Source organism: Streptomyces sp. NPDC093600 (genome assembly GCF_044764755.1).
Taxonomy (GTDB): Bacteria; Actinomycetota; Actinomycetes; order Streptomycetales; family Streptomycetaceae; genus Streptomyces.
The window spans coordinates 1,129,745-1,182,638 of the sequence record NZ_JBIWIU010000001.1 but is presented as its reverse complement, the minus strand read 5'-3'; the positions used below and the strand labels follow the sequence as shown (position 1 = coordinate 1,182,638).

The 52,894-nt window shown below is 70.9% G+C and carries 45 protein-coding genes (1 of these 45 only partly in view); 26 read left to right on the top strand and 19 right to left on the bottom strand.

Annotated elements, in window-relative coordinates; translation table 11 throughout:
• From ACIRB4_RS05650 to glgB, 5 genes are all read left to right on the top strand, one after another.
• Positions 1 to 528, top strand: a 528-nt coding sequence (locus ACIRB4_RS05650; RefSeq protein ID WP_403288623.1) for an integrase core domain-containing protein, incomplete at its 5' end; no start/stop codon positions are given.
• 328 nt (positions 529 to 856) lie between these two features.
• On the top strand, positions 857 to 2,842 hold the full coding sequence (locus ACIRB4_RS05645) for an alpha-1,4-glucan--maltose-1-phosphate maltosyltransferase (RefSeq protein ID WP_403288622.1): 1,986 nt from the start codon (positions 857 to 859) through the stop codon (positions 2,840 to 2,842).
• On the top strand, positions 2,839 to 4,566 hold the full coding sequence (treS, locus tag ACIRB4_RS05640) for a maltose alpha-D-glucosyltransferase (RefSeq protein WP_403288621.1): 1,728 nt from the start codon (positions 2,839 to 2,841) through the stop codon (positions 4,564 to 4,566). The genes ACIRB4_RS05645 and treS overlap by 4 nt, the downstream gene beginning before the upstream one ends.
• A gap of 241 nt (positions 4,567 to 4,807) precedes the next feature.
• A complete protein-coding gene (locus tag ACIRB4_RS05635; RefSeq protein WP_403288620.1) occupies positions 4,808 to 6,157 on the top strand; it encodes a maltokinase in 1,350 nt (449 codons plus the stop codon).
• Between the two features lie 178 nt (positions 6,158 to 6,335).
• Positions 6,336 to 8,675: a 1,4-alpha-glucan branching enzyme gene (glgB, locus tag ACIRB4_RS05630; protein ID WP_403288619.1), complete on the top strand. Its 2,340-nt coding sequence runs from the start codon at positions 6,336 to 6,338 to the stop codon at positions 8,673 to 8,675.
• On the opposite strand, the gene ACIRB4_RS05625 is transcribed toward glgB, so the two are convergent.
• Positions 8,661 to 10,898 (bottom strand): HelD family protein, encoded by a 2,238-nt coding sequence (locus ACIRB4_RS05625; protein ID WP_403288618.1) that lies wholly within the window; start codon positions 10,896 to 10,898, stop codon positions 8,661 to 8,663. The two genes, glgB and ACIRB4_RS05625, sit on opposite strands and share 15 nt — an antisense overlap.
• A gap of 139 nt (positions 10,899 to 11,037) precedes the next feature.
• On the opposite strand from ACIRB4_RS05625, the gene ACIRB4_RS05620 reads away from it, so the two are divergent.
• A complete protein-coding gene (locus ACIRB4_RS05620; protein ID WP_403288616.1) occupies positions 11,038 to 12,072 on the top strand; it encodes a DUF6817 domain-containing protein in 1,035 nt (344 codons plus the stop codon).
• A gap of 28 nt (positions 12,073 to 12,100) precedes the next feature.
• Here ACIRB4_RS05620 and ACIRB4_RS05615 read toward each other — a convergent pair whose 3' ends face one another.
• On the bottom strand, positions 12,101 to 12,619 hold the full coding sequence (locus tag ACIRB4_RS05615) for an Lrp/AsnC family transcriptional regulator (protein ID WP_403288615.1): 519 nt from the start codon (positions 12,617 to 12,619) through the stop codon (positions 12,101 to 12,103).
• Between the two features lie 44 nt (positions 12,620 to 12,663).
• On the opposite strand from ACIRB4_RS05615, the gene ACIRB4_RS05610 reads away from it, so the two are divergent.
• The 3 genes from ACIRB4_RS05610 to ACIRB4_RS05600 all read left to right on the top strand — a co-directional run bounded on the left by ACIRB4_RS05610 (position 12,664) and on the right by ACIRB4_RS05600 (position 16,002).
• The gene (locus tag ACIRB4_RS05610) at positions 12,664 to 13,557 is read left to right on the top strand and encodes an NAD-dependent epimerase/dehydratase family protein (RefSeq protein ID WP_403288614.1); all 894 of its coding nucleotides are present in this window, start codon (positions 12,664 to 12,666) and stop codon (positions 13,555 to 13,557) included.
• A complete protein-coding gene (locus ACIRB4_RS05605; protein WP_403288613.1) occupies positions 13,557 to 14,438 on the top strand; it encodes an aldo/keto reductase in 882 nt (293 codons plus the stop codon). The genes ACIRB4_RS05610 and ACIRB4_RS05605 overlap by 1 nt, the downstream gene beginning before the upstream one ends.
• A gap of 112 nt (positions 14,439 to 14,550) precedes the next feature.
• On the top strand, positions 14,551 to 16,002 hold the full coding sequence (locus tag ACIRB4_RS05600) for a glycoside hydrolase family 16 protein (RefSeq protein WP_403288611.1): 1,452 nt from the start codon (positions 14,551 to 14,553) through the stop codon (positions 16,000 to 16,002).
• Between the two features lie 238 nt (positions 16,003 to 16,240).
• On the opposite strand, the gene ACIRB4_RS05595 is transcribed toward ACIRB4_RS05600, so the two are convergent.
• Positions 16,241 to 17,659 (bottom strand): cation:dicarboxylate symporter family transporter, encoded by a 1,419-nt coding sequence (locus ACIRB4_RS05595; protein ID WP_403288610.1) that lies wholly within the window; start codon positions 17,657 to 17,659, stop codon positions 16,241 to 16,243.
• A 146-nt stretch (positions 17,660 to 17,805) separates the two neighbouring features.
• Between ACIRB4_RS05595 and ACIRB4_RS05590 the strand changes: the two genes are divergently transcribed.
• The 3 genes from ACIRB4_RS05590 to ACIRB4_RS05580 all read left to right on the top strand — a co-directional run bounded on the left by ACIRB4_RS05590 (position 17,806) and on the right by ACIRB4_RS05580 (position 21,121).
• Positions 17,806 to 19,530, top strand: coding sequence for an ATP-binding protein (locus ACIRB4_RS05590; RefSeq protein ID WP_403288609.1), 1,725 nt, complete (start codon positions 17,806 to 17,808; stop codon positions 19,528 to 19,530).
• Complete coding sequence (locus ACIRB4_RS05585) at positions 19,527 to 20,228, top strand: response regulator (protein ID WP_403288608.1); 702 nt, start codon at positions 19,527 to 19,529, stop codon at positions 20,226 to 20,228. Before ACIRB4_RS05590 ends, ACIRB4_RS05585 begins: the two co-directional genes overlap by 4 nt.
• 284 nt (positions 20,229 to 20,512) lie before the next feature.
• Entirely contained in the window at positions 20,513 to 21,121 is a 609-nt protein-coding gene (locus ACIRB4_RS05580; RefSeq protein WP_403288681.1) for a helix-turn-helix domain-containing protein, read from the top strand.
• A gap of 82 nt (positions 21,122 to 21,203) precedes the next feature.
• On the opposite strand, the gene ACIRB4_RS05575 is transcribed toward ACIRB4_RS05580, so the two are convergent.
• The gene (locus ACIRB4_RS05575; protein ID WP_403288606.1) at positions 21,204 to 22,322 is read right to left on the bottom strand and encodes a helix-turn-helix domain-containing protein; all 1,119 of its coding nucleotides are present in this window, start codon (positions 22,320 to 22,322) and stop codon (positions 21,204 to 21,206) included.
• Positions 22,323 to 22,616: 294 nt separating this feature from the next.
• Complete coding sequence (locus ACIRB4_RS05570; protein WP_403288605.1) at positions 22,617 to 23,642, bottom strand: ATP-dependent 6-phosphofructokinase; 1,026 nt, start codon at positions 23,640 to 23,642, stop codon at positions 22,617 to 22,619.
• A gap of 256 nt (positions 23,643 to 23,898) precedes the next feature.
• Between ACIRB4_RS05570 and pta the strand changes: the two genes are divergently transcribed.
• From pta to pyk, 3 genes are all read left to right on the top strand, one after another.
• A complete protein-coding gene (pta, locus tag ACIRB4_RS05565) occupies positions 23,899 to 26,034 on the top strand; it encodes a phosphate acetyltransferase (protein ID WP_403288604.1) in 2,136 nt (711 codons plus the stop codon).
• Positions 26,031 to 27,260 carry an acetate kinase gene (locus ACIRB4_RS05560; protein WP_403288603.1) on the top strand — a complete coding sequence of 410 codons (1,230 nt, stop codon included), beginning with the start codon at positions 26,031 to 26,033 and terminating at the stop codon, positions 27,258 to 27,260. Before pta ends, ACIRB4_RS05560 begins: the two co-directional genes overlap by 4 nt.
• A 74-nt stretch (positions 27,261 to 27,334) precedes the next feature.
• On the top strand, positions 27,335 to 28,765 hold the full coding sequence (pyk, locus tag ACIRB4_RS05555; protein ID WP_403288601.1) for a pyruvate kinase: 1,431 nt from the start codon (positions 27,335 to 27,337) through the stop codon (positions 28,763 to 28,765).
• A 91-nt stretch (positions 28,766 to 28,856) separates the two neighbouring features.
• Here the strand turns inward: pyk and ACIRB4_RS05550 are convergent, their stop codons facing one another.
• The 4 genes from ACIRB4_RS05550 to ACIRB4_RS05535 all read right to left on the bottom strand — a co-directional run bounded on the left by ACIRB4_RS05550 (position 28,857) and on the right by ACIRB4_RS05535 (position 33,040).
• On the bottom strand, positions 28,857 to 30,128 hold the full coding sequence (locus ACIRB4_RS05550) for a hypothetical protein (protein WP_403288600.1): 1,272 nt from the start codon (positions 30,126 to 30,128) through the stop codon (positions 28,857 to 28,859).
• On the bottom strand, positions 30,118 to 30,726 hold the full coding sequence (locus ACIRB4_RS05545; protein WP_403288599.1) for a DUF6114 domain-containing protein: 609 nt from the start codon (positions 30,724 to 30,726) through the stop codon (positions 30,118 to 30,120). The genes ACIRB4_RS05550 and ACIRB4_RS05545 overlap by 11 nt, the downstream gene beginning before the upstream one ends.
• A gap of 115 nt (positions 30,727 to 30,841) precedes the next feature.
• The gene (locus ACIRB4_RS05540) at positions 30,842 to 31,489 is read right to left on the bottom strand and encodes a DUF6230 family protein (protein ID WP_403288598.1); all 648 of its coding nucleotides are present in this window, start codon (positions 31,487 to 31,489) and stop codon (positions 30,842 to 30,844) included.
• 585 nt (positions 31,490 to 32,074) lie between these two features.
• Entirely contained in the window at positions 32,075 to 33,040 is a 966-nt protein-coding gene (locus ACIRB4_RS05535; protein WP_403288596.1) for a tetratricopeptide repeat protein, read from the bottom strand.
• 287 nt (positions 33,041 to 33,327) lie between these two features.
• Here ACIRB4_RS05535 and ACIRB4_RS05530 point away from each other — a divergent pair, with 287 nt between their 5' ends.
• Together ACIRB4_RS05530 and ACIRB4_RS05525 are read left to right on the top strand one after the other, a co-directional pair.
• On the top strand, positions 33,328 to 33,957 hold the full coding sequence (locus ACIRB4_RS05530) for a TetR/AcrR family transcriptional regulator (RefSeq protein WP_403288595.1): 630 nt from the start codon (positions 33,328 to 33,330) through the stop codon (positions 33,955 to 33,957).
• 10 nt (positions 33,958 to 33,967) lie between these two features.
• Positions 33,968 to 34,393, top strand: a complete 426-nt coding sequence (locus ACIRB4_RS05525) for a PPOX class F420-dependent oxidoreductase (protein WP_403288594.1) — start codon at positions 33,968 to 33,970, stop codon at positions 34,391 to 34,393.
• A gap of 59 nt (positions 34,394 to 34,452) precedes the next feature.
• Here the strand turns inward: ACIRB4_RS05525 and ACIRB4_RS05520 are convergent, their stop codons facing one another.
• From ACIRB4_RS05520 to ACIRB4_RS05510, 3 genes are all read right to left on the bottom strand, one after another.
• Positions 34,453 to 36,153: a methylmalonyl-CoA mutase gene (locus ACIRB4_RS05520; RefSeq protein WP_403288593.1), complete on the bottom strand. Its 1,701-nt coding sequence runs from the start codon at positions 36,151 to 36,153 to the stop codon at positions 34,453 to 34,455.
• A gap of 83 nt (positions 36,154 to 36,236) precedes the next feature.
• Positions 36,237 to 36,569: a DUF3817 domain-containing protein gene (locus ACIRB4_RS05515; protein ID WP_403288591.1), complete on the bottom strand. Its 333-nt coding sequence runs from the start codon at positions 36,567 to 36,569 to the stop codon at positions 36,237 to 36,239.
• Positions 36,570 to 36,623: 54 nt separating this feature from the next.
• Positions 36,624 to 37,133 carry a MarR family winged helix-turn-helix transcriptional regulator gene (locus ACIRB4_RS05510; protein WP_403288590.1) on the bottom strand — a complete coding sequence of 170 codons (510 nt, stop codon included), beginning with the start codon at positions 37,131 to 37,133 and terminating at the stop codon, positions 36,624 to 36,626.
• 154 nt (positions 37,134 to 37,287) lie between these two features.
• On the opposite strand from ACIRB4_RS05510, the gene ACIRB4_RS05505 reads away from it, so the two are divergent.
• Complete coding sequence (locus tag ACIRB4_RS05505; protein ID WP_403288589.1) at positions 37,288 to 38,319, top strand: glycoside hydrolase family 6 protein; 1,032 nt, start codon at positions 37,288 to 37,290, stop codon at positions 38,317 to 38,319.
• Positions 38,320 to 38,382: 63 nt separating this feature from the next.
• On the opposite strand, the gene ACIRB4_RS05500 is transcribed toward ACIRB4_RS05505, so the two are convergent.
• From ACIRB4_RS05500 to ACIRB4_RS05490, 3 genes are all read right to left on the bottom strand, one after another.
• Positions 38,383 to 39,480, bottom strand: coding sequence for a LacI family DNA-binding transcriptional regulator (locus tag ACIRB4_RS05500; RefSeq protein WP_403288588.1), 1,098 nt, complete (start codon positions 39,478 to 39,480; stop codon positions 38,383 to 38,385).
• 13 nt (positions 39,481 to 39,493) lie between these two features.
• The gene (locus ACIRB4_RS05495; protein ID WP_403288587.1) at positions 39,494 to 40,405 is read right to left on the bottom strand and encodes a PfkB family carbohydrate kinase; all 912 of its coding nucleotides are present in this window, start codon (positions 40,403 to 40,405) and stop codon (positions 39,494 to 39,496) included.
• A gap of 137 nt (positions 40,406 to 40,542) precedes the next feature.
• Positions 40,543 to 41,544, bottom strand: a complete 1,002-nt coding sequence (locus ACIRB4_RS05490; protein ID WP_403288586.1) for an SIS domain-containing protein — start codon at positions 41,542 to 41,544, stop codon at positions 40,543 to 40,545.
• A gap of 359 nt (positions 41,545 to 41,903) precedes the next feature.
• Between ACIRB4_RS05490 and ACIRB4_RS05485 the strand changes: the two genes are divergently transcribed.
• From ACIRB4_RS05485 to ACIRB4_RS05470, 4 genes are read left to right on the top strand one after another with little or no spacing between them, the layout of a single operon-like run.
• The gene (locus tag ACIRB4_RS05485; RefSeq protein ID WP_403288585.1) at positions 41,904 to 43,223 is read left to right on the top strand and encodes an ABC transporter substrate-binding protein; all 1,320 of its coding nucleotides are present in this window, start codon (positions 41,904 to 41,906) and stop codon (positions 43,221 to 43,223) included.
• A 27-nt stretch (positions 43,224 to 43,250) separates the two neighbouring features.
• Positions 43,251 to 44,138: a carbohydrate ABC transporter permease gene (locus tag ACIRB4_RS05480; protein WP_403288583.1), complete on the top strand. Its 888-nt coding sequence runs from the start codon at positions 43,251 to 43,253 to the stop codon at positions 44,136 to 44,138.
• On the top strand, positions 44,132 to 44,968 hold the full coding sequence (locus ACIRB4_RS05475) for a carbohydrate ABC transporter permease (protein ID WP_403288582.1): 837 nt from the start codon (positions 44,132 to 44,134) through the stop codon (positions 44,966 to 44,968). Before ACIRB4_RS05480 ends, ACIRB4_RS05475 begins: the two co-directional genes overlap by 7 nt.
• A 31-nt stretch (positions 44,969 to 44,999) precedes the next feature.
• Positions 45,000 to 45,827, top strand: a complete 828-nt coding sequence (locus tag ACIRB4_RS05470; protein ID WP_403288580.1) for a sugar phosphate isomerase/epimerase family protein — start codon at positions 45,000 to 45,002, stop codon at positions 45,825 to 45,827.
• A 28-nt stretch (positions 45,828 to 45,855) separates the two neighbouring features.
• On the opposite strand, the gene ACIRB4_RS05465 is transcribed toward ACIRB4_RS05470, so the two are convergent.
• The 4 genes from ACIRB4_RS05465 to ACIRB4_RS05450 form a co-directional block, all read right to left on the bottom strand.
• Entirely contained in the window at positions 45,856 to 47,811 is a 1,956-nt protein-coding gene (locus ACIRB4_RS05465; RefSeq protein WP_403288579.1) for a galactose oxidase-like domain-containing protein, read from the bottom strand.
• Between the two features lie 3 nt (positions 47,812 to 47,814).
• Positions 47,815 to 49,644, bottom strand: a complete 1,830-nt coding sequence (locus ACIRB4_RS05460; protein ID WP_403288578.1) for a glycosyltransferase family 2 protein — start codon at positions 49,642 to 49,644, stop codon at positions 47,815 to 47,817.
• Positions 49,645 to 49,859: 215 nt separating this feature from the next.
• Entirely contained in the window at positions 49,860 to 50,153 is a 294-nt protein-coding gene (locus ACIRB4_RS05455; RefSeq protein ID WP_356891378.1) for an MTH1187 family thiamine-binding protein, read from the bottom strand.
• On the bottom strand, positions 50,150 to 50,494 hold the full coding sequence (locus ACIRB4_RS05450) for a DUF3817 domain-containing protein (protein ID WP_403288577.1): 345 nt from the start codon (positions 50,492 to 50,494) through the stop codon (positions 50,150 to 50,152). The genes ACIRB4_RS05455 and ACIRB4_RS05450 overlap by 4 nt, the downstream gene beginning before the upstream one ends.
• 107 nt (positions 50,495 to 50,601) lie before the next feature.
• Between ACIRB4_RS05450 and ACIRB4_RS05445 the strand changes: the two genes are divergently transcribed.
• The 4 genes from ACIRB4_RS05445 to ACIRB4_RS05430 form a co-directional block, all read left to right on the top strand.
• On the top strand, positions 50,602 to 51,240 hold the full coding sequence (locus tag ACIRB4_RS05445; protein ID WP_403288576.1) for an AIM24 family protein: 639 nt from the start codon (positions 50,602 to 50,604) through the stop codon (positions 51,238 to 51,240).
• A 1-nt stretch (position 51,241) separates the two neighbouring features.
• Entirely contained in the window at positions 51,242 to 51,892 is a 651-nt protein-coding gene (locus ACIRB4_RS05440) for an AIM24 family protein (protein ID WP_403288575.1), read from the top strand.
• Positions 51,889 to 52,674: an AIM24 family protein gene (locus tag ACIRB4_RS05435; RefSeq protein ID WP_403288574.1), complete on the top strand. Its 786-nt coding sequence runs from the start codon at positions 51,889 to 51,891 to the stop codon at positions 52,672 to 52,674. The genes ACIRB4_RS05440 and ACIRB4_RS05435 overlap by 4 nt, the downstream gene beginning before the upstream one ends.
• Before the next feature lie 120 nt (positions 52,675 to 52,794).
• Positions 52,795 to 52,894, top strand: partial view of a MarR family winged helix-turn-helix transcriptional regulator gene (locus ACIRB4_RS05430; protein ID WP_403288572.1) — the 5' end (the start) only. 377 nt of this gene lie beyond the right edge of the window; the window shows 100 of its 477 coding nt (coding positions 1–100); its start codon is at positions 52,795 to 52,797; its stop codon lies off the right edge, out of view.

Below are 52,894 nucleotides of genomic sequence, written 5' to 3'. Positions count from 1 at the left end.
AAGAAACTCGGCAACATCCCCGACGGCGGCGGGCACAAGGCCCTCGGCCGGCAGGCCGGCCGCAAGACGCGCAAGAACGCCGGCTACAGCTACCTGCACACCGCCGTCGACGACCACTCCCGCCTGGCCTACAGCGAGATCCTCGCGGACGAGAAGAAGGAGACCGCAACCGCCTTCTGGACCCGCGCACACACCTACTTCACCAGCGTCGGGATTACCGTCGAACGCGTCCTGACCGACAACGGTGCCTGCTACAAGTCCCACACCTGGCGCGACGCGCTGGCCGCGGCAGGGATCACCCACAAGCGAACCCGGCCCTACCGGCCCCAGACCAACGGCAAGGTCGAACGCCTCAACCGCACCCTCCTCGACGAATGGGCCTACGCCCGCCCCTACCACTCAGAGCAGGAACGACGTGACGCGTTCCCGGGCTGGCTGCACTCCTACAATCACCACCGCGGACACACCGCACTCGCAGGCAAACCGCCCGCCAGCCGCGTCCCCAACCTCACAGGGCAATACAGCTAGGGCCTTTCGTTTCGGACCCGGCATGATCCAAACGAAAGGCCCTGACGCCCCTGTCCCCCTACCGGCCCCGTCCATGAGGACGGGGCCGGTTCTCGTGGCTACCGTGGGGCTTGTTCGCACGGCTACGTCCGAGTAGTTAACAAAGCGCCGGATTGCCCACCCGAAAACGGGGGGAAGGCTCCTCCGGTACACCCTCGTAGACCCGCCATCCGAGTGAACGCGGACAGGAGCGGCCATGCCCGCAACCCGCCAGCCGTCGACGGAGCTACAAAGAGCGCACCACCACCCGCACCCCCTTAAACCCTCAGGTGATGCTGTGAATCCGCTCATGGGACGAATTCCCGTACTCGACGTCCGCCCGTTGGTCGACTGCGGCCGCCGCCCGGCGAAGGCGGTGGCCGGTGAGACCTTCGAGGTGACGGCCACCGTTTTCCGCGAAGGCCACGACGCGGTCGCCGCCAATGTCGTGCTGCGCGGCCCGTCCGGGCGCCCAGGGCCCTGGACCCCGATGCGCGAACTGGCGCCCGGCACCGACCGCTGGGGCGCCGAGGTCACCCCGGACGCCGAGGGCCTGTGGACCTACACGGTCGAGGCCTGGAGCGATCCCCTGGCCACCTGGCGCCACCATGCCAGGATCAAGATTCCGGCCGGGATCGATTCGGAGCTCGTGCTCGCCGAGGGTGCGGAGCTGCACGAGCGCGCCGCGAAGGGAGTTCCGAAGAAGGGCGGGGGCCGGGAGGCGGTCCTCGCGGCCGCGGACGCGCTGCGCGACGAGTCCCGCCCGGCGGCGGCCCGGCTCGCGGCGGCGCTCGCCCCGCGGGTGACCGAGACCCTGGACCGCCACCCGTTGCGTGAAATGGTCAGCGCCTCGCCGCCGTTGCCGCTCCACGTGGAGCGCGAGCGGGCGCTGTTCGGTTCCTGGTACGAGTTCTTCCCGCGCTCGGAGGGGGTGAGGAAGGTCCGGGGCAGGACCCTTCCCGGGACGTTCCGCACCGCGGCCGAGCGGCTGCCGGCCATCGCGGCGATGGGCTTCGACGTGGTCTACCTGCCGCCGATCCACCCCATCGGCACCACGCACCGCAAGGGCCCCAACAACGCGCTGGCCGCGAGCCCGGAGGACGTCGGTGTGCCGTGGGCGATCGGCTCGCCCGAGGGCGGTCACGACGCCGTCCACCCGGACCTGGGCACGATCGAGGACTTCGACGCCTTCGTGGCCCGCGCCCGTGAGCTGCGGCTGGAGATCGCGCTGGACTTCGCCCTGCAGTGCTCCCCCGACCACCCCTGGGTGGAGAAGCACCCGGAGTGGTTCCACCACCGGCCCGACGGCTCGATCGCCTACGCCGAGAACCCGCCGAAGAAGTACCAGGACATCTATCCGATCGCCTTCGACAAGGACATGAAGGGGATCGTCGCCGAGACCGTGCGGATCCTGCGCCACTGGATGAGCCACGGGGTACGGATCTTCCGCGTCGACAACCCGCACACCAAGCCGGTGGTGTTCTGGGAGCGGGTGATCGGCGAGATCAACCGCAAGGACCCGGACGTGATCTTCCTGGCGGAGGCGTTCACCCGGCCCGCGATGATGCACACCCTCGGCGCGATCGGCTTCCAGCAGTCGTACACGTACTTCACCTGGCGGAACACCAAGCAGGAGCTGACGGAGTACCTCACCGAGCTGTCGGGCGACGCGGCCGCGTACATGCGGCCGAACTTCTTCGTGAACACGCCGGACATCCTGCACGCCTACCTCCAGACCGGGGGCCGGCCGGCCTTCGAGGTGCGGGCCGTGCTCGCGGCGACCCTGGCGCCGTCCTGGGGCATGTACGCCGGTTACGAGCTGTGCGAGGGCACCGCGCTGCGGGCCGGCAGCGAGGAGTACCTCGACTCGGAGAAGTACCAACTGCGGCCCCGGGACTGGGAGTCGGCGGAGCGTTCGGGGGCGACGATCGCCCCGCTCATCACCACGCTGAACCGGCTCAGGCGCCGGCACCCGGCCCTGCGCCGACTGCGGAACCTGCGCTTCCACTCCACCGACAACGACGCGGTGATCGCGTACAGCAAGCGGTCGGGTTCGAACACCGTTCTGGTGGTCGCCAACCTCGACCCGCACCACACCCAGGAGGCCACGGTCTCGTTGAACATGCCGGAGCTCGGCCTCGACTGGCACGAGACCGTACCGGTGCGCGACGAGCTCACCGGCGAGACCTATCACTGGGGCAGAGCCAACTATGTGCGCCTCGAGCCGGGCGTCAGGCCCGCGCACGTCCTCGCTCTGCGACCGTCCCCGCCGATCGGAGGGTCACCCACCTCATGACTGTCAACGAACCCGTCCCCGACACCTTCGAGGACACGCCCGCCAAGGACCGTGACCCGGACTGGTTCAAAAGGGCCGTCTTCTACGAAGTGCTCGTCAGGTCCTTCCAGGACAGCAATGGCGACGGCGTAGGCGACCTCAAGGGCATCACCGCCAGGCTGGACTATCTGCAGTGGCTCGGCGTCGACTGCCTGTGGCTGCCTCCGTTCTTCAAGTCGCCGCTGAGGGACGGCGGGTACGACGTCGCCGACTACACCTCCGTGCTGCCGGAGTTCGGCGACCTCGCCGACTTCGTGGAGTTCGTCGACGCGGCGCACCAGCGCGGCATGCGCGTGATCATCGACTTCGTCATGAACCACACGAGCGACCAGCACCCGTGGTTCCAGGAGTCGCGCACCGATCCGGACGGACCGTACGGCGACTACTACGTCTGGGCCGACGACGACAAGCAGTTCCAGGACGCCCGGATCATCTTCGTCGACACCGAGACCTCCAACTGGACCTTCGACCCGATCCGGAAGCAGTACTACTGGCACCGCTTCTTCTCCCACCAGCCGGATCTCAACTACGAGAACCCGGCGGTGCAGGAGGAGATCCTCTCCGCGCTGAAGTTCTGGCTGGACCTGGGCATCGACGGCTTCCGGCTCGACGCGGTGCCGTACCTGTACCAGCAGGAGGGCACCAACTGCGAGAACCTTCCGGCGACCCACGCCTTCCTCAAGCGGGTCCGCAAGGAGATCGACGACCACTACCCGGACACGGTGCTGCTCGCCGAGGCGAACCAGTGGCCCGAGGACGTCGTGGACTACTTCGGCGACTTCAGCTCGGGCGGCGACGAGTGCCACATGGCGTTCCACTTCCCGGTGATGCCGCGGATCTTCATGGCGGTACGGCGCGAGTCGCGCACCCCCGTCTCGGAGATCCTCGCCAAGACGCCGGCGATCCCGTCCCGCTGCCAGTGGGGCATCTTCCTGCGCAACCACGACGAGCTGACGCTCGAGATGGTGACGGACGAGGAACGCGACTACATGTACGCGGAGTACGCCAAGGACCCGCGGATGCGGGCCAACATCGGCATCCGCCGGCGGCTCGCCCCGCTGCTCGACAACGACCGCAACCAGATGGAGCTGTTCACGGCCCTGCTGTTCTCGCTGCCGGGTTCGCCGGTGCTGTACTACGGCGACGAGATCGGGATGGGCGACAACATCTGGCTGGGCGACCGGGACGGGGTGCGCACCCCGATGCAGTGGACGCCCGACCGGAACGCCGGTTTCTCGTCCTGCGATCCGGGCCGGCTGACCCTGCCGGCCATCATGGACCCGGTCTACGGCTACCAGGTCACGAATGTCGAGGCGGGCATGGCGTCGCCGTCCTCGCTGCTCCACTGGACGAAGCGGATGATCGAGATCCGTAAGCAGAACCGGGCCTTCGGCCTCGGCTCGTACACGGAGCTGCCCTCGTCCAACCCGGCCGTGCTCGCCTTCCTCCGGGAGTCGGCGCCGGAGGAGGGGATGGACGCCGATCTCGTCCTCTGCGTGAACAACTTCTCGCGGTTCGCCCAGCCCACGGAGCTGGATCTGCGCCAGTTCGCCGGCATGAGCCCGGTGGAGCTGATCGGTCAGGTGCGGTTCCCGGCGATCGGTCAGTGGCCGTATCTGCTGACCCTGGCCGGTCACGGCTTCTACTGGTTCCGTCTGAAGAAGGCGCTTACCACCCGCGACTGACGGGCCGCCGGACAAGTGCCCCGGGTGGGGCGGGTTTCTCCCGCGCCACCCTGGGCACTGTGACCCACAACCCCTTCAGCCCGTCCTGGGGGGAATCAGGTCCATACGGGCCTTCTTGTCGGGCCCATACGGATCTTCCCTCCCGACACGTCCCGCACATCCGGACAGCCGAAGCCGCCATCCGGGACACTCTGCGCATTTGTACTCGATTCTGCGCCCCCCGGGGAAAGGACGCGATGCCATGCCGGAGACCGCATCCACCACCCGGGCCCCGGCCGCCCTCCTCCCGTCACTCGCTCCCCTGCTCCATGAATGGCTGCCTCGGCAGCGCTGGTTCGCGGGCAAGGGGAGGCGGGTCACCGGATTCACGCTGGAAGCGGCCACCGAGCTGCTGCCGCTGGACGGCACGGGACCCGGGCTGCTGCATCTGCTGGTACGGGTCGAACAGCCGGGCCGCCCGGCCGGAACACCCGCGGACTGTTATCAACTGCTGCTCGGCGTCAGATCACAGCTGCCGCCGCGCCTCGGCCCCGCCCTGATCGGGCGGATCCGGCAGGGCCCCCTGGCGGGCCGCGCCGTCTACGAAGGGCTGCGCGACCCGCGGCTCGCCGGACTGCTCTACGAACGCCTGCGCACACCGGGCCGGATCGGGCCGCTCCGGTTCCATCGGACCGCCGAACTTCCCGCCTCCCTCGCACCGAGGGTGCTGGACGCCGAGCAGTCCAACTCCTCGCTCGTCTTTGGCGATACGTACATCCTCAAGATCTTCCGCCGGGTCAGCCCCGGCGCCAACCCGGATCTGGAGCTGCCGCTCGCCCTGGCCCGGGCGGGGTGTGCCCGGGTGCCCGCGCCGGTCGCCTGGTTCGAGTCGGGCGCCAGCACCCTCGGTGTGCTCCAGCCGTTCCTGCGGGACTCGCGGGACGGCTGGCGGCTCGCGCTCGACGCGCTCACCGAGGGGCGGGAGTTCACCACCGAGGCCCACGCGCTCGGCCGGGCCACGGCGGAGGTGCACCTCGCCCTGGCGAACGCGCTGCCCACCGAGCGGCTGCACCGCACCCGGGCCGCGCATCTGGCCGAGGCGATGGAGCAGCGTCTGCACGCGGCGGCGCAGGCGGTGCCGGGGCTGCTGCCGTACGTCCCGGGGCTGCGGGCCGTCTTCGCGGCGGCGGGCGAGACGGTCGGCGCCGGACTGCTCCAGCGCGTCCACGGCGATCTGCACCTGGGGCAGACGCTGCGGGCTGCGGACGGCGGCTGGGCGGTGATCGACTTCGAGGGGGAGCCCGCGAAGCCGCTCGACGAGCGGTGCCGGCCGCAACCGGCGGTCCGCGACGTCGCGGGCATGCTCCGCTCCTTCGACTACGCGGCCCGCACCCACCGCCCGTGGAACGCCGAGTGGGCGGCCCGCTGCCGCGCCGCCTACTGCGCGGGCTACGCCGAGGCCTCCGGCGCCGACCCCCGCTCGGACCCCGCGCTCCTGCGCGCCTACGAGACGGACAAGGCGGTCTACGAAGTCGTCTACGAAGCCCGCCACCGACCCGACTGGCTCCCGGTCCCGATGGCGGCGATCCACCGCCTCGCGGGAGCGGAATGACGGCCCGGCCCGCGAAGCGGAGGCGGTGCCTCCGCGTGGCGCGCCCGCTTGGGCCCCGTTCGGCCGAGTGTCCTGTGCGGCTCGCCGCACGTTGCGGTTGCGTGGGAACCACCGGGTTCGCCGCGCGCCCACCCCTGCTCCCTTCCCTGCCCGTCCCCCTCGTACAGGAGGCCACCCCGTGACCGCCCGATCCGCACGCAAGACGGCCCGCACCACGACCGACGAAGTGCCCTCGGCGAAGACCGTGACGAAGGCGACGACGACGGCCGCGGCCAAGACGCCGGCGCCCCGCGGGGAGGCCGGAGGGGGCCGCGCGGCAGGCGTGCGCAAGGCCCCGCCGCTCGGCGCGGACGACAGGGCGCGGCTGCTCGCCGGGGAGCACCACGATCCGCACGCGCTGCTCGGCGCCCACCCGGTGCGCGGCGGCGTCGCGATCCGGGTCCTGCGTCCGTACGCCCGCGAGGTCACGGTCATCGCCAAGGGGAAGCGGACCACGCTGCACGACGACGGCGACGGCCTCTTCTCCGGGCTGCTGCCGCTGCTGCGCAAGGTGCCCGACTACGAACTGCGGGTGCGCTACGACGGCGACGAGCTCGCCGTGCAGGACCCGTACCGCTTCCTGCCCTCCCTCGGCGAGCTCGATCTGCATCTGATCGGCGAGGGCCGCCACGAGGAGCTGTGGAAGGCGCTCGGCGCCCGGCCGATGACCCACCAGGGCGTGGCCGGCACCCGCTTCACGGTCTGGGCCCCGAACGCCCGCGGGGTGCGCGTCACCGGCGACTTCACCTACTGGGACGGCACCGCGCTGCCCATGCGCTCGCTCGGCGCGACCGGTGTCTGGGAGCTGTTCGTGCCCGGCATCGGCGAGGGCGCGGTCTACAAGTTCGACATCGCCCGCCCCGACGGCTCCCACACCCTGCGCGCCGACCCGATGGCCCGCCGTACCGAGTGCCCGCCGAACACCGCGTCGATCGTCACGGAGTCGCACCACACCTGGGGCGACGCGGAGTGGATGGCGAGCCGGGGCGCCCGGCCGCACCACGAGTCGCCGTTCTCGGTCTACGAAGTCCATCTGGGCTCGTGGCGCCCGGGGCTGACCTACCGCCAACTGGCCGAGCAGCTGCCCGCGTACGTCCGCGACCTCGGCTTCACCCACGTCGAGCTGATGCCCGTCACCGAGCATCCCTTCGGCGGCTCGTGGGGCTACCAGGTCACCGGCTTCTACGCCCCCACCTCCCGGATGGGCACGCCCGACGACTTCAAGTATCTGATCGACGCGCTGCACAAGGCCGGGATCGGCGTCCTCATGGACTGGGTCCCGGCGCACTTCCCCCGGGACGACTGGGCGCTCGCGGAGTTCGACGGACGCCCGCTCTACGAGCACGAGGACCCGCGCAAGTCGGCGCACCCGGACTGGGGGACGCTGGAGTTCGACTACGGCCGCAAGGAGGTGCGGAACTTCCTGGTCGCCAACGCGGTGTACTGGTGCGAGGAGTTCCACATCGACGGCCTGCGGGTGGACGCGGTCGCCTCGATGCTCTACCTCGACTACTCGCGCGAGGGCGGCGACTGGGTCCCGAACGAGTTCGGCGGCCGGGAGAACCTCGACGCCGTCGCCTTCCTCCAGGAGATGAACGCGACGGTGTACCGGCGCTGCCCGGGGATCATCACCTTCGCCGAGGAGTCGACGGCCTGGGACGGCGTCACCCGCGCCACGGACCAGGTCGGACCTGGCGGCTTCGGCGGTCTGGGCTTCGGCATGAAGTGGAACATGGGCTGGATGCACGACTCGCTGGGCTATGTGTCCAAGGAGCCGGTGCACCGCAAGTACCACCACAACGAGATGACCTTCTCGATGGTGTACGCGTACAGCGAGAACTACATCCTGCCGATCTCGCACGACGAGGTCGTGCACGGCAAGCAGGCGCTGGTCTCGAAGATGCCGGGCGACTGGTGGCAGCAGCGCGCCAACCACCGCGCCTACCTTGGCTTCATGTGGGCCCACCCCGGCAAGCAACTCCTGTTCATGGGCCAGGAGTTCGCGCAGGGCGCGGAGTGGTCGGCGGACCACGGCCCGGACTGGTGGCTGCTCGACCCGGCGTACGACGCGGAGCCGGACCACCGGGGTGTGCGGGACCTCGTGCGCGACCTGAACACGGTGTACGGCCGCACTCCGGCGCTCTGGGAGCGCGACACCGTCCCGGAGGGCTTCCAGTGGGTGGTCGGGGACGCCGCCGAGGACAACGTCTTCGCCTTCCTCCGCTACGGCAAGGACGGCTCGCCGCTCCTCGCGGTCTGCAACTTCTCCCCGGTCGTACGCCACGACTACCGGCTCGGGGTCCCGGAGTCGGTGGCGGCCTGGACGGAGGTCCTCAACACGGACGCGGCGCGGTACGGCGGCAGCGACGTGGTGGGCACCGACCCGGTCAAGACCGAGACGGTGCCGTCCCACGGCCGTCCGGCGAGCGTGCGGATGACGCTGCCGCCGCTGGCGACGGTCTGGCTACGCCCGGCGTGAGATGACGCCGAGCCGCTGAGTGGCCCGGGTCAGCGCCACGTACAGGTCATTGACGCCGTGCGGGGCGCCGGCCCGGATGGCGTCCGGGTCGACGACGAGGACCGTGTCGAACTCCAGGCCCTTGGCCTGCCGGGGGTCGAGCAGGACCACCGGCCGGGTCAGGTCGGGCGCCGGGCCGTGGGATGCGTCGGGCAGCGCGGCGGTGAGCGCCGGGTGCAGGGCCGGCGGGGCGATCACCGCGAGGCGTCCCTCGGCCCGGCGCTCGGCGGCCACGGCGTCGGCGGCCTCCTTCACCGGGTCCTGCGCGGTCCGCTCCCAGGGCTCGACGCCCGTGGAGCGGACCGAGCGCGGCGGTTCGAAGCCGGGGTCGGCCGCGCGCCGGACCTCGGCGGCGACCGCCATGATCTCGGCCGGTGTGCGGTAGTTGACCCCGAGGCGTACGAGCTCCCAGCGGTCCTCCACGTACGGCGCGAGGATCTTCTCCCACGAGCCGACGCCGGCCGCGTCCCCCGTCTGGGCCGGGTCGCCGACCAGGGTCATGGAGCGGGTCGGACTGCGCCGCATCAGCAGCCGCCAGGCCATCGCGGACAGCTCCTGCGCCTCGTCGACGATGATGTGGCCGAAGGCCCAGGTGCGGTCGGCGGCGGCGCGCTCGGCGGCGCTGCGGTGGTCCTCCTCCTCATGGCGTTCGGCGAACCGCTCGGCGTCGATGATGTCGTGCGCGGAGAGGACCTCGGAGGCGTCCTTGTCCTGCTCCTCCTTGTCCTCGAACTCATAGGTCCGGGAGGCGTAGGAGACGTCGAGGACGCCCTGGGCGTACTGGATCTGCTTCTGGCGCTCGGCCTCCTCGGCCGCGCGGGCGGCCGAGTCGTCCTCGCCGAGGAGTTCGGCGGCCTCGTCGAGCAGCGGCACGTCGGCGGGGGTCCACTCCCCTCCGTCGCGCCGGATGGCGTGGGCGTCCGCCTCGGGGAGGTGGGTGGGCTCGGCGAGGTAGTCGGCGAGGAACTCCTGCGGGGTGAGCGGCGGCCAGAGCGTGTCGATGGCGGCGTGCACGTCGGGGTTGGCGGCGACGCCCTTGGCGAGCAGGGCGAGGTCGTCGGGCCCGAGGAAGTTCGGCCCGCCGTAGGGGTCGGCGCCGATGCGGTCGGCGAGCTGTTCGGCCAGCGCGTCGAGGAGGTGGAAGACGAAGTAGGGCCGGGCGAGGTTGTGCGGCAGGAAGGTCTCGCGGGCCTTGTGGCGGGCTTCGAGCGCCATGTCCCAGTCGATGACCAGGTCGCCGTCGTCGTGCGGCACGACGAGGGGCTCCCCGCGCTCGGGGACCTGCTGGCGGTCGCGTACGGCCAGGGCGAGGGCCTCGGCCATGGCGGCGGCGCCCTTGACCGCGGCGGCGCGCGGGGTGTCGGTGCCGGTGGCGCGGACGCCGGGGAAGAGTTCGCCGGGGGTGGCGAGGAGGACGCCGGTCTCGCCGAGGGAGGGCAGGACGTTGCCGATGTAGCCGAGGAAGGCCGGGTTGGGCCCGACGATGAGGACGGCGCGCTTGGCGAGCTGCTCGCGGTGCGCGTAGAGGAGGTACGCGGCCCGGTGCAGGGCGACGGCGGTCTTGCCGGTGCCGGGCCCGCCCTCGACGACGAGGACGCCGCGGTGCGGGGAGCGGATGATGCGGTCCTGCTCGGCCTGGATGGTCTGCACGATGTCGTGCATGCGGCCGGTGCGGGCGGCGTCGAGCGCGGCGAGCAGCACCTCGTCGGCGTCCCGGTTCTCGTGCCCGGTACGGGTGGAGTCGGCGAGGTCCAGCACCTCGTCGTGGAGGGCGGTCACCTCGCGGCCGCGGGTGGTGATGTGCCGGCGGCGGCTGAGCCCCATGGGTTCGTAGCCGGTGGCGAGATAGAAGGGGCGGGCGACTTCGGCGCGCCAGTCGACGACGAGCGGGGTGCGGTTCGGATCGTCCCTCCGGATTCCGATCCGGCCGATGTGGTGGTCGCGCCCGTCCCGGAAGACGAGCCGTCCGAAGCAGAGCCCGGTCTCTCCCGCGTTGAAGGCGGCGAGCAGCCCGGACTGCTCGGCGACCAGCACGTCCCGCTCCAGACGGCCCTGGCTGCTGCCGACGCCGGGGGTGCGCAGCGCCTGGTCGACGGCGGCCTCGGCCTGGTCCCGCAGGTCGTCGAGTCGCGCGTAGAGCTCCGTGATGAATTGCTGCTCTTTCCGAAATTGCTCGGTTGACAATTCGACTCCTGGCGCGATACAGTGCGTTTACTGAACTACTCCGCGATGTCGTTTTGCGAATGCGCGGAACCCATGAATATACGCGATGCATTACCCCGACTCAATTCTAGTCGGGGTATTTTTGTGTGCCATGGGGACCATGGGGAGAGACACGGCGTTCACCGCGGCGCGGAAGCTGCTCATCGCTCGGGGGGCGGACCGGCTGGAGCATCCGGGCGGCACCCTGCTCGCCCACCTGGAACGGGTGGAGGCCCGGCTGGCCGGCTGGGGCGCGCGGGACGAGCTCCGGCTCGCCGGCCTGTGCCACGCCTTCTACGGCACGGACGGCTTTCCGGAGGGCCTGCTGCCGCTGGACCGGCGCGATGTCCTCGTGGAGGCGATCGGGACGCGGGCCGAGGAGCTGGTCCATTTCTACGCGAGCTGCGACCGGAAGGGCTCGTACGCGGGGATGGCTCAGGAGGACGGGGTCTTCCGGGACCGGTTCGCCGGGGAGACGTCCACCCCCGACCGGCGGCGGCGAGCGGACTTCGCGGAGCTGACAGCCGCGAACGAGCTGGATCTGGCCGTGCAGAACCCCGGCTTCCGGGCGGAGTGGGGCGGCCCTCTTCTGCGGCTCTTCACCCGCTGGCGTTCGCTGCTGAGCGAGGCGGCGTTCGGGGACGCGCGCGAGACGCTGACGCTGAAGGGCGAGGAGCGCGAGGCGTTCCTGAACGGCCTGGAGCGGGGCGATGTCGTCACCGGTGTCGTCTCGCACATCGCGAGCTTCCATGTCACCTTCGTCGAACTGGGCGGCGTGGAGGGGATGATGAACATCCCGGAGGTGGCCTGGGGCGTGTACGACACACCGGGTGACGTGATCAGCGAGGGTCAGGAACTCCCCTTCGAGGTCCTGGGCGTCGACATGAGCCGGGAGAGGATCTTCCTCTCCCGCAAGAGCCTGGAGCCCGACCCGCTGCGGGCCTTCGCGCGCGGCGGCTTCGGAGGGGTCAGGACCGGTCGGGTGACCAGGCGGATCCCGTCCGGGGTCCTCGTCCTCGTCGCCGACGGCGTCGAGGCGCTCGTCGACCGCGACGACCTCGACGGCCGTGCGCCCCTGCCGGGGGACGAGCTGACCTTCGAGGTCACCGCCGTCAACGTGGCCACCCGCCGCCTCCGGATCACCCTGCGCGCATGACCCCGCGCACCCTCCGCCGGGCGGCCGCTCAAGCGGGCGGCAGCAGTGGTTTGCGCTCCACCGGGGACGACAGGACGATCGACGTGGTCGTCCGGCCCAGCGCGGAGGTCTGCTCCAGGACGTCTTCGAGGTGGATCGTGTCGGTGACGGCGACCTTGAGGATCCAGCAGTCCTCGCCCACCACGTGGTGGACCTCCAGGATCTCGGGCCGGGCGGTCAGCTCCAGGGTCCGCGGGTGCTTCAGGGTGTAGCCGCCGTGCGGGTCGACCCGGATGAAGGCCTGGATGCCGTACCCGAGCCGGGCGGGTGAGACATGAGCGCCGTAACCGGTGATCGCCCCGCACGCCTCCAGGCGGCGCACCCGCTCGGTGACGGCCGCGGGGCTGAGCCGCACCCGGCGGCCGAGCTCGCTGAGCTTGATGCGTCCGTCGCGCTGGACCAGCTCCAGGATCTGCCGGTCGACGCCGTCGAAGGCGGCCGCCGACGTTTCGTTGGCGGCGGGGCGCGGATGCCGTGGTTCTTTCGGTGCGGCGGCCTCGACTCCCATGGTTCCCCCTTCATCTGGCGACAGCACAACGTAACACTTGTCGTATGGACATTCTGATCATCGGTGGAAGTCGCTATTTCGGAAAGCGGCTGACGGCCCGTCTGTTGGAATCCGGTCACGCGGTGACGGTTCTCAACCGCGGTTCCTCCGCGCCTCCGGAAGGAGCGGCTCATCTCGTCGCCGACCGCAACGACGAGACCGCCCTGGAAAAGTCCCTGGGCGACCGCGCTTTCGACGCCGTCGTGGACCAGGTCTGTTATACGCCGCGCCAGGCGGAGATCGCCCGCCGGGTATTCGGGGCGCGCGCCCGGCGGTATGTGATGACGTCGACGGTGGAGGTGTACGAGTACGAGGACTCCGCCGTGCCCGTACGGGAGGAGGCCGTCGATCCCCGTACGGTCGCCGTCGACACGGGCCTTCCCTGGGACGACCCGGAGTTCCTCGACGGGCACTACGGCGAGGGGAAGCGGCAGGCCGAGGCGGTGTTCGCGGTCGATCCCCCGTTTCCGTTCGTGAGCGTGCGGGTGGCCCATGTGCTGGGCGGTGACGACGACTTCACCGGGCGGGTCGACCATTACGCGCGCCGCATCCGGGCCGGTGAGCCGATCGCCGTACCGGTGGTGAACCATCCGGCCACCTATGTGTATGTCGAGGAGATCGCCGCATTCCTGGCGTGGGCGGTGGAGGCGGAATTCACCGGGCCGGTGAACGCGCATTCCCACGGACTTCTCACGACGGCCGAGATATGCGCGGAGATCGAGAGGCGGGTGGGCGGGCGGACGGTGTTCCAGGAGGTGGAGGTCGGCCAGGTCTCGCCGTTCTCCTTCACCCGCTCGTACGGTATGGACAACGCCCGTGCGACGGCGCTCGGTTTCGAGTTCGGCCACTCCTCGGACTGGCTCGCTCAGGCCGTCTCCGAGACGGTGGGGGCGCGCTGATGCGGTACCGCACGCTCGGGGACGTACGGGTCGGCGCGATCGGGCTCGGCGCGATGCCGCTGTCCATCGAGGGCCGCCCCGACGCGAGGCGCGCCCTGGCGACCGTCCACGCGGCGCTGGACGCGGGCGTGACACTGATCGACACGGCCGACTCCTACCATCCGCCGGACGGCGCTCCGGGCGAGGGCGAGCTGCTGGTGGCGCGGGCCCTGCGGGCGTACGGAGGGAGTACGGACGACGTGCTGGTGGCGACGAAGGGCGGCCGGGGGCGGACGGCCGACGGCGGCTGGACGGTCGACGGCCGCCCTGAGCACCTGCGGCGGGCGGCCGAGGCCTCGCGCCGCCGACTCGGCGTCGAGGCGATCGGCCTGTACCAGCTGCACAAGCCCGACCCGGCCGTGCCGTACGCCGAATCACTCGGAGCCGTACGGGAGTTGCTCGACGCGGGAACGGTCAGGCTGGCCGGGATCTCCAATGTGGACGCGGAGAGGATCCGGCTCGCCCGGGAGATCCTGGGCGACCGGCTCGTCTCCGTGCAGAACCGGTACTCCCCCGCAGACCGCACGAGCGAGGCGGAGCTGCGGCTCTGCGCGGAGCTGGGGCTCGCCTTCCTGCCGTGGAGCCCGCTGGGCGGGATCTCGCGCAGCTCGCTCGACGGAGCGTCGGCCCATGCGGAGGATCCGCGGTTCGGGGCGTTCCACCGGGTGGCGCGGGCGCGCGGGGTGAGCCCCCAGCGGGTGGCGCTCGCGTGGCTGCTCACGCGGTCGCCGACGGTGCTCCCGATCCCTGGGGCGAGCCGGCCGGAGACCGTACGGGACTCGGCGGCGGCCGCCGAACTCGTCCTCCACGAGGAGGAGTCGGCGGCGCTGAGCGTTCGGTGACCGAAGACACCGGACCCATTGACGGGGCCGGTGTCTCCAACTACAAAAGCTTCCTGAGAGCGCTCTCAACCCCCCGCACACCCCGCGCACCATCGCCCCGGAGGTGTTCTTCTTGAGCCGCGTCCGACGTACCCCCCTGCTCGCCTCACTCCTCGCCGCCGCGCTCGCGGCGGGCGCCCTGCTGGGTCTCGGCGGCGCCGGCGCCGCCAGTGGCGCCGTCCCGCCGGCACCGGGCTGGTCGCTCCAGTGGAGCGACGACTTCAACGGCCCCGACCGGTCCCTCCCGAACACGGCCGAGTGGCAGATCGACACCGGTCACGGCTACCCCGGCGGGCCCGCCAACTGGGGAACGGGAGAGATCCAGAACTACACGTCGAGCCCCGACAACCTCCGCCTGGACGGAACCGGGAACCTCCGGATCACCCCGCTCAAGGACGGCGCCGGGAACTGGACCTCGGCCCGGATCGAGACCAAGCGGGCCGACTTCAAGGCTCCGGCGGGCGGAACCCTGCGCATCGAGGGCCGGATCCAGATGCCGAACGTGACCGGGGACGCGGCGCTCGGCTACTGGCCGGCGTTCTGGGCGCTCGGCGCGCCCTACCGGGGCAACTACTGGAACTGGCCCGCCATCGGCGAGTTCGACATCATGGAGAACGTCAACGGCGTCAACTCCGTCTGGGGCGTGCTGCACTGCGGGGTGAACCCGGGCGGGCCGTGCGGCGAGACGACCGGCATCGGCGCGAGCCGCACCTGCCCCGGGGCGAGCTGCCAGTCGGCCTTCCACACCTACCGCTTCGAGTGGGACCGCTCGGTCTCCCCCAACGAGCTGCGCTGGTACGTCGACGACCAGCTCTTCCACAGTGTGAACGAGACCCGGGTGGGCGCCCAGGCGTGGGCCGACATGACCAGCCACGCCGGCTACTTCATCCTGCTGAACGTGGCGATGGGCGGGGCCTTCCCGGACGCGCTGGCGGGGAAGACGCCGACGGCGGCGACCGTTCCGGGGCGGCCCATGCTGGTCGACTACGTGGCGGTGTGGACCCGGGGCGGCGGCTCGACCACCACCCCGCCGCCGACGACCCCGCCCCCGTCGGGCTCCTCCCAGCTCCATCTGCGGACGGGCGGAGGCGCGGGGGACGCCCAGTCGACCGGTTCGGCCGTCACCCTGGCCTCGGCCGGCGGCGCCAACCACGACGGGACCCCGGCCAGCCCGCAGGTCTTCACCTCGGGACCGATCACACGGAGCTACAACGGCGGCTCGACGCAGTTCGACCTCTTCGTGGACGCGGGGTCGGTGGTCGCCAACGGGCAGCAGGTACGGGTGAGTTACGACCGTACGGGCGACGGGAGCTGGGAGCGTACGGAGACGTACCAGTACTTCGCGACCGATCCGGTGCCCGGCTACGAGCACTACACGCAGGCGAAGGGCCTGAAGTCGGCGACCGGCAGCCACGGGAACCTGGTGAACGGCCGGGTCCGGATCGAGGTGTGGAACGCGATCGGGAACGGGCCGAGCACCCTGGGCGTCGGCAACCAGTCGGTCGTCCGCATCCCCTTCGGCTGAGGGGCGGGCGCGTACGGGGATCACGGCGGTCCCGGCGGCCGTGGTCCTGACGACCGCGGCGGTCCCGGCCGCGGCGGTCGCGCCGTGGACGAGTGACGACCCCGGCCGGAAGGCCGGGGTCGTCTCCGTCCCCCCGGGGCCCGGATCCGGCTCAAGGCCCGGGAACCGGGGTGGTCTGGGTCGGGCGCCGGCTCGGACGCCCGGACGCCCGGCGGGGCGTGCCCCTTCCGCGGTCGGCTCAGACGCCCGCCCGGGCCTTCTCCTCGCCCTCCTCGGCGCGCTGGTCCGGCACGTCGGACGGCGCGTGGGCGTGGTCGTCGACCAGGGTCGTCTCGTCGAAGGGGACGCGGCCGGCCAGGACCTCGGAGACCCGCGCCTTGTCGATCTCCTTGGTCCAGGTGCCGACCAGGACGGTCGCGACGGCGTTGCCCGCGAAGTTGGTCAGCGCGCGGGCCTCGCTCATGAAGCGGTCGATGCCGACGATCAGACCGACACCGTCCACCAGCTCGGGGCGGTGCGACTGCAGTCCGCCCGCGAGGGTCGCGAGGCCGGCGCCGGTCACACCGGCCGCGCCCTTGGAGGCGATGACCATGAAGACGAGGAGCGAGATCTGCTCGCCGACCGACAGCGGGTTGCCCATCGCCTCGGCGACGAAGAGCGAGGCCATCGTCAGGTAGATCGCGGTGCCGTCGAGGTTGAAGGAGTAGCCGGTCGGCACGGTGATGCCGACGACCGGCTTGCTCACGCCGAGGTGCTCCATCTTCGCGATCAGCCGCGGCAGCGCCGACTCGGACGAGGACGTGGAGAGGATCAGCAGGAACTCGCGGCCCAGGTACTTCAGGAGGGCCATGATGTTCACCCCGGCGACCAGCCGCAGGAGCGCGCCGAGCACCACGAAGACGAACAGCGCGCACGTCACGTAGAAGCCGATCATGATGACGGCGAGCGACTTGAGTGCGTCGACGCCGGTGGCGCCGACGACGGCCGCGATGGCGCCGAACGCGCCGACCGGGGCCACCCACATGATCATCGCGAGGATGCGGAAGACCAGCCGCTGGATGTGCCCGATCCCGCGCAGCACCGGCTCCCCGGCCTTCCCCATGGCCTGGAGCGCGAAGCCGGCGAGGAGGGCGACGAGCAGGGTCTGGAGGACCTCGCCCTCGGTGAAGGCGGAGACCAGCGTCTTGGGGATGACGCCGAGCAGGAAGTCCACCGTGGACTCGCTCGCGCCTTCCGCCTGCTGCGAGCCGGCCTCGGCCACCTCCTTGGTCAGGTGGAGGCTGGAGCCCGGCTCCAGGATGTTGCCGACGACCAGGCCGATCGCGAGGGCAACGGTCGACATGACGAGGAAGTACCCGAGCGCGAGGCCGCCGACGGCACCGACCTTGGCCGCCTTCCTGACCGATCCGACACCGAGAACGATCGTGCAGAAGATGATCGGCGAGATCATCATCTTGATGAGGTTCACGAAGCCGGTTCCCAGCGGCTTCAGCTCGACGGCGACGCCGGGCGCGAGAAAGCCGACCGCGATGCCGAGAACCACGGCTGCGATGACTGCGATGTACAGGTAATGGGTACGGTCCCGTCGTGCGGCCACGGGGTCCTCCTCGTGCTGATGGGTTAATCCACGTCCCGGTGGATCCCCGCGACTATCCATCAGCCTGTGACCGGGGTCACCCTTACGTTCCTTTCGTTCACGCGATTCCTCGCGGACCGGAGAACGCCGGAAAGCGAGGGGCCGAATCGGAGAACGATTCGGAAACGCGATTCCGGCCTCACATCGGGCCAGGCACACTTACGGACATGCGCATTCCCCTCCCCCGGCCCCGCAGCCTCGCCGGCCAGCTCTTCGCGATGCAGGTCGTGCTGGTGGCGGCGATCGTGGCGGGATGCGCCGTCTTCGCGTACGTCAGCGACCGCGCCCAGGCCGAGGAGACCGCGCGCCGGCAGGCCACGGCGACCGCCGTGGCCGTCGCCGAGTCCCCCGCGGTGGTCGCGGCGGTGCGCTCGGCGGACCCGACGGCCTCGCTCCAGCCGTACGCCGAGTCGGTGCGGCACCGCACGGGGGTCGCGTTCGTGGTGATCATGGCCCCGGACGGGAAGCGGTGGACGCATCCGGAGCCGGACCAGATCGGACGCACCTACCTCGGCCACATCGAGGAGGCCGTGCGGGGACGGACCTTCTCCGAGACCCACATGGGAGTCCTCGGGCCCTCCGTCCGCACGATCGCCCCGGTGCGCGACCAGGGCCGGGTCGTCGCGCTGGTCAGCGCGGGCATCACCATCGAGAAGATCAGTGAGCAGATACGGGAGCAGGTCACGGCCCTGCTGGGGATGGCGGGCGCGGCCCTGGCGCTCGGCGGCGCGGGTACGTACGTCATCAACGCCCGGCTGCGGCGGCACACGCACGGGATGAACGCCGCCGAGCTGAGCCGGATGCACGACTACCACGAGGCCGCGCTGCACGCGGTGAGCGAGGGGCTCGTGATGCTGGACGGGCAGCGCAGGATCGCCCTGATCAACGACGGGGCGCGGGAGCTCCTCGGCCTCGACGCGGACGTGGTGGGCACCTCGGCGGCGGATCTCGGGCTGCCGCTCTCCCTGACCAGCGCACTGCTCGCCTCGGAGCCGCGGGTGGACGAACTGCATCTGACGGCCGAGCGGGTGCTCGTCGTCAACACCCGGCCGGTGGTGGGCGGCGAGCGGCGCGGCACGGTCGTCACGCTCCGGGACCGTACGGAACTCCAGGCGCTGTCCGGCGAGTTGACCTCGGAACGGGGCTTCACCCAGGCGCTGCGCTCGCAGGCCCACGAGGCGGCGAACCGGCTGCACACGGTGGTCTCGCTGATCGAGCTCGGCCGCGTGGAAGAGGCGGTCGGCTTCGCCACCGCCGAGCTGGAGCTGGCCCAGGCGCTCACCGACCGGGTCGTCGACGCGGTCGCCGAGCCGGTCCTCGCGGCGCTGCTCCTCGGCAAGGCGGCGCAGGCCAACGAGCGGGGTGTGGAGCTGGTCCTGACCGACGACAGCCGCATCGACGACGGGCTGCTGCCGCCGGGGGTCCCGTCCCGGGACCTGGTGACGATCCTCGGCAACCTGATCGACAACGCGGTCGAGGCGGCGAGCACGGCCACGGGCGGGCTCCCGGGGGACGCGGCGCCCGAGGAACCGGCAACCGAGGAAGCGGCGGCGCCCCGGAGCCCGCTCCCCCAGGACCCGCCGGCGGCCGGGTCGGTCGGGGCGCGGCCCCATGTGACCGTCACCGCCCTCGCGCGGGACGGCGAGTTGCTGATCCGGGTCGGGGACACCGGGCCGGGGGTCGCCGACGGCGACCGGGATGCGGTCTTCGAACGCGGCTGGTCCACCAACGGCGCCGGCCGGGGCCTCGGCCTCGCCCTGGTCCGCCAGGCCGCCGCCCGCGCGTCCGGCACGGTGACCCTGGGCCGCTCCCCGGAGGGCGGCGCCGAGTTCACCGTACGGCTGCCGCTGGCCCCCCGGCCGGCCCGTGTGACCGCGGCGGTGACGGCGTGAACCGGCCCGGCTCGTCCATCCGCGTGCTGGTCGTCGAGGACGACCCGGTCGCCGCCGACGCGCACGCCCTCTACGCCGGGCGGGTGCCGGGCTTCGTCGTCACCGGCGTCGCGCACTCGCGGGCCGCCGCCGTGCGGGCCCTGGACCGGACCCCCGTCGACCTCATCCTGCTCGACCTCTACCTCCCCGACGGCCACGGCCTGCACCTCCTGCGCTCACTGCGCGCCGCGGGGCACTCCGCCGACGTCATCGCCGTGACCTCCGCCCGCGACCTCGCGATCGTCCGCGAGGGCGTGTCGCTCGGAGTCGTCCAGTACGTGCTGAAACCGTTCACCTTCGCGACCCTGCGGGACCGGCTCACCCGTTACGCCGAGTTCCGCGCCACCGCCGGGGAGGCGTCCGGCCAGGACGAGGTCGACCGGGCACTGGCCACGCTGCGCACCCCGCAGCCCGCCGCGCTCCCCAAGGGCCTGAGCGCGCCGACGCTCGAGGCCGTCACCCGTACCCTCCGCGAGGCCCCCGGCGGGCTGACCGCCGCCGAGGCGGCGACCGCCGTCGGGATCTCCCGGATCACCGCCCGCCGCTACCTCGAACATCTGGTCACGGACGGACGGGCCGCGCGGGCCCCTCAGTACGGGCAGATCGGCCGGCCGGAGCTCCAGTACCGCTGGATCACCACCACGCGCCACGGACACTGAGCGCTCGCCGCGCACCGGGCCCCCGCGCACGCGGTCTTGACGCCGGTCGCCCACCCGTCCAAGATCCGGTTGTGGAAGCGTCACGCCCGTGCGCGCCAGATGCCCGATCTGTCGGGATCCGCGACGTTACCCTTCGGTTCGCACGTTTCTACGACATCCGTCGTTGGGTGAACGCACCGTAGCCAAAGGTCACGGACCGCTTCTACGGTGGCGACGTGCAGCCCTCCCCTCCTTCTCCCCCGTTCAACGCTCCCGCCGCCCGACGGCTCCGCGAGGGCCTCGGCATGGCCCCCGGCCATGTCGCCTACGGCCTGCGCGCGCAGTACGGACTCGCCATCACCCCCGACACCGTCGTCGCCTGGGAGCGCGGCCGGCTCGCCCCGACCTCGAACGAGCTCACCGCGCTGGCCGGCGTCCTGTGGTGCGCCCCCGGCGAGCTCCTCGCCGCCGCCACCACGCTGCGCGAGCACCGGATGACCCGCGGGCTCGCGCCCGACGACCTGGCGCGGCGGGTCGGCATGGACACCCAGACGTATCTCCGGATGGAGGAGTCCGGCCGCTGGCGCGGCAACGAGAGGCAGACCGCGGCGCTCGCCGAGGTTCTCGCCCTCGGGCCCCGTGCCCTGCTGACGGCGACCGGCCGGGACGACGACCTCGCGGCGCTGCTGCGGGACGCGGCGACGACCCGCTGGCAGGCGTATGTCCGGCCGGCGGTCAAGATGCTGCCGCTGCCCAAGCGGGTCCTGGAGTCCGCGCTGCAGCGGCTGCACACCGACTACCACGCCAAGATGGCGGCGACGAGCAGCTGGGGCGCCTCGGGCGACAGCGGCGCGGCCGGGCGGGAGTACCTGGACGACATCGTGGAGCACTTCTGGGCCGCGACGGGCATGTGACGCGCCGCTCTCCCCGGCAGGGCGCGTCGTGCTCCTCACCGGCGCGCGGGTCCCTGGCCCGAGCCGGGCGTCGAGCGCCCGCTCAGGAGGTGTCCCCGCCGGTGCGGCGGTCGAAGCTGAAGAGCTGGGCCGCGGAGTCCGCCCGGCAGGGCGACTGGGCCAGGCGGGACCAGGCCGCCGCGGGGTCGCCGAGGACGGTCAGGCAGAGGCCGTCGATCTGCGAGCCCACGGGGACGATGCGGTAGCCCTCGACCGGGGTGCCGAAGGGCTCCAGGGCGAACCGCTCGACGCGGCTCGGGTCGCCGCACTCCGAGTCCTGCAGGGGGGCGTCCGGGGCGCGGCCGCCGGACGGGATGCCCGAGCAGCCGGGGCCGTAGTCCGGGTGGTCGGAGAGGATCTGCCAGCGGCCGCCGCCGAGGCTTTTGAGGGAGTAGCGGGGGACGACCGCGTCCGCGCACTCCACCTGGTAGACCTGGCCGCTCCTGTCGCCCCGCCGCTCGTTGAGGCAGAGGTCCGAGCCGATCACCCGTATGTGTACGTCGCCGGCCGCCGGGGCCGTCAGCCGGGGCGGTGCCGTCCCGCTGCCGTCCCGGACGACGGCGAGGACGACGCTGACGGCGGCGAGGACGAGTCCGGCGACGGCCACGAGCGCGACGAGCGTCCGCCCTATCCGCCACCTGGGCGCGGGGGGCGGCTGATCCGGGCCGGGGTCGGGAGACCCGGGCCACGCGGTGCCGGCCCCGGCGTCCGTTCCGTCGTCCGTCTCGCACCCGGCCCCGGCCCCGGTCCCGGGCTCGGTGCCGGCCTCCGCCTCGGTCCTCGCCTCAACGGCCGCGTCCTGCCCGGCGGGGCCCGTCGCACCGAGCCCGGGACCGGGGCCGGGTGCGGAGACCTCCCGTACACCTCGTACCGCCAGCTCCTCGCGGACCTCCTGCCAGCTCCCCAGCTCAGCCGGGTCCACCCCGCAGGCGAGGACGAAGGTGGTGAGCAGCTCCTCGCGGGGGACGGTCGTGCGGGCCAGCATGTTCGCGACCGTCGAGCGGGGCAGGACGTCTCCCCGCGCCTCCGCGCGGACGGACAGCTCGCGGTAGGTCAGTCCCGACCAGTCCTTGAGGGCCTGGAGCCGGGCGACGAAGGCGGCCGGGTCGGTGGCCTCCCTCGGGTCGGGCGCGCTGCGCCCTCCGGCGTCCCCCTCGGTCATGCGACTTCCCCCGCCCCTCCCGCGAAACCGGCCGTCGGACACGCCCGGAACGGAGTTGGGACATGTCCGGGACAGGCGTAAGCCTTGTTGATTGTGGTGTTCAACTCAAGAGTGGAAATCGGCAATTCCGGTCACGGGGCTGGAATTGCCGAGCCGGGGACGGACGGTCCCGATCGTCCGCGAGCCGGGGACGGCCCGGACCGTCCGCGACGAAGACGGACGGCCCCGACCCTCCACGGGGGAGACGATCGGGGCCGCTCCGCGCCGGGGCCGGGGGGTCGTACCGGCTCGTGGTCAGAAGACCGACTCCGCCTCCGACATCCGGTTCCCCGGCACCGTCTTCAGCCGCGTCACGGCCTCGGCCAGGGGTACCATCTGGATGTCCGTGCCCCGCAGCGCCGTCATCCGCCCGAACTCGCCGCGGTGCGCCGCCTCCACCGCGTGCCAGCCGAAGCGGGTGGCGAGCACCCGGTCGTACGCCGTGGGCGTGCCGCCGCGCTGGACGTGTCCGAGGATGACGGGCCGCGCCTCCTTGCCGAGGCGTCGCTCCAGCTCGACCGCGAGCCGGTTGCCGATGCCCTGGAAGCGCTCGTGGCCGTACTGGTCGATCTCGCCCTTCTGGTACTCCATGGAGCCCTCGGCCGGGTGCGCGCCCTCGGCGACGCAGATCACGGCGAACTTCTTGCCGCGCGCGAAGCGCTCCTCGACCATCTTGACCAGGTCGTCGACCTGGAACGGCCGCTCGGGCAGGCAGATGCCGTGGGCGCCGCCGGCCATGCCGGACTCCAGCGCGATCCATCCGGCGTGACGGCCCATCACCTCGACGACCATCACGCGCTGGTGGGACTCGGCGGTGGTCTTCAGACGGTCTATGGCCTCCGTCGCGACGCCCACGGCGGTGTCGAAGCCGAAGGTGCGGTCGGTGGAGGAGATGTCGTTGTCGATCGTCTTGGGGACCCCGACGACGGGCATGCCGGCGTCGGAGAGCATCCGGGCGGCGGTCAGGGTGCCCTCGCCACCGATCGGGATGAGGACGTCGATGCCGTACTTCCGCGCCAACTCCGGCGCGGACTCGGCGGCTTCGGAGAGCCGGTCGCGCTCCAGGCGGGCGGAGCCGAGGATGGTGCCGCCACGGGCGAGGATGCCGCTGACGGCATCGAGGTCGAGGGGGCGGTAGTGCCCGTCGAGGAGACCCTTGAACCCGTCCTCGAAGCCGATGACTTCGTCGCCGTGGCCGGTCAGCGCCCGGTGCACGACCGACCGGATCACTGCGTTCAGGCCGGGGCAGTCGCCGCCTGCGGTGAGAACTCCGATGCGCATCGTGCTGTGTCTCCTGCTCGGTAGCGGTACGTGTGAGCCCTGTCGATTCTTCCACGCCGGGCCCGGCGTGGGCTTCCGCGACTGCTCCGCGCGTCCGGGGGGAAGGCGAGCGAGGGGCCCTCCGTGCCCCGTCTTCCCGGTCATCCGTCCGGCAAGCGCCCTACCCAGCCACGGAGGTATTGTCAAGGGGGTATGGCTGCCCTATCGGGCTTTTTTGACGTCATTCGATTGACGTGACTGGACAGGAGAGCATGGCGTGACGCGCAGCGTGTACGTGACCGGGATCGACCGCGGAGACGGCCGACAGGTCGTCGAGCTGGGAGTCATGGAGCTCCTCACCCGCCAGGTGGACCGGGTGGGGGTGTTCCGGCCCCTGGTGCACGACGGACCCGACCGCCTGTTCGATCTCCTGCGGGCGCGCTACCGGCTCTCCCAGGACCCGGCGACCGTCTACGGCATGGACTACCGCGAGGCCGCCGCGCTCCAGGCCGAGCGCGGCACCGACGAGCTGGTCTCCCGGCTCGTCGACCGCTTCCACGCGGTGGCGCGGGAGTACGAGGTCGTGCTCGTGCTCGGTACGGACTTCGCCGCCACCCCGCTCCCCGACGAGCTGGCGATCAACGCGCGGCTCGCCAACGAGTTCGGCGCCTCGGTGATACCCGTGGTCGGCGGCAAGGGCCAGCCCGCCGAATCCATACGGGCCGAGGCCCGCAACGCCTTCCGCGCGTACGAGGTGCTCGGCTGCGACGTCCTCGCGATGGTCGTCAACCGGGTGGCCGCCGACGACCGCGCCGCCATCGCCGAGCGGCTCGCCGCCCGGCTGCCCGTCCCCTGCTATGTCCTGCCCGACGAGCCGGCCCTCTCCGCGCCCACCGTCGCCCAGATCAGCCACCACCTCGGCGCCGAGGTGGTGCTCGGTGACGGCGCCGGCCTGGCCCGGGACGCGCTCGACTTCGTCTTCGGCGGCGCGATGCTGCCGAACTTCCTCAACGCGCTGACCCCCGGCTGCCTGGTGGTCACCCCCGGTGACCGCGCCGACCTCGTCGTGGGCGCGCTCGCCGCCCACTCCGCCGGCACCCCGCCCATCGCCGGTGTGCTGCTCACCCTGAACGAGCGGCCCAGCGATGCGATCCTCACCCTGGCCGCCCGTCTGGCGCCCGGCACCCCGGTCATCTCGGTGCCCGGCAACAGCTTCCCCACGGCCGCCGAACTCTTCTCCCTCGAAGGCAAGTTGAACGCCGCGACGCCGCGCAAGGCGGAGACGGCGCTCGGTCTCTTCGAGCGGCACGTGGACACGGCCGATCTGCTGAAGCGGATCTCGGTGGCCCGCAGCGGCCGGGTGACCCCCATGATGTTCGAGCACGACCTCCTGGAGCAGGCGCGCGCCGACCGCCGCCGGGTGGTGCTCCCCGAGGGCACCGAGGAGCGGGTGCTGCGCGCCGCCGACGTGCTGCTGCGCCGCGACGTCTGCGACCTGACGCTGCTGGGCGACGTCGAGGTGATCCGCAAGCGGGCCGCCGACCTGGGCATCGACCTGTCCTCGCCGTCGACGCAGCTGATCGACCCGCAGACCTCCGAGCTGCGTGACTCCTTCGCCGGGAAGTACGCCGGGCTGCGCGCCCACAAGGGTGTGACGGTGGAGCTCGCGTACGACGTCGTGGCGGACGTGAACTACTTCGGCACCCTGATGGTGCAGGAGGGCCTGGCCGACGGCATGGTCTCCGGCTCGGTGCACTCCACGGCGGCGACCATCCGCCCGGCCTTCGAGATCATCAAGACGAAGCCGGACGCCTCGATCGTCTCCTCGGTCTTCTTCATGTGCCTCGCCGACAAGGTGCTCGTGTACGGCGACTGCGCGGTCAACCCGGACCCGAACGCCGAGCAGCTCGCGGACATCGCCGTGCAGTCGGCGGCGACCGCGGCCCGGTTCGGTGTCGAGCCGCGGATCGCGATGCTCTCGTACTCCACCGGCACCTCGGGCTCCGGCGCGGACGTCGACAAGGTGCGGGAGGCGACCAAGCTGGTCCGGGCGTCCCACCCGGGGCTGCGGATCGAGGGCCCGATCCAGTACGACGCGGCCGTCGAGCCGTCCGTCGCCGCGACCAAGCTGCCCGGCTCGGAGGTGGCCGGGCAGGCGACCGTGCTGATCTTCCCCGACCTGAACACCGGCAACAACACCTACAAGGCCGTGCAGCGCTCGGCCGGCGCCGTGGCCGTCGGCCCGGTCCTGCAGGGGCTGCGCAAGCCCGTGAACGACCTCTCGCGCGGCGCGCTCGTCAGCGACATCGTCAACACGGTCGCCATCACGGCGATCCAGTCCCAGGACCCGTCCCGGGCCCAGTCCCAGGCCCAGTCCCAGGTTCCGTCCCAGGCTCAGGAGCTCCCCGCATGACCGGCACCACCGCCACCCGTGTCCTCGTCCTCAACTCCGGCTCCTCGTCGGTGAAGTACCAGCTCCTGGACATGCGGGGGAACAGCCGGCTCGCGGTCGGCCTGGTGGAGCGGATCGGGGAGGCGTCCTCCCGGCTCGTGCACACCCCGCTCCAGGGAGGGGAAGGGGCCAGGCGCGAGAGGACCGGGGCGATCGCCGACCACGCGGCCGCGCTGAAGGCGGTGGCCGAGGAGCTGGCGGCCGACGGTCTGGGCCTGGACTCCCCCGAGCTGGCCGCGATCGGACACCGGGTGGTGCACGGCGGGCTGCGGTTCAGCGCGCCGACCGTGATCGACGACGAGGTGCTGGCGGAGATCGAGCGGCTCGTCCCCGTGGCCCCGCTGCACAACCCGGCCAACCTCACGGGCATCCGTACGGCGATGGCCCTGCGCCCGGATTTGCCGCAGGTGGCCGTCTTCGACACCGCCTTCCACACGACGATGCCGGAGTCGGCGGCGCGGTACGCGATCGACGTGGAGACCGCGGACGCCCACCGCATCCGGCGCTACGGCTTCCACGGCACCTCGCACGCGTACGTCTCGCGCGAGGCGGCGAAGCTGCTCGGCAAGGCGCCGGAGGAGGTGAACGTGATCGTGCTGCACCTGGGCAACGGCGCGTCGGCGTCCGCCGTCCGGGGCGGCCGCTGCGTGGACACCTCGATGGGGCTCACCCCGCTGGAGGGCCTGGTGATGGGCACCCGCTCCGGCGACATCGACCCGGCGGTCACCTTCCACCTCAAGCGGGTCGCGGGCATGTCCGAGGACGAGGTGGACGTCCTGCTCAACAAGAGGAGCGGGCTCGTCGGCCTCTGCGGCGACAACGACATGCGGGAGATCCGCCGCCGGATCGAGGAGGGCGACGAGCGCGCCCGGCTGGCGTTCGACATCTACATCCACCGGCTGAGGAAGTACATCGGGGCGTACTACGCGGTACTCGGGCGGGTGGACGCGGTGGTGTTCACGGCGGGTGTCGGTGAGAACGCGGCTCCCGTACGGGAAGCTGCCATCGCCGGCCTGGAGGAGCTGGGTCTGGCGGTGGACGCCGGCCTGAACGCCGTACGGTCCGACGAGGCACGGCTGATCTCGCCGGAGTACGCGCGGGTCGCGGTCGCCGTGGTGCCGACGGACGAGGAGCTGGAGATCGCCAGGCAGAGCTACGCGCTGGTGCACGGAGGAGTGAACGCCTGAGCGGGCCCCCGCCCATTTGTACTTTCCACCAGACGGAATATTCCGCAGTGAAACAAACCGATAGGATCCGCCTCATGCGCCGTTCCAAAATCGTCTGCACGCTGGGCCCCGCCGTCGACTCGTATGAGCAGCTGAAGGCTCTCATCGAGGCCGGCATGAACGTGGCCCGTTTCAACATGAGCCACGGAACCCAGGCCGAGCACCAGGAGCGGTACGACCGTCTCCGCAGGGCGGTGGCGGACACCGGCCGCGCCGTGGGCGTGCTCGCCGACCTCCAGGGCCCCAAGATCCGTCTGGAGACCTTCGCGGAGGGCCCGGTCGAGCTGGTGCGCGGTGACGAGTTCACCATCACCACCGAGGACGTCCCGGGCGACAAGTCCATCTGCGGCACCACGTACAAGGGCCTGCCGGGCGATGTCTCCAAGGGCGACCAGATCCTGATCAACGACGGCAACGTCGAGCTGCGGGTCGTCGAGGTGGACGGGTCCCGGGTCAAGACGATCGTCGTCGAGGGCGGCGTGATCTCCGACCACAAGGGCATCAACCTGCCCGGCGCGGCGGTGAACGTCCCGGCCCTGTCGGAGAAGGACGTCGAGGACCTCCGCTTCGCGCTCCGGATGGGCTGCGACATGGTCGCCCTCTCCTTCGTCCGCAACGCCGACGACGTCAAGGACGTCCACAAGGTGATGGACGAGGAGGGCCGCCGGGTCCCGGTCATCGCCAAGGTGGAGAAGCCCCAGGCGGTGGAGAACATGGCGGACGTGGTCGCCGCCTTCGACGCCGTCATGGTGGCCCGTGGCGACCTCGCGGTGGAGTACCCGCTGGAGAAGGTCCCGATGGTGCAGAAGCGCCTCGTGGAGATGTGCCGCCGCAACGCCAAGCCCGTCATCGTCGCCACCCAGATGATGGAGTCGATGATCACCAACTCCCGCCCGACGCGCGCCGAGGCCTCCGACGTGGCCAACGCGATCCTGGACGGCGCGGACGCGGTCATGCTGTCGGCGGAGTCGTCCGTGGGCGCGTACCCGATCGAGACCGTGAAGACGATGTCGAAGATCGTCGTCGCGGCCGAGGAGGAGCTGCTCTCCAAGGGCCTGCAGCCGCTCGTGCCGGGCAAGAAGCCGCGTACGCAGGGCGGTTCGGTGGCCCGCGCGGCCGCCGAGATCGCCGACTTCCTGAACGGCAAGGCGCTGATCGCCTTCACGCAGTCCGGCGACACCGCTCGCCGCCTCTCGCGCTACCGCGCGCAGCAGCCGATCCTCGCCTTCACCACCGACGAGTCCACCCGCAACCAGCTCACCCTGAGCTGGGGCGTGGAGTCCTTCCTCGTCCCGTTCGTGGAGACCACGGACGCGATGGTCGACATCGTCGACGCGGAGCTGCTGAAGCTCCAGCGCTACAACGAGGGCGACATCATGGTCATCACGGCCGGCTCGCCCCCCGGCGTCCCGGGCACCACGAACATGGTCCGGGTGCACCACCTGGGCGGCCAGCAGCGGGGCTGACCCGCCGCCGCACATGACGAGGGCCCCCGTCCGGAGCGGACGGGGGCCCTCGCCGATCGCGCGGCTCCCGAAGGGGTTTTCGTACGGCCGATCAGTTCGGTTCGACCGTGTTGCGCAGGCCGGGGACCTTGAGCGTGCCGCCGAACTGGCCCGCCTGGACGACCTCGACGTCGGTGAAGAAGGCGAACGGCACGTCGAGCGGCGGCGGGGTCTCCGGGCTGAAGGTGACCGGGATGATGCCGAAGAGGTTGCCCTTCAGCCGCTCCGTGTACATGGTCACCGTGCCGTTGCTCATGGTCGATTCGGAGCCCTTGTCGGACCTCACGTGTCCGGTGAGCCCGGGCGAGTGCACCGTGCGCTGGTGCAGGTCCTTGATGCCGACGCCGTCGCTCGCGGTGAACTTCAGCACCTTCTTGATCTTGCCGCTGCCGGTCTTCACCTCGACGATGCCGTGGTACTTGAGGCCCTTCAGCGTGAGCCGCGTGCTGTTCAGGATCCACGGCTCGTCCGGCAGCAGCGGGATGCCCGGCTCCAGTTCGGCCGCAGCGAGCGCCTCGGGGTCGGGCTCGGGGCACGGGAAGCGCGGCTTGGCGCCCTCGGGTATGTCCTCGTCCTTCTTGGGGTCGAGGCCCTTGGCGTCCTCCGGAAGCTCCTTGACCTCGGCGCCCACCTTGTCTGCGGCGTCCTTGATCGCTTCCTTGGTCCGGTCGGCCGGGGTGTTGGTCTTGGGGTCCGCGCCCGTCTTCGGAGGCGTCGTGGGAGCCGTGGTCGGCTTCGCGGTCGGGGTGGGCGATCCGGTCGGCGCCGGGCTGCTCGTCGGCGGGGCGTCCGGCCCGTCGAACACGTCCTTGATCTTGTCGCCGATCCCCAGCGGGTCGAGCGGGTTGACGCTCTTCGTCGGGGTGGGCGTCGCAGTCGGCGTCGGCGGGGCCGTGGCGGTGAGCCGCGGCACCGGGCCGGTCTTCGCGGTCTCGGTCGCCGAGGGGCTGGCGCCGGGTGCCGGCGTCTCCCGCCCTTCGGTGGCCTCCGGGTCCGGCGTGGCGCTCGCGCTCGGGGTCGCCGTGGGTGTGGGCGTCTCGGCGGGCTTCGTGGACTTCTCGGGCGTCGGCTCGTCCGAGCGGGTCACGCACGGACCGGGGGCGAAGGGGATCTCGTCGTCGGCGAGGGCCGGCTTGGGCGCCATGCCCATGCCCACGAGGACCGCCGTCGGCATGGCCGCCAGGGCCATGGCCCGGCCCGCGGGCCCCTGGATCTTGTTCAGCAGCGACTTGCGCGGGGCCGCGTGCCGCGGACCCTTTCTCGCCAGAGTGGCGTCGCCTCCAGCCGTCGCCGACTGCGCCGACCGCGTCTCGTCACCCCGCACTGTTCCTCCCGCCGTTGGCATCGATCGTCGTTTCGGTCGCGTGCGCACCGGGGCCCGGCAGCGGGCCCGGCTCCTGACCGGCGCGCTGCTCCGGGACCGATACGGCTCCGAAGGCGTGGACGCCCCCGTCACCCGGGCCCAGCGGCGGACCGTCGTACTCGTGCTCGCCCGGGACGGCCTCGGTCTCCTCGGTGGACTCCTCCACCGGTACGCCCGGGGCCCAGGAGGCGGAGAGCCCGCCGCCGATGAGCGAGAGCAGGAACCCGACGACGAGGCCGCCGAAGTTCGAGACCGGGATGGAGACGAGCGCCAGGACGATCGCCGCGACACCCGCGAACACCCGGACGACGGGCTGGAACCACATCGTCAGGCCGAGCGTGATGAGCAGAACGCCGATGATCAGCGCTCCGGCGCCGGCCGTGGTCGCCATGGCGAGCGTCATGTTGCCGAGCCGCATGTCGCCGTAGGGCAGATAGGCGATCGGCACACCGCCGATCATGGTGAACAGGCCTGCCCAGAACGGCCGGTCGCCCCGCCAGGCACGGAAACGCAGCCGCCAGTAGTGGAATCCGCGGGAACCAGTGGACTCGGCGCTCATGGAAAACAGCTCCCTGGAAGCGGTGTTGCTGAGAAAGATGGTGAACAGGAGGGGAACGGTCCCCGGAACGGACGGGGCCGCGCAGGACGGCCCCGTCCCTCAAGGAGTGCTACTCCTAGAAGCACTCCTTGGGAGCACCCGTGTGCAGCTTCAGCTTCAGGTCGGGAAGCTTGAAGGTGGCGGCGGTGGTCGCCCACGCCGTCTGCTCCACGCCCGTCAGCGTCGCGTCCTCCGCGCGCTGCGCGAAGCCGTAGGGGTTGGCCTGGGTGTCCGGCTGGATACCCGGCTTGCCCTTCGACTTCGGAAGCTGGCCCGCCGCGACGCCGATGTCGATGTTGCCGAACTCGGCGTCCGTCTTCAGCGAGGAGACATCGAGGTAGATGCCCTTCGCGTAGACCGGCTTCTTCTCCGCCGTGCCGGCGCGCAGCTCCAGGGAGACGTTGCCGATGAACGGAACGTCCGGAGTGACGACGGACTGGCACATGTTGGTGATCCACGCCTCGGAGAAGCCCGAGACGGCGACCGGCTCCGCGAACGGCTTGCCGTGCAGGTCCTTGCCGGACGCCACACTGCCGTACTGGACGAAGTCCTTACCGACAAGGCTGTCGGCCTTCACCTTGAACTCCTGGCCGGAGATGCTGAAGGACGCGGCAAGCGCGCCCTGGGCCAGGCCGACACCGATCGCGGCCGTCGCGGCCACGCTCGGCACCATGACGACGGCGAACCGCTTCCATCTGGTCCCGCCACGAACCTGGGACTTCATGAGAATTCCTCCTTCTCGGACGTACATCTCCGGAGGGGCCGGGGGCCCGTCCTGGGATGGGAGAAGTGCTACGTCCTCGGGAAGGAGAGCGCCGAGCATCGGGCACGACGCGCGTCCGAATCACCGGCGATCACCCCCGAGCGACAACCACTGGCCACGCCTTGCGCGCAACCTGCTGGACAGGCCCTGCCGGTGAGGGCAGGAACCCCCCTGTCCAGGACCGGCGCCACTGCCGCCGGTCCGCTCGGTGGGGACCCTCGCCGCGGGCCCGGGTGGTTGCCGGGCTGGTGCGGTATCGGACCGAGCGTCGCCGATCGTGGTCGATTCCGCGCCGGGGCACAAGGGGTTCGTTACTCACTGGTAACGGGTCGATAACCGCGTCGCGACAGGGCGATGTCGCGCGGCCACACAGGGTGCGGCCGACGCGCGCCATACACCGGGAGGAGGAGGTCGAAAGCCGGACAGAACGCCGGGTTCAACTTACTGCAAGTAACAGCGGCCGCGTTTACCAAGTTTTGGTAAACACGGCCGCGTTATGTCACTGTGTCGCCAAATCGGCGCCCTCCCGAGCGGGAGGGAAGGGGGTCAGAACAGCACGCGCGCGAGGGCCTGACGGGCCGCCGTCACCCGCGGGTCGTCCGGACCGATCACCTCGAACAGCTCCAGGAGCCTCAGCCGCGCGGCGTCCCTGTCCTCGCCCGCCGTGCGCCGCACGACGTCGACGAGCCGGCTGAAGGCGTCCTCGACATGACCGCCCACCAGATCCAGGTCGGCGGCGGCGATCTGGGCGGTCACGTCGGCCGGGTCGTCGGCGGCGTTCTTCCGCACCTGCTGCGGGTCCATGCCCTGCACCCGGGCGAGCAGCTCGGCCTGGGCGAGGCCCAGCTTCGCCTCCGGGTGGCCGGGGTCGTCGGCCAGCACGTTCTTGTACGCCTGGACGGCGCCGGCCAGGTCGCCGGCGTCCAGCGCGGACATCGCCGCTTCGAGCAGGGCGTCGTACGGTCCGGCCGGCACGGGAGCCGGGCCCGCCTCGCCGGCCTCCGCGTCCACGGCAATACCCGTGAGACCGAAGCGCTCCTCACCGACCTGGATCAGCTGGTCGAGCGTCTGCCGGATCTGGGCCTCGGGAGCCGCGCCCTGGAAGAGCGGCAGCGCCTGACCGGCGACCACCGCGAAAACGGCCGGAATTCCCTGGATGCCGAACTGCTGCATCAGCATCTGGTTGGCGTCGACGTCCACCTTCGCGAGGAGGAAACGGCCGTTGTACTCGACGGCCAGCCGCTCGAGAAGGGGGCCGAGCTGCTTGCAGGGCTCGCACCACTCGGCCCAGAAGTCGATGACGACCGGGACCTCGGCGGAGCGCTGCAGGACGTCGCGCTCGAAGCCGGCCTCGTCGACATCGATCACCAGGGCGGAAGGGGCGACGGCCGCCGCACCACCCTGCCGGGCGGCCTGGGCGCGCGCCTGCTCCGCCTTGGCCTTGGCCTCTCCGGCCGCCTTCACCGCGGCGAGGTCGACGACGCCGCTCATGGACATGTTTCGGGGCTGCATGAGTACATCCTCCCCCTTCCGCGCGCGTTACCGGTAAGCCATGGCTGAACCGTGCCGTCCGCGGCTCTCCCGCCGGAGTGCGAGGCGTACGGACACCACGGTTCGTCGTGTCGTGCGCACCGGGTCCCCACCCGGCGCATTGTGGTTGTCGCGGGGGCCGCTCAGACCCTTTCGCTACGGGTCGTAGCGTAACTGCACGGCCGGGGTCACGGGAAGGGGCTGTCCGTGAACCGTGTCACATCACCGGCCTCTGGCGCTCTACCTACCGGCGGGTATGGTCGACCTCCATGTGTAGCCGCACCAGCCCGCGCAGCCGGACCGGACGCCCTCGGTCCGTCGAGACCGACACGGCGATCCTGGAGGCGTGCCGCGCCGCGCTGGTCGAGCTGGGCTGGTCGAAGCTGACCATCGGGGACGTGGCCACCCGGGCCGGCGTCGCGAAGACCACCCTGTACCGCCGCTGGGGGAACAAGAACGAACTGGTCGTCGACGCGGTCGCCGTCCTCTTCGACGAGCTGGAACTGCCCGACCTCGGTTCCCTCCGGGCCGACATCGAGCATGTGGTGCTGCAGTTCGCCGCGCTCCTGCAGCGCCCCGAGACCCGCACCGCGCTGATGGCGGTGGTCGCCGAGTCCACCCGGGACGAGCCGCTGCGCGAGCGCATCCGCGGCTCGATCGTGGACCGGCAGAAGCGCCTGGTCCTGGAGGGCCGCCGACGGGCCCAGGAACGGGGCGAGCTCCCGGCCGACCGGGACCCGGAGACCATCGACGAGACCGACGACCTGATCTTCGACGTGGTGGCCGGCGCGGTGGTGCACCGCGCCCTGGTGAGCGCGGAGCCCGTCGACGAGGCGTGGGTCCAGCGCTTCACGGCCCTCCTCCTCGGCGGTCTGGGCGCGGCGGCGGCCAGACCCTAGGCTGCCGGGGGTGACGATCACTCTGAACAGCGCCGTGCGCGCGCTTCTGGACGACGCCAACCCCGCGGTCCTGGCCACCGTCCACCCGGACGGGTCCCCGCAGACGTCGGTGGTCTGGGTGGGCAGGGACGGCGACGACCTGCTGATCTCTTCCCAGGCGGGCCGCCGCAAGGTACGAAACATCGAGGCCGACCCGCGGGTCAGCCTGACCGTGTACGACCGCGAGGACCCGCAGATGTACGCCGAGATACGGGGCACGGCCACGGTCACCGAGGATGTCGGCCGCGCCTTCGCCGTGGCGATCGAGGAGGCCTACGAGGGCCCGGGCACGGGCCAGGGCTACCTCGACCTGCCGCCGGAGGTGGTGCGGGTGGTCATCCGCGTCACGCCGACGAAGGTGGTCGGCACGGCCGCGACCGCTGCCGCGGAGGAGTAGCCCGGTACGCGAGGGGCGGTACGGAGAGGTTCCGTACCGCCCCTTCGCGTCTCTCGTCCCTAGAAGCCCGGCGGCTCGGTGTAGACGCCCCACTCGTCGCGGAGCGCGTCGCAGATCTCGCCGAGCGTGGCCTCCGCCCGTACCGCGTCGAGCATCGGGCCGATCATGTTCGAGCCGTCGCGGGCCGCCGCCAGCATCGCGTCGAGCGAGGCGCGGACCCGGGCGTCGTCGCGGCGGGCCTTGCGGTCGGCGAGGACCCGGACCTGCTCGCGCTCGACCTCGTGGCTGACCCGAAGGATCTCCAGGTCGCCGGTGACCGAGCCGTGGTGGACGTTGACGCCGACGACCCGCTTGTCGCCCTTCTCCAGGGACTGCTGGTACCGGAAGGCGGACTCGGCGATCTCGCCGGTGAACCAGCCGTCCTCGATGCCGCGCAGGATGCCGGAGGTCATCGGCCCGATCGGGTGCTGCCCGTCCGGGTGGGCGCGCCGGCCGCGCTCCCTGATCTGGTCGAAGATCTTCTCCGCGTCGGCCTCGATCCGGTCGGTGAGCTGCTCGACGTACCAGGAACCGCCCAGCGGGTCGGCCACGTTGGCGACGCCGGTCTCCTCCATCAGTACCTGCTGGGTGCGCAGGGCGATCTCGGCGGCCTGCTCGCTGGGCAGCGCGAGGGTCTCGTCGAGGGCGTTGGTGTGCAGCGAGTTGGTGCCGCCGAGGACCGCGGAGAGGGCCTCCACGGCGGTCCGTACGACGTTGTTGTACGGCTGCTGGGCGGTGAGGGAGACACCGGCGGTCTGGGTGTGGAAGCGGAGCCACTGCGCCTTGTCGGTCTGCGCGCCGTAGACCTCCTTCATCCAGCGGGCCCAGATCCGGCGAGCGGCGCGGAACTTGGCGATCTCCTCGAAGAAGTCGAGGTGGGCGTCGAAGAAGAAGGAGAGGCCGGGGGCGAAGACGTCCACGTCCAGGCCGCGGCTCAGCCCGAGCTCGACGTAGCCGAAGCCGTCGGCGAGCGTGTACGCAAGCTCCTGCGCGGCTGTCGCCCCGGCCTCGCGGATGTGGTAGCCGGAGACGGAGAGCGGCTTGTACGCGGGGATGCCCGCCGCGCAGTGCTCCATGAGGTCGCCGATCAGGCGCAGGTGAGGCTCGGGCTGGAAGAGCCACTCCTTCTGCGCGATGTACTCCTTGAAGATGTCGGTCTGGAGCGTGCCGTTGAGCACGCCCGGGTCGACACCCTGGCGCTCGGCGGCGACCAGGTACATGCAGAAGACGGGCACGGCGGGCCCGGAGATGGTCATGGAGGTGGTGACGTCGCCGAGCGGGATGTCCTTGAAGAGGACCTCCATGTCGGCGGCGGAGTCGATGGCGACCCCGCAGTGGCCCACCTCGCCCAGCGAGCGCGGGTCGTCGGAGTCGCGGCCCATGAGGGTCGGCATGTCGAAGGCGACCGAGAGCCCGCCGCCGCCGGCGGCCAGGATCATCTTGTACCGCTCGTTGGTCTGCTCGGCGTTGCCGAAGCCGGCGAACTGGCGGATGGTCCAGGTCCGGCCGCGGTAGCCGGTGGGGTGCAGGCCGCGCGTGAAGGGGTACTCACCGGGCCAGCCGATCCGTTCGAACCCCTCGTAGGTGTCACCGGGACGAGGCCCGTAGACGGGCTCGACCGGGTCCCCGGAGAGCGTGGTGAAGTCGGCGTCGCGCTTGCGGGCCTTGTCGTAACGGGCCTGCCAGCGACGGCGGCCTTCCTCGATGGCGTCAGCGTCCATACCTCGAATTTACTAGGACGTCCTAGTAAATGTCGATGGGAAACCTCCGCACAGATGTACGGAGGTCTCGGGCCGGGCCTGGGTCAGGCCTTCGCGGGGGCCGACTGCGCGCCGCTGACCAGCGGAAGCGTCTCGCGGGCGACCTTGCGCTCGACGAAGAAGGCGGCGAAGGGAATCGTCCCGCTCAGCAAGATCCACAGGAGCTTGCCGAACGGCCACTTGGCCTTGGAGCCCAGGTCGAAGGCGAAGATCAGGTAGATGATGTAGAGGACACCGTGGGTCTGGGAGACCGCGAAGGTCACGTCCTCGCCCATGTCGAACCCGTACTTGAAGACCATGCAGGTGCACAGCACGAGCAGCATGACGGCGGTGATGTACGCCATGACGCGGTAACGGGTCAGCACGCTGGATTTCATGCCGTCGAGCGTAACGGCACGTTCCGGCCGATCTTCGTGCGGGCCCCTCCCCCGCTACCCCTCGTCGAAGTCCCCCGCCGCCACCCGCAGCGGCCGCAGCATCGCGAAGATCTCCGCGCACTCCTCCGCGTCGTACACCCCGAGGCCGAAGTCCATCGCCATCAGGTCCCGGGTCGCCGCCTCGACGACCTCGCGGCCCATCTCCGTGATGGAGGCGAGCGTGCCGCGCCCGTCGTTCGGGTTGGGCCGCTTGGCGACCAGGCCGGACCTGACCAGGCGGTCCACCGTGTTCGTCACGGACGTGGGGTGGACCATGAGCCGCTCACCGATCTTGGACATCGGCAGCTCACCGGCCTTGGAGAAGGTGAGCAGCACCAGCGCCTCGTACCGGGCGAAGGTCAGTCCGTACGGCTTGACCACGGCGTCGACCTCGGCGAGGAGGATCTGGTGGGCGCGCATGATCGAGGTGATCGCGGCCATGGAGGGGACCGGCCCCCAGCGCTTCTGCCAGAGTTCGTCGGCGCGGGCGATGGGGTCGAACGGGAGACTGAGCGGCTTCGGCACGCGTCGACCTTACCCACTGGTCACATGGTGGTCAGCCCCGTCTCGCCCTTCGGTCGCCCGGACTTCGGGCCGGGGCGCGGTGTCGCACCCCGGCGCCGGCTGACCGTTATGCCACGATGGCCGGATCTGTCCCGTACCCGACTCTGGGGGCCGGATGTCCCGTCGCACGCTCTCCCCCGCCCTCGCCCTGGCCCTGGCCTGCGGGCTGCTTCTCGCCGGGTGCGGCGGGGAGGACCCGGCCGGGTCCCCGGCCAGGGCTCCGGTCGGTGCGCCGTCGGCCCGCGGCGAGTCCATGGCGCCGACGGCCGACTCACCGTTCTGGGTCGACCCCGACAGCGACGCGGCCCGTCAGGTCCGGCAGTACGAGGCGCAGGGGCGTACGGAGGAGGCCGAGCTGCTCCGGCGGATCGCGGAGCGTCCGGTCGCGGAGTGGCCGGCCGGGGACGATCCCGTACCGGACGTCACCAGGGCGGTGCGGGGCGCCGCGGTCGACCGGCGGACGGTCGTGTTCGTCGCGTACAACATTCCGCACCGCGACTGCGGGATGTACTCGGCCGGTGGCGCGCGGGACGCGGGGGCGTACCGGGAGTGGATCGGCGCCTTCGCCGACGCCATCGGCGAGGCGAAGGCGATCGTGGTCCTGGAGCCGGACGCGGTGCCGCACATCGTGGACGGCTGCACGCCCGGGCAGTACCACGGTGAGCGCTACCAGCTGCTCTCCGAGGCGGTCGACCGGCTGAAGCGGCAGCCGAACACCCGGGTCTACCTCGACGCGGGCAACCCGGCCTGGATCGACGACCCGGGGAAGCTGGTGGAGCCCCTGCGGAAGGCGGGCGTCGCCGAGGCGGACGGATTCTCGCTCAACGTCTCCAACTTCCAGACCGACGACACCGTGAAGAGCTTCGGCGCCAGGCTGTCCGGGATGCTCGGCGGAGCCCACTTCACCGTGGACACCAGTCGCAACGGCGTCGGCCCCCTCGCGGGCGACCGGGAGGAGGCGTGGTGCAATCCGCCGGGCCGGGCGCTCGGCGTGCCGCCGACGGACCGCACCGGCGACGCACTGGTCGACGCCTATCTGTGGATCAAACGCCCCGGCGAATCGGACGGCCCCTGCCGGGGCGGCCCGGCCGCCGGCACCTGGTGGCCGGAGTACGCGCTCGGTCTCGCCCGCAGAGCCGAGGGATAGGCCGGATCGGCGGAAGGCCGGAGCGGCGGGAGGGCCGGAGCGGCGGGAAGGGCCGCCGCCGGTTCAGAGCGCGGGGGGCGGGGCGACCGAGGAGCGCACGACGAGGCGGGCGTGGAGCGTATGCGTCTCACGGCGGGGTTCCGCTCCCTCCAACGGGTCGAGCAGTACCTCCGCCGCCTTCGCGCCGAGTTCGCGCACCGGCTGTTCGATCATCGTGAGGGGCGGGTCCATGACCGCCGCCCAAGCGCTGTCGTCGAAGCCGATCAGGGACAGGTCGCCGGGGTACGACAGCTTCAGCGCCCGCACCGCCCGCAGCGCCCCCGTCATCGCGTCGGTCTCCGTACAGAACAGCGCGGTGGCGCGGTGGGGCAGGGTGAGCATGCGGACGACCTCCTCCGTCGCGTGCTCCTCGGTCTTGGGCCCGACCATCACCAGCTCGGGGTCGAAGGGGATGCCCGCGTCGTCCAGCGCGTCGAGGTACCCGCGCAGTCGCTCCCCGTCCGTCCACACGTTGCGGGCCGCGGAGGCGAGCAGTGCGCGCCGGGTCGCCGGCGCCTGGGCCAGCGGCGGCCCCCAGACGAAGCCGATGCGGCGGTGGCCGGCCGCGATGAGCGTCTCGACGGCTTCGCGCGCCACGTCCCTGTTGTCGATGACGACGGTGTCGAGGTCGAGGGAGCCGATCGCCCGGTCGACCAGCACGACCGGGACGCCCCGCTCCAGGGCGGTGCGGATGTGGGCGACCTCGCCGCGGCCGACCGCGGCCGACGCGATGATGACGCCGTCCACGCGCTTGTCGATCAGCACGTTGGTCGCCGCGATCTCCTCGTCGAGGTCTTCGTAGGTACTGAGCACGATGGTGTCGAAGCCGCGTGCGCGGGAGGCGTCGGAGATCCCGCGCACCATGCCCGCGAAGAACGGGTTGCCGATGTCGGCGACGACGACGCCCAAGGTGTGGCTCACGCCGGTCGACATACTCCGCGCCAGCGCGTTCGCGCGGTAACCGAGCTTCTCGGCCGCCGCGAGCACGCGTTCCTTCAACTCGGGGCTGACGTACCCGTACCCGCCGAGGGTGCGCGCAGCGGTCGCGCGGCCGACGCCGGCCTCGGCGGCCACCTCCGAGATCGTCGGCGGCGCCGACCGGCGGCCCCGGTCTGCTGGCATCGGTGTCCGTACCTCACTTCTCCTGGTCGAGGGCTCGCCACATGCTAGACACAGCCGACCGTCCGACGGGCCGGCCGTGGCCGAAAGCGCCCTCGACGAAGCACTGCTCGTACGCCGCGTCGGCTCCGTCGCGCAGGGCCCGTTCGATCACCTCCTCGGGGAGCGGGGTGTCCCGGGTCCATCCCGCCCGTACGAGGGAGACGGCGAAGCCGGCGAGGAACGCGTCGCCGCAGCCCATGGTGTCGACGAGCGGCTTCCCCCCGCCCGTTCCGCGCGCGGGTGCGGTGACGCGGCACCGGTCCGTGCGGGCGATCGCGCCGTCGACGCCACGGGTGGCGAGCGCCATTCCGGCACCCCGGTCCACGGCCTCCGCGAGGAGCGCGTGCGTGGCGGCCTCGTCGAGGTGCGAGCAGGACAGCAGGACCAGGTCCGCGTACGGGCAGACGCGGTCGAGGTAGGCGGGGGTGCGGTAGTCGTCCTCGCTCGACAGGTCGAACATGACGAGGGGGCCGGCGGCGGCGAGCCGAGGCAGTTCGCTCTCGCTCCGTGAGTACACGCCGGAGTGCACGAGGTCGAACGACGAGACGTAGGCGACCAGTTCGGGGTCGAGCCGGAGCGGTTCCCGTACCGTGACGCCGCCGCCGTTCCAGCCGAGGAACACGCGGTCGCCGTCGTCGACGCGCAGGGTGGACAGGCCGGACTCGCCCGCGCGGACGACGCAGTGGTCCGTGGCCACGTCCTGGGCGGCGATGGACTCCCGCAGAAAGCACCCGAGGTCGTCGTCGCCGAAGACCCCGAGGTAGGCGGACTCGACGCCCAGCCGGCGGGCGTAGACGGCCACGTTGACGCTGTTGCCGCCCGGATAGTCGATACCGCGGTCGACGAACCGGTCGACGATGTTGTCGCCGAAGCCGAGGACTCTCATGGGGGTTCTCCTGTGCGAGGGGCGGTGCGCCATGGAGCGCGGGGCCCGGACGGGGGCGCACGGTGCCGGGGGGTGAGCCCGCCGGGTCCGGCAGCGGGGCGACAGCCGGGGACGGCGGGCCCGTCGGTTCAGTCGGCTCAGTAGTCCATGACGCGGTAGTAGCGGCGCAGGTCCAGTGAGTGGTCGCGCACCCGCTCCAGGTGCTTGCTCACCCTGCCCATCACGGTGTCGAGCACGAGCGGCGCGAGGAGGCCGCGGAACTCGGGGCTGATGCCCTCCAGGGCGTAGTCGCGGGTGTCGAAGACGGTCACGTCGCGGGAGACGCGCTTGGCGAAGGCCTCGACGCGGTCCGTCAGGGCCCGGGTCTCGTCCTCCCCCTGAAAGACGATCACGCTCGTGTCGTCTTCGAGGAGTTCGAGCGAGCCGTGGAAGAACTCGGCGCTGTGCACACGGGTGGTGCGCAGCCACTGCATCTCCTCGAGGATGCACATGGAGTAGAGGTAGGTGAATCCCCACAGGTTCCCGCCGCCGACGAGGAAGTGGTAGTCGGTGTCCTTGTGGGCCTCGGCGAAGGCGCTCGCGGACGCGTCGGCCTGCTTCGCCACGTCGACCATGAGGCGCGGGACACCGGCGAGTTCGTCGGCGAGCTTCTCGTAGCCCTCGAACTCGCCCCGTCGTGCGAGCAGCCGGCCCATGAAGAGCAGCAGCTGCGGGTCGAACGGCCAGGCCTTCGGCTCCGACACGAGGGCGACGTCGACGTTCTTCGCGACGGGGGAATCGGCGTAGCCCGTGAAGCCGACCGTGCGGACGCCCTTGGAGCGGCAGAACTCGATGGCGGCGAGGCTGTCCTCCGTCGTGCCCGACACGGAGGTGAAGACGGCCACCGAGCGCTCGCCGAGCGCGGCATCGCCGGAGGCGACCAGCTCGGCGGCGATCACGGCCCGCACGGGGAGGGTCGAGCTGCGCCGGGCGAGGTGCTCGTACGGCCACATCTGGGCGTAGGTGCCGCCGGCGCCGACGAGGAGGAGATGGTCGACCCCCTCGTCCACGAGGCGGTCGACGAGCTCTTCGATGCGGGGGCGCAGGGCCACCGTGCTCGCCAGCTGGGAGAGAACTTCCGGCTCGTTGAATCCGAGCATCTTCGGGTCCTTTCGAGGAGGGTGCGGCCGGCGGCGCTGAGCGACCTGATACCGGTATCACGCGGGCCTCACGCTGGCACAAGAGATCAGGGCCGTCAACACCGAAGGGACTTCCGTACGCCGGGACTTCGCCCAGCACCCCGCATTCACCTGCGTATTCATGGAGATCTACAGACCTCCTACCGGGCGGCCCAGAGGTGGCGCCGGGCAGCTGCGCGGAAGTTCTCCGTCCGGACTCTGGTACCGGTATCAGATTCTCTGTACAGTCGCCGCACACAAGCGGTCCAGGTCATGGAATCCGCGGCGGATCCGAGGTGCCCGGCGGCACCGGCGGTCCCATCCCGAGCGAAAGGAAGCCCATGCGCGCTCGTGCAATGACGAGGTACGCGGCACTCTTCGGGGCCTCGGTGCTCGCCCTCACCGGCTGCTTCGCCGGACCGACGCGGGCACCGGCGGCCGATGTCGGCGCCGCGCCGGAGTTCTCCGGCACCTTGAGCATCCTGACCAAGTTCGCGGGAGACCCGCTCAGCCCCTACTTCGAGGACCTCGCCGCCGCCTACGAGCGGAAGCACCCCGGGGTGGAGGTGGAGCTCATCCAGGAGACCGACCAGAGCATCAAGGACAAGACCAAGACGCTCACCGCCTCCGGCGCCCTCCCCGACCTCTACTTCACCTGGGCCGGCAACTGGGCCGAGAACTTCGTCCGCGGCGGCCGGGCGGCGGACCTCACCGAGGTCATCGGCCCCGACACCGCGTGGGGGAAGACCTTCAGCCGGTCGTCCCTGTCCGCCTTCGCCCATGACGGCAGGTACTACGGCATACCCCTGTACAACAACGGCAAGTTCATGGGCTACGACAAGGCCGCGTTCGCCAAGGCCGGTGTCGAGGTTCCGGCCACCTTCGAGGAGCTGGTCGACAGCTGCGCCGACCTCCGCGAGGCCGGGCACGAGCCCGTCGCCTTCGGCAACAAGGACGGCTGGCCCGCGCTGCACTATCTGCAGCAGCTCTTCGCGTACAACGTGCCTGCGGCCACCCGCGAGGCGGACAGCCATCCCGGGACGGCGACCCTCGACGACCCGGGCTACCTCACCTCCCTGAGGCAGTTCAAGACCCTCGTCGACCAGTGCACCGACACCCGGGGCGGCACCAACGGCGTCCTCTACACCTCGGCGCAGGAGGCGTTCGGCCGCGGCAAGGCGGCGATGTACTACCAGGAGATCCTCGAGTTCGACAGCACGACCGCGGGCGGGACGCTCACGCCCGAGAACCTGGGGATCTTCCCGCTGCCCGCCCCGCGGGGCGCGAAGGGCGATCCGAAGGTGATCGAGGGAGCGCCGGAGGGCTACTTCGTCAACGCGCGGTCGCCGCGCGCGGCCCTCGCCGTCGACTTCATGAAGTTCGTGACCGAGCCGAAGAACGCCGCGACCCTCTCCTCACCGCCGTACGGCCAGCCCAGCACGGTGGTCGGGGCCGTCACACCGCGGACATCGAGCAAGGCCGTCTTCGAGGGCATCGAGCAGGTCAACAAGGCCCCCGCCCTGGTCGGCTGGCTCGACATGGTCACCGCTCCCGAGGTGGCCGACGCCTGGCTGGCCGGCGGCGAGGCGCTCATCAGCGGCGGCATGACTCCCGAGAAGGTCCTCGAGAGCGTGCGCCGGGCCTCCGCGTCGGCCAAGTAGTCCGCGCTGCCGAAGGGAAGAATGCCGATGCGCACCATGTGCCGAAGGGCGCTCGGGCTGGCGTGGGTCGTTCCGGCCCTCGTCCTGCTCGGAGTCTTCGTCTACCTGCCCCTCGTGCAGAACGTCGGGTTCTCCACGCTCACGTGGGACATCTACAGCGGTGACCAGGAGTACGTCGGCCTGGAGAACTACCGCCGTCTCGTCGGCGACCCGGTCTTCTGGTCGTCGTTCGCCAACAACCTCTGGTACGCGGTCCTCTCCATCGTGTTCCAGGTCTTCGGCGCCCTGCTGCTCGCCGCGCTCGTCGAGAGCGTGCGCGGCGAGCGATGGCAACGCGCCCTGCGCGCCGTCTACTTCATCCCCTCGGCGATCTCGCTGACCGTCGCCGGTCTGCTCTTCCACTTCGTCTACGAGCCCAACATCGGCCTGCTCAACCATGTGCTGGACGCGGTGGGCCTCGGCGGGTTCGCCCAGGCGTGGCTGGGGCAGGAGGACACGGCGATGTTCGCGATCATCGCCATGAGCCAGTGGCAGGGGTTCGGGTACTGCACCCTGCTCTTCGCCGTCGCCATCCAGCGCATCCCCTCCGAGCTCTACGAGGCGGCCGCCCTCGACGGCGTCGGACCCGTCCGCCGCTTCTTCCAGGTGACGCTGCCGCTGGTGCGCGAGATGACCGGTCTCATGGTGATGGTGACCGTCTCCGGCGCGTTCCAGGTGTTCAACGAGGTCATGGTGATGACCAGTGGAGGCCCGAACAACTCGACCCAGGTCCTCGGCACCTGGCTCTACCGCAACGGTTTCGTACGCAACGACTTCGGCTCGGCCGCGGCGATCGGCACCGTGCTCTTCGTGATCACGCTCACCATCGCCATGGCGCAGCTGTGGATCACCCGTAGGAAAAGGGTGGAATGGTGACTCGTCTCGGCTTCCTCGGCGTCATCGCGCGCCTGTTCATGTGGGCCTTCCTGCTCGGCCTGGCGGTGGTCGTGCTCTATCCGCTGCTGTGGATGGTCCTCAACGGCTTCAAGACCAACGCCGAACTCTTCGACAACCCCTTCGCGGTCCCGGACACCTGGAGTGTCGAGAACTACCGGAAGGCGTGGAACCGCGGGGTGGGCGACTACCTCACGGCCAGTGTGCTCGTCACGGTGACGTCGACGATCGCGACCGTCTTCATCAGCGCCTGGGCCGCCTACGGCCTCACCCGGGTGGACATCCCGCTGAACAAGGCGCTCACCGCGGTCATCCTCGGCGGGCTGATGCTCACTCCCACCGTGGCGCTGGTGCCGCTGGTGCGGATGTTCCAGGCGATGGGCCTGTACAACAGCTTCTGGGCGCTGCTCATCCTGTACACGGCCTTCCGGGTGCCGTTCACCACCTTCCTCATCCGCGCGTACATGATCGACCTTCCGCGCGAGGTCGACGAGGCGGCCGAGATCGACGGCGCCGGCCGCTGGACCGCCTTCTGGCGGATCATCCTGCCGATGTGCAAGCCGATCATCACCTCCACCGTGCTGCTGCACGTCCTGTTCGCCTGGAACGAGTACCTCTTCGCGATGGTGTTCACCAACGGCAGCGACGTCCAGACCCTGCCGGTCGGGCTGACCAGCCTCATGAGCAAGCACGGCACGGACTTCCCCGTCGTCTTCGCCGGCATGGCGATCGCCGCGGTCCCGGTGGTGCTGCTGTTCTTCTTCGGCCAGCGCTACATCGTCAAGGGCCTCGCCGACGGCATCGGAAAGTGACCGCACGCCCCGCCCCCATGACAGGAGCCTCATGGCCCTCTCCTCCCGGCAGATCACCGGATCGAACTTCGCCTACCAGCACCTGCCGTTCGACACCTTCCTCGACGACGCGGCGGATCTCGGGCGCGAGAAGCTGGAGCTGTGGGGCATCGCCCCGCATCTCCACGTCCCGCGGCTGAGCGACGCCGACGCACGCGGTGTCCGCCGCTCCATCGAGGCGCGCGGACTCGCCGCGTACTGCCTCACCCCCGAGCAGGTGATGTACCCGGTCAACGTGGCCTCCCCGGTCGGCTGGCTGCGCGCCGAGAGCATCGCCCTGTTCCGCCGCGCGGCCGAACTGTGCGTCGAGCTCGGGGCGGAGCTCCTCCTCCTGACGCCCGGGCGCGGCTACGAGAACGAGGCCACGGGCTCCGCGTGGCGCCGCTCCGTCGACGCGATCGGTGAGATCGCCGCCCACGCCGCCGCGCTCGGCGTGGAGTGTGTGCTCGAACCGCTGCAGCGCGTGGAGTCGAACCTGGTCAACGACTCCCGCACGCTGGCGGCCATGCTCGGCGAGATCGGCGCGGCCAACCTCGGAGCCGTCCTGGACACGGTGACGATGGCCGTCGCGGGCGAAAGCGTCGACGACGCCTTCGAGGCGCTCGGCGACCGCGTCCGGCACGTCCATCTCGTCGACGGCCGGCCGGCCGGACACCTCGCCTGGGGAGACGGGGAGCTGCCGTTGGCCGACTACCTCTCGGCGCTCGACCGCCGGGGGTACGACCGCTGGATGACGTTCGAGCTCTTCGGCGACGGCGGCTACGCGCGTGACCCGCGGGCGGCGGTCGAGCAGTGCCACGCGCGGGTCGGCCTCTCCTGACCCGAGGACACCGGGACCGTGCCGTGCGCTAGCCGACCTGGATCCACTTCGCCTCGGACGGTGTGCCGTCCCCGTCCGTCACGAAGAGCATGTACCAGCCGGGCGGCACCAGCGTCCTGTCCTGGGGCACCCGGACGGTCACCGAATCCCTGGTCTTCGTCAGGCCGAGGGCGATCGAGCGCTGTTCCACGTCCGTGGTGTGGGTGACGGCGCTGGGCCGCATCAGCCGGGCCCTGGTGATCCGGGCCGCGTCCTTCGTACGGAAGGTGGCGCGGCCGTTCTGGTCGATCTCCTGCGGTCCTTCGCCGAGGGCGGGGCGGTCGGCGCCCGCCTTGTGCAGATAGGGCGGGGTGAAGACCTCGATGCGCTGCTCGAACGTGCCGAGCTTGGTGTTGTCCTTGTCGTCGAAGAGCGGGTCGGAGCCGAAGGTGGCGACCCGGCCGTCGGGCAGCAGCAGCGCCTCGGAGTGGTAGTTGCGGCCGACCGTGGGGTCGGCGGCCGCGGTGAAGGCGTTGGCCGCCGGGCTGTAGAACTGCGCCTTGAGGATGTCGCTGCCGCTCCGGCCGCGGTACTCCCTGGAGCCGCCGGTGGTGAAGACGGTGTCGTCGGGCAGGAGCACGCTGCTGAGGTAGCGGGTGCCCTGGGGCAGCGCTGGCCCGTCCCGGAAGACCGGACTGGCCTCGGACAGGTCGATGATGGCCGTACGGGCGGTGGACTTCGGGGACTCGCCGACGCCGCCACCGCCGAGGACCATGACCTTCTGGTCCTGGACGGGCGGCAGCATCAGGGAGGCGGAGGTCTCCAGCTGGTCGGGGTCGGTCAGCCCGCCGATCCTGGTGAAGGTGTTCTTCTCCAGGTCCCACAGGCCCGGTTCGCGGCCCTTCTCGGCGGGGCCGTAGCCGGCGTTGGAGCCGCTGTAGAGGAGCTTGCCGCCCTTGGTGAGGAAGAGGGAGGGGTAGGTGGGGAAGTAGCGGAAGGGGCCCTTGGACCACTTCTTGGTCGTGGGGTCGTAGATCTCGTTGTCGCCGGGGACGACGTCGCCGACGTCGTTCAGGCCGGAGACGGCGAGCACCCTGCCGTCGTCGAGGGTGACGAGCGTGGGGTACCAGCGGGCGTCCTTCATCGGGGCGACGGGTATGTACTTCTCGGCCCTGGGGTCGAACTCGTACGCCGCCTTGATGCCCTGGAAGTCCTGCTTCTCGGTGGTGAGCCGCTGGGCGAGGCCGTAGACGTTGTCGGCGTCGGCGCCCTTGAGGCCGACGATCTCGTACTGCGCCGCCTCCGTGGTGAGCGCCTGCGCGCCCTCCTGCCTCGCCTCGACGAAGACCCGCGCCTCGGCGGCGGTGACCTTGGTGTTCCAGGGCTTCATCTGCCCGCTCTCGAAGTACGAGACCTCGAACTCGCGCTGGGCCTTGGGGACCGTCACGTCGAACTTGGAGACGTACTCGACACCGGAGGGCGAGCGGAAGACGGTGCCCTTCTTCAGGGTGATCGCCTTGTCGGGGCTCTCGTTCTTGACCCGCATCCCGCCGCCGGCCTTCTTCACCTCGCCGTCGAGGATCTCGTAGCGGGCGGTGCCGCCGGCGACGAGGAGGCGGCCGTCGGGGAGTTGGGTGTGTCCCGCGCAGAAGAAGTCCTCGGGGGTCGGGATCTTCTTGAAGGTGTTCTTCGCCGGGTCCCACAGGACGGTCTCGAAGGTGCCCGAGTCGAACTTCTTCTGGTCGTTGCCCGAGCCGGCGATCAGCAGCACCTTGCCGGTGCGCAGGAGCGCGGCGTGGATGGCGTTGACGCGGTACTCGTCGGGGACGGCGACCTTCGCCCAGGAGCCGTACTTCCGCTTGTACCCGGGCTGGGCGATCTTGTAGGCGTGGTACCTCTCCTCGATGAAGGAGAGGGCGGCCGGGGCGTTGAGCGCCGCGAGGACCATGACGGCGCCGCCGCCGAGGAGTGTCTTCCTGAGCTTCTCCGACGGCCGGTGGTCCATGGCTCAGTTCCCTCCCGTCGTCGTGGGCGCGGGGGCGGGAGCGGGCGTGGCGGTTCCCGCGGCGGCGGTGGTGGTCTGGGTGACCTTGGCGACCAGGGCGGCCGGCTCGCCGGCGGCGGCGGGGTGGAGGGCCATGGTCCTCCTGGCCTCGGCCCGGGCGCGCCGGTCCCGCAGGGTCGTCCAGCTCCAGATGGCGACGGGGGCGAGTGCGATGGCGAGGGCCAGGACGGCCCAGGTGCGCATGGCGGCGTGGGTGTGGCGGAAGTGGACGGAGGCGGCGAGCGAGGCGATGAGGACCGCGGCCCAGAAGAGGTGGACGCGGAAGGTGCTGAGCCGGTCGGGGCTGGTCTCACCGCCCTTGGGGGTGACGACGAACCGGCCGCTGGTGCGCGCGATCGCCGAGCCGAGCGACATGAGGTAGATGGGGGCGGAGAGCGCGGACATCGCCATGCCGGCCAGACCGCCGGATCCCTCGGGCTCGTGGGGCGAGACGTTGTGGCGGCGGTTCCACAGGTACAGGCCGATCTGGAGAGCCACCGCGTCGCTGTAGATCATCAGCCAGACCGCGGAGGAGACCTGGGTGCCGGACGCCCCGAGCCAGAGGAACAGGACGCAGCTGAGGACGCCGAGGAACCAGTTGACGGCGGTCATCGGGTAGTAGACGAGCATCAGGGTGTAGTTGAGGAAACGGCCGGGCGGAATCCGGAAGGGCGCCTTCCAGTACTGCTTGAACAGCGTCTCGTACGTCCCCCGGGACCAGCGCAGTTGCTGGGAGAAGAAGTCGGTCCAGGAGACGGGCCCCTCGCCGACCGCGAGCACGTCGGGGGTGTAGACGGAGCGCCAGAAGCGGCCGGTGCGCGGGTTCCTGGCGCGGTGCAGTTCGAAGCCGGTGGCCATGTCCTCGGTGATCGAGTCGTACAGGCCGCCGATCTGCCGGACGGCGGCGATCCGCACGACGTTGTTGGTGCCGACGAACATGGGTGCGTGGTAGCGGTTGCCGGCCCGCTGGATCAGCGCGTGGAAGAGGAACTGCTGGGACTCGGCGGCCTTGGTGACGGCGGAGGTGTAGTTGCCGTACACCTGCGGTCCGACGACGAAGGCGACGTCGGGGTCGCGGAAGTAGCCGAGCATCCGCTCCAGGAAGTTCGGCAGCGGTACGTGATCGGTGTCGACGGAGGCGAAGAAGTGGTACGCGCCCCCGTGCATCGCGATCCACGCGTTGTAGTTGCCGTGCTTGGTGCGGGCCTTGTGGGCGCCGGACGGGCGGTTCCACTCCGGGACGCCGGCGCGGGTGAAGTGCCGGACGCCGAGCTCCGCGCAGAGGGCCTTCGCCCGCTCGTCGTCGCCCTCGTCGAGGAGCCAGACGTCCCGCGGGCCGCAGTGGCGCAGCCGCACGGCCCCTTCGAGGGTGGCGCGGACCATGGAGAGGGGTTCCTTGCCCGGTACGTACGTGGTGAGGAAGGCGACGCGGGTGCCCTTCTCGGGGTACACGGGTACGGGGTCGCGGGCGACCATCGTGGCGTGGGCGATCGACGCGACGTTCACCAGCATGAAGAGGCAGATCAGGCCGATCGACACCAGCATCACGGTGTCGAACGCGACGAGCCACCGGTCACCGCCCTCGCGGACGGTCCAGTGGCTGGGCCAGACGAGGTAGGCGAGCAGAAGCGCGGACAGCAGGGGCGCGAGGGACATGAGGAGGACCGCGCGTACGCGGTGCGGTTCCTTCGAGAGCAGACTGCGGTAGCGCACCTGGTAGGCGTCCGTGTCCGGCTCCGTGAGCGGACCGGCGAGTCGGCTGTAGGTGTCGTAGTCGTAGCCTCTCGACCGCACGGTGCCTCCAGCTGTCGTCGAACAGGTCGATAACCCCACGAAAGGGGAGACTGTTCGGTGTGTCGACTGGAGTAGTCCGAGCGAGCGGTTTACTCCGCACGGAGGAATGGGGGCGGCACGTACGCCCATTCGGGGAGGCGCGGGGCCGTTGCGGCGCGCGGCGACGACGAAGCCCCCCGGCCGTGGGCCGGGGGGCTCGCGTACGGGTTTGCACCTCAGGCCGAGAGGTGGCGCTCCACCGTCTCGACCTTGGAGGTCAGACCGTCGGTGACACCGGGCCGGACATCGGCCTTGAGGACCAGCGAGACCCGCGGCGCGCGGGCCTCCACGGCGGCGACGGCGCGCTTGACGACGTCCATGACCTCGTCCCAGTCACCCTCGATCGAGGTGAACATGGCGTCGGTGCGGTTCGGCAGCCCCGACTCCCGGACGACCCGGACGGCGTCGGCGACGTACTCACCGACCTCCTCGCCGACGCCCAGCGGGGTGACGGAGAAGGCGACGATCACGCGTTCACCGTGCCCTCGCGGCGGGCGCGGGAGGCGATGACCGCGTCCTGCGCCTCGCGCTTCAGCCTGCGCTCGGCGAAGAAGCCGCCGAGGGGCAGCACGGAGAGCACGAAGTAGAGCGCCGCGGTCTTGATGTTCCACTTCGTACGGTTCCAGGCGTCGAGCCAGAACAGGACGTAGAGGATGAAGAGGATGCCGTGGATCGCACCCATCACCGGCACCGCGTTGAAGTCCGTGGTCCGCTTCAGCACCGAGCAGACCAGCAGCAGGAGGAACGACACGGCCTCCGGAGCCGAGACGAGCCGGAGCCGGTGGAGGGAGGAGGCGGTCTTGATGTCCACGGGAGGGGTCACCTTCGTTCGATCTTGTGAACGGACGCACAAGGGCCCGTCCATTGTGCACGCCGACTTTGCTGTCTCTTTATCCGGGGGCCCAGTACCGTCACTGCGTGGCAACGTTCCGACTCCAAGGCAGCAAGGTGCTGGCCGTCGACATGACCGGCGACGCCGTCAAGGCGAAAAACGGCTCGATGGTGGCCTACGACGGCCAGATGGCCTTCAAGAAGATGTCCGGCGGCGGTGAGGGCCTGCGCGGGATGGTCACCCGCCGGCTCACCGGCGAGCAGATGGAGCTGATGGAGGTGAAAGGCCAGGGGACCTGCTGGTTCGCCGACCGCGCGTCCGAGATCAACCTCGTCTCCCTGCACGGCGACAAGCTCTGGGTCGAGGCGAGCAATCTGCTCTGCACCGACGCGGGTCTGCGCACCGGCACGAGCTTCACAGGCCTGCGCGGCGGTGCGACCGGCAACGGCCTCTTCACGACGACCGTCGAGGGCAGCGGCCAGGTGGCGATCATGTCGGACGGTCCGGCGGTGGTGCTGCGGGTGACCCCGCAGTACCCGCTCGCCGTGGACCCCGGCGCGTACATCGCCCACCAGGGCAACGTCCAGCAGCACTTCCAGTCCGGTGTGACCTTCCGCACGTTCATGGGCGAGGGCGGCGGCGAGGCGTTCCAGATCCGCTTCGAGGGCGACGGACTGGTCTACGTCCAGCCCAGCGAGCGGAACACCGTGGGGGGTGACGTCTGACATGCCGTTCCGTGAGATCAACTCCAAGATGGTCGAGGCCACGGTCGTACCGGGGCAGCGCATGTTCAGCCAGCGGGGCGCGATGCTCGCCTACCGCGGCGACGTCACTTTCACGCCGAACATCGCCGGCGGCCAGGGCGGCGTGATGTCGATGATCGGCCGCCGGGTGGCGGGCGAGGCGACACCGCTGATGACGGTCGAGGGCAACGGCACGGTGATGTTCGGGCACGGCGGCCACCACATCCAGGTGATCCGGCTGACCGGCGACACCCTCCACGTCGAGGCGGACCGGCTGCTCGCCTTCGACGGGACGCTGGAGCAGGGGACGATGTTCATGGGCTCCCAGGGCGGAGTGATGGGCATGGTGCGCGGCCAGGTGACGGGCCAGGGCCTGTTCACGACGACCCTGAAGGGTCACGGCTCGGTGGCCGTCATGGCGCACGGCGGGGTGATCGAGCTGCCGATCACGCCGGGGCGCGCGGTCCATGTGGACCCGCAGGCGTACGTCGCCCACCACGGGGACGTACGGAACAAGCTGTCCACCGCCCTTGGCTGGCGCGACATGGTGGGACGCGGCTCGGGCGAGGCGTTCCAGCTGGAGCTGAGCGGCAGCGGTGCGGTGTACGTCCAGGCCTCGGAGGAGAAGCTGTGAGCGCCCCGGTGATCCACGATCCGATGACGCTGCCGTCGGACGACAACGTCAATCCGTACACCTTCTGCGTGGAGCTCAAGGGCTCCCAGTGGTTCCTGCAGAAGGGGAAGATGATCGCCTACTACGGGCGGATCGACTTCAACGGCATCGGTCACGGCCGGCTCGACCGCCTGGTCCGTACGTCCTTCCACTCGCCGCTGCACGCGAGCGACTGGGTGGTGGCGGAGGGCAGCGGCAAGATGCTGCTGGCCGACCGGGCCTTCGACGTGAACTCGTACGACCTGGACGAGGGCAATCTGACGATCCGTTCGGGCAATCTCCTCGCCTACCAGCCGACGCTGGCGCTGAAGCAGTCGATCGTGCCCGGGTTCGTGACGCTGCTGGGCACGGGCAAGTTCGTGGCGGCCTCGAACGGTCCGGTGGTCTTCATGGAGCCCCCGCTCCGGGTGGATCCGCAGGCGCTGGTGGGCTGGGCGGACTGCCCGTCGCCCTGCCACCACTACGACCACGGCTACATGACGGGTGTGATGGGCGGCGTCCGGGCGCTGACGGGCCTGGGCGGCAGCTCCGGCGAGGAGCACCAGTTCGAGTTCATGGGCGCGGGTACGGTCCTGCTGCAGTCGACGGAGCTGCTGATGGCGGAGCGCGCGACCGGTGCCGCCCCGGCGCAGCCGGGCGTGCCGGGGTCGCACCATTCCGGCCAATCGGGCCAGAGTCAGCATGGTTCCGCACCGCGTCTTCCCGGCCAGCTGGGGGACCTCCAGCGTCGCTTCGGGCTGTGAGCGGTAGTCTGCGGAGTGTGACGCCCTCGAACGTCTGCACCCGTACACCGGGGCCCCGGGTGCGTGGCGTCACACTCCCTGACTTCGTCCAGTATTCAACTTCTTAGGTAGAATCCATATATGGAGACCGAGACGGCCACCCCCTGGCTCACCGACGCCGAGCAGTGCGCCTGGCGCACCTACCTGGACGTCAACAGAATGCTGACGTACCAGCTGGAGA

Excerpts from the sequence above, each read along its gene's own strand:
- ACIRB4_RS05530 (WP_403288595.1), top strand. The coding sequence starts at position 33,328 with ATGTGTAGCCGCACCAGCCCGCGCAGCCGGACCGGACGCCCTCGGTCC.
- ACIRB4_RS05520 (WP_403288593.1), bottom strand. The coding sequence starts at position 36,153 with ATGGACGCTGACGCCATCGAGGAAGGCCGCCGTCGCTGGCAGGCCCGT.
- ACIRB4_RS05485 (WP_403288585.1), top strand. The coding sequence starts at position 41,904 with ATGCGCGCTCGTGCAATGACGAGGTACGCGGCACTCTTCGGGGCCTCG.
- ACIRB4_RS05645 (WP_403288622.1), top strand. The coding sequence starts at position 857 with ATGGGACGAATTCCCGTACTCGACGTCCGCCCGTTGGTCGACTGCGGC.
- ACIRB4_RS05440 (WP_403288575.1), top strand. The coding sequence starts at position 51,242 with ATGCCGTTCCGTGAGATCAACTCCAAGATGGTCGAGGCCACGGTCGTA.
- ACIRB4_RS05500 (WP_403288588.1), bottom strand. The coding sequence starts at position 39,480 with ATGCCAGCAGACCGGGGCCGCCGGTCGGCGCCGCCGACGATCTCGGAG.
- ACIRB4_RS05560 (WP_403288603.1), top strand. The coding sequence starts at position 26,031 with ATGACCGGCACCACCGCCACCCGTGTCCTCGTCCTCAACTCCGGCTCC.
- pyk (WP_403288601.1), top strand. The coding sequence starts at position 27,335 with ATGCGCCGTTCCAAAATCGTCTGCACGCTGGGCCCCGCCGTCGACTCG.
- ACIRB4_RS05635 (WP_403288620.1), top strand. The coding sequence starts at position 4,808 with ATGCCGGAGACCGCATCCACCACCCGGGCCCCGGCCGCCCTCCTCCCG.
- ACIRB4_RS05545 (WP_403288599.1), bottom strand. The coding sequence starts at position 30,726 with ATGAGCGCCGAGTCCACTGGTTCCCGCGGATTCCACTACTGGCGGCTG.
- ACIRB4_RS05515 (WP_403288591.1), bottom strand. The coding sequence starts at position 36,569 with ATGAAATCCAGCGTGCTGACCCGTTACCGCGTCATGGCGTACATCACC.
- ACIRB4_RS05470 (WP_403288580.1), top strand. The coding sequence starts at position 45,000 with ATGGCCCTCTCCTCCCGGCAGATCACCGGATCGAACTTCGCCTACCAG.
- ACIRB4_RS05590 (WP_403288609.1), top strand. The coding sequence starts at position 17,806 with ATGCGCATTCCCCTCCCCCGGCCCCGCAGCCTCGCCGGCCAGCTCTTC.
- ACIRB4_RS05620 (WP_403288616.1), top strand. The coding sequence starts at position 11,038 with ATGGGGAGAGACACGGCGTTCACCGCGGCGCGGAAGCTGCTCATCGCT.
- ACIRB4_RS05580 (WP_403288681.1), top strand. The coding sequence starts at position 20,513 with ATGGCCCCCGGCCATGTCGCCTACGGCCTGCGCGCGCAGTACGGACTC.
- ACIRB4_RS05505 (WP_403288589.1), top strand. The coding sequence starts at position 37,288 with ATGTCCCGTCGCACGCTCTCCCCCGCCCTCGCCCTGGCCCTGGCCTGC.
- treS (WP_403288621.1), top strand. The coding sequence starts at position 2,839 with ATGACTGTCAACGAACCCGTCCCCGACACCTTCGAGGACACGCCCGCC.
- ACIRB4_RS05605 (WP_403288613.1), top strand. The coding sequence starts at position 13,557 with ATGCGGTACCGCACGCTCGGGGACGTACGGGTCGGCGCGATCGGGCTC.
- ACIRB4_RS05575 (WP_403288606.1), bottom strand. The coding sequence starts at position 22,322 with ATGACCGAGGGGGACGCCGGAGGGCGCAGCGCGCCCGACCCGAGGGAG.
- ACIRB4_RS05535 (WP_403288596.1), bottom strand. The coding sequence starts at position 33,040 with ATGCAGCCCCGAAACATGTCCATGAGCGGCGTCGTCGACCTCGCCGCG.
- ACIRB4_RS05465 (WP_403288579.1), bottom strand. The coding sequence starts at position 47,811 with ATGGACCACCGGCCGTCGGAGAAGCTCAGGAAGACACTCCTCGGCGGC.
- ACIRB4_RS05610 (WP_403288614.1), top strand. The coding sequence starts at position 12,664 with ATGGACATTCTGATCATCGGTGGAAGTCGCTATTTCGGAAAGCGGCTG.
- ACIRB4_RS05570 (WP_403288605.1), bottom strand. The coding sequence starts at position 23,642 with ATGCGCATCGGAGTTCTCACCGCAGGCGGCGACTGCCCCGGCCTGAAC.
- ACIRB4_RS05480 (WP_403288583.1), top strand. The coding sequence starts at position 43,251 with ATGCGCACCATGTGCCGAAGGGCGCTCGGGCTGGCGTGGGTCGTTCCG.
- ACIRB4_RS05595 (WP_403288610.1), bottom strand. The coding sequence starts at position 17,659 with ATGGATAGTCGCGGGGATCCACCGGGACGTGGATTAACCCATCAGCAC.
- ACIRB4_RS05495 (WP_403288587.1), bottom strand. The coding sequence starts at position 40,405 with ATGAGAGTCCTCGGCTTCGGCGACAACATCGTCGACCGGTTCGTCGAC.
- ACIRB4_RS05540 (WP_403288598.1), bottom strand. The coding sequence starts at position 31,489 with ATGAAGTCCCAGGTTCGTGGCGGGACCAGATGGAAGCGGTTCGCCGTC.
- ACIRB4_RS05475 (WP_403288582.1), top strand. The coding sequence starts at position 44,132 with ATGGTGACTCGTCTCGGCTTCCTCGGCGTCATCGCGCGCCTGTTCATG.
- ACIRB4_RS05615 (WP_403288615.1), bottom strand. The coding sequence starts at position 12,619 with ATGGGAGTCGAGGCCGCCGCACCGAAAGAACCACGGCATCCGCGCCCC.
- ACIRB4_RS05490 (WP_403288586.1), bottom strand. The coding sequence starts at position 41,544 with ATGCTCGGATTCAACGAGCCGGAAGTTCTCTCCCAGCTGGCGAGCACG.